The sequence below is a fragment of the Deinococcus grandis genome (assembly GCF_001485435.1).
Lineage (GTDB): Bacteria > Deinococcota > Deinococci > Deinococcales > Deinococcaceae > Deinococcus > Deinococcus grandis.
In genome coordinates this window covers 3,128,299-3,185,969 of the sequence record NZ_BCMS01000001.1, presented here as the reverse complement: position 1 = coordinate 3,185,969, position 57,671 = coordinate 3,128,299, and the positions used below count along the sequence as shown (strand labels likewise).

The window sequence follows — 57,671 nt, the reverse complement described above, 5'->3', positions numbered from 1 at the left end:
TCGACGCCAGCAGCGTCTTCCCGGTCCCGGTCGGCCCGATCAGCAGGATGTTGCTCTTCTGCAGGTTCACGTCCGGATGCGCCAGCCGCTGGTAGTGACTCACGACCGCGACCGCCAGCGCCTTCTTCGCCTCGTCCTGACCGATCACGAACTCGTCGAGGTACGCCTTGATCTCGCGCGGGGTGGGCAGCTCGTCCAGGCTGAACTCCGCGCCGCCCTTCGTGCGGTTCTGCTTGACCAGCTCGTGCGCCCGCTCGGTGCACTCGTTGCAGATGAACGCCGCGCGGCCCGGCGCCTCGATCAGCTGCGCGATCTGCGGATGTTGCCGCCCGCAGAACGAGCAGCGGTCCCCTCCCTTCGTCATACGCTGTCCTCCTGCGCCCGCGTGCGGTCCACCACACTGTCGATCAGGCCGTACCCCATCGCCTCGTCCGGCGACATGAAGTAGTCACGCTCCATGTCCCGCATCAGCTTGTCGTGCGGAATGCTGGTGTGCTCATGGTAGATGCCCACCAGCTTGTCACGCAGGTGCAGCACCTCCTTGGCCTGCACCTCCAGGTCCGGGGTGTTCCCGCGGAAGCCCGCCGACCCCTGGTGGATCATGATGCGGCTGTTCGGCAGCGCCATGCGCTTGCCCTTGTCCCCGGCCATCAGCAGCACGCTGCCCATGCTCATCGCGATCCCCACGCAGATCGTCGACACGGGCGCCTTGATGTACCGCATGGTGTCGTAGATCGCCAGGCCCGCGTACACCTCACCGCCGGGGCAGTTGATGTACATCTGGATCTCCTGCTCCGGGTTTTGAGAATCCAGCAGCAGCAGCTGAGCCACGATGGTGTTCGCCATCTGCGACTCGATCGGCGTGCCCACGAAAATAATCCGGTCCTTGAGCAGACGGGAGTAGATGTCGTACATCCGCTCGCCGCGCCCGGTCTGTTCGATCACGTAGGGAATCACGCTCATGAGCGCGATTATCGCACGGGTCGCCAGATGGAACGTAGGCCAAACCTGACTTCACGCTGAAGACGCCCCTGGCCGGATGGCTGATGAGGCAAGGCGCGATAGGGCGCAGACTGGCAGCATGCCCCGCTCCGTCCCGCCACCGGATGATCTGACGCTCGCGCAACTGCGGGCCGTGTCTGCCGATGCAGTGGTCTGGGACGGCGCGCAGGTGAGTTCCACCGAATCCATCGGATGGACCCGCGTCACCCCATGGGGCCAGCAGCGGCTTGGTCTGCGCGCCTGGTGGCACCGACGAAGTTGGCGGCTGTCCATGGAAGCAGACACGGGATTCGACGTCCAGCTGGACGGGCGACCACTGACGGTGACGTTCCGGACGACCTATGCGCGGCTGACGGGACAGGACACCCCCTGGATCCAGCTGTTGCCAGGATCATCCGAATCCGAGACGCAGCGACAGGTGGAGCGGCTGAGGCTGCACTGGCAAGAGGCCCTGTTCCCCTGGCTCGATCAGGTGCAGACCCCGGCGGGTCTGGTGACGTTCATGTCCGTGCCGCGCAACAGCCGTCGACTGATCTGGGCGCATTCGGTGGGTCCCTTCCGCCCGGCTCGGCTGGTGGCGGCGCTTCTGCCCGCGTCAGAAGCGGCAGACGCGCAGGTCGCCTTGCAGGATGCGGAACGCCTGACCCGGCTTGACCTCGGTGAGCGTGAGCCGCTCAGCGCAAACGACACGGCCCCCGCCGACTGACAGGGGCCGCCGGGAACCGGACGTTCAGTCGACGATCAGGGGGATCAGGACGGGGTTGCGGCCCGTGACCTTGCGCACGAAGCGGCGGACGGCGCCGTACATGTCGTCGCGGACGTCCTCGAGGCGCTTCTTCTCGCGCAGGCCCTGTTCGATGGCGTCCAGGGCGACCTTGCGGATCTGCGCGTCGAGTTCGCGGTTGGCGCGCACGAAGCCGCGCGAGACGATCTCGACGTGGGGGGTGGGGTGCAGCACGGCGGTCATGATCAGGATGCCTTCCTGGCTCATGTTCACGCGGTCGAGCAGCACGTCGTCGCCGATGTCGCCGACGCCCAGGCCGTCCACGTACACGGCCCCGGCGGGGACGGTGCCGGTGACCTTGAAGTCGTCCTGGGACACGCGCACGACGTCGCCGTTGCGGGCGATCAGGGTGCGTTTGGGCGGGCGGGGGAGGGTCTGGGCGAGGCGGGCGTGGTTGATCTGGTGGCGGGGTTCGCCGTGCCAGGGCAGGAAGTACTTGGGCCGGGCGAGGTTCAGGATGGTCGCGAGTTCTTCCTGGCTGCCGTGCCCGGAGGCGTGCACGCGGTAGTTCGGGGGGTAGTAGACGTCCACGCCGATCTCGTACAGGCGGTTGATGACGAGGTTCACGGCTTCCTCGTTGCCGGGGATGGGGTTGCTCGACAGGATGACGCTGTCGCCGCGGCGCAGCGCGATCTTGGCGTGGTTCCCGAACGCCAGGCGCGACAGGACGCTCATGGGCTGGCCCTGGCTGCCGGTGCAGACGTACAGCACCTGCTGGTCCTGCAGGCCGCCGACCTCGTCGCTGGCCAGGAACGGTTCGGGCAGTTCCATGTAGCCCAGGGTCTGGGCGACCTGCGCGTACTTGATCATGCTGCGGCCTTCCATGACGACGCGGCGGCGCTGGCGGTGGGCGATGTTGATGACGTTCTGCACGCGGTGCACGTTCGACGCGAAGGTCGTCAGGAACACCCGGCCCTTGAGGCCCGCGATGAGGGTCTCGAGGTTACGGGCGACCTCGGCCTCGCTGACGGTGCGGCCCTGACGCTCGGCGTTCGTGGAGTCGCTCAGGAGCAGCGTGATGCCGTCCTTCCCGGCCTGCTCGATGCGGGCGAGGTCGCTGGTCTTGCCGTCGCTGGGTTCCTCGTCGAGCTTGAAGTCCCCGGTGTGCATGACGACCCCGGCGGGGGTGGTGAGCAGGTACCCGGCGTTGTCGGGGATGGAGTGGGTCATGCGGAAGAACTCGACCTGGAAGTGCGTGCCGATCTTGACCTTGTCGCTGAGGTCCACCTCGCGCAGGTCCACCTCGCCGTCCTTGATGCCGAACTCGGAAAGTTTCTCGCGCACGAGGCCCAGGGTCAGGCCCGCGCCGTACACCGGCACGCGCGGCAGGCGGGGCAGGATGTACGGCAGCCCGCCGATGTGGTCCTCGTGCCCGTGGGTGAGGATCCAGCCCTTGATCAGTCCGGCGTTCTGCTGCAGGTAGTCGATGCGGGGGATGATCAGGTCGATGCCCATCTGGTGGCTCTCGGGGAACGCCAGGCCCGCGTCGACGACCATGATCTCGTCTTCGAACCGGTACGCGGTGATGTTCTTGCCGATCTCGCCCATGCCGCCGAGCGGGATGACTTCGAGGTGTGGGGCCGCGCCCTCGGGGCGGGGGGCCTTGCTGGGGTTGCTCATGGGGACTCCGGTGACCTGCGCCGGGGCAGGGTGTGAGAGAAGGCGGGGCCAGGGAATGCGGCCTGAGTGAGTGGGTTGTGTCGCCCGTCGTGAACCGCCGCGGGGGCGGGCCGGGGGGGCGAAGTGCGTTCAACGTACCACACTGCATGAGGGCGGCAGGGACGAGCAGGTGACGACCGGGTCATTTGTGGAAGTGCAAGGGGCGTAGATCAAGAAAACATCATGAAGGCCAGTGCGCGCGCGGCGGTATCATGCTGGCGTGACCCCGCAACGCATTCTCATCATCGAGGACGACCTGGATATCGCCAACGTCCTGCGCATGGACCTGACCGACGCCGGCTTCGAGGTCGACCACGCCGACTCCGCCATGAACGGCCTGATCAAGGCCCGCGAGGAGCAGCCCACCCTGATCCTCCTGGACCTGGGCCTGCCGGACTTCGACGGCGGGGACGTCGTGCAGCGCCTGCGCAAGAACAGCGCCGTGCCGATCATCGTGCTGACTGCCCGCGACACCGTCGAGGAAAAGGTGCGCCTGCTGGGCCTGGGCGCCGACGACTACCTGATCAAACCCTTCCACCCGGACGAACTGCTCGCCCGCGTGAAGGTGCAGCTGCGCCAGCGCACCACCGAGAGCCTCACCATGGGCGACCTGACCCTGGACCCGCAAAAGCGCCTCGTGACCTTCAAGGGCGACGAGCTGCGCCTCTCGCCCAAGGAGTTCGACATCCTGGCGCTGCTGATCCGCCAGCCGGGCCGCGTGTACTCCCGCCACGAGATCGGGCAGGACATCTGGCAGGGCCGCCTGCCCGAGGGCAGCAACGTCGTGGACGTCCACATGGCCAACCTGCGCGCCAAGCTGCGTGACCTCGACGGCTACGGCCTGCTCCGCACGGTGCGCGGCGTCGGCTACGCCCTGCGCGGCTGACCGTGACCCTCCCCGACGCGGGCAGCGCCGCGTTCCAGACCCTGGACGCCGCCGCGCTGCTCGCCGCCCTGCCCGACCCGGTCGCCCACCTGGGCGCGGACGGGCAGGTCACGCTGAACCGCGCCGCGCAGGCGCGCGTGGCCCAGTACTCGGCCACCGGCGACTGGATGGCGCTGTTCCAGGCCAGCAGCGTCCCCGCCATCCGGGACGCCGTGCAGGCCGCGCTGGGCGGCGAGACCCGGCAGGTGACCGTGCAGGTCGTGGACACCGCCGCGCCGGGCCTGCTGACCGTCGCGCCCAGCGCAGGCGGCGCGCTGCTGCACCTGCACGTGGCGCGCGACCCGCTGGAGGTCGCGCTGGAACTCATGGACGGCCTGGGCCTGGGCATGACCGTGCAGGCCCCGGACACCCGCATCCTGCTCGCCAACGACGCGGCCGCCCGCATCCTGGGCATGACCCGCGAGCAGCTCCTGGGCCGGGACTCCATGGACCCCGAATGGCGCGCCGTGCACCCCGACGGCACGGATTTCCCCGGCGAGACGCACCCCAGCGTGCAGGCCCTGCGGACCCTGCAGGTGCAGCGCGAGGTCCCCATGGGCGTGTACCACCCGCAGGCGCAGGACTGGCGCTGGCTGCAGGTCACCGCCATTCCCCGCCGCGCGCCCGGCGCCACACAGCCCAAACAGGTCACGACCGTCTTCGCGGACGTCACCGAGAAGCAGGCCATGCAGACCGAGATGCGCCGCCGGGAACGCCGCTACCGCTCACTCGTGCGCGCCACGAGCCAGATCGTCTGGGACGCCTTCCCCGACGGGGACTTCCAGCCGCCACAGGCCGACTGGGAGGCCTTCACCGGGCAGACCCCCGCGCAGTACCGCGGCGTGGGCTGGCTGGACGCCATTCACCCCGACGACCGCGCCCACACCATCGCGGAGTGGCAGCGCGCCGTCCGCGACGGTGACCTGTACAGCGTCGAGCACCGCCTGCGCCGCGCCGACGGGCAGTACGTGCCCATGCAGGTCCGCGCGGTACCCGTCACCGAGGAACGCGGGCAGCTGGTCGAATGGGTCGGCACGCACAGCGACCTGAGCGCCATCCGCGAGGCCGAACAGGCCCTGCGGGCCCTGAACGCCGAACTGGAAGGCCGCGTGCAGCAGCGCACCGAGGACCTCGCGCGCGTCACGCGCTTCAGCACCCTGCTCCTCACCGCCGCCGGGGAGGGCATCTTCGGGCTGGACGGGCGCGGCGTCACCACCTTCGCCAACCCGGCCGCCGCGCGCATGCTGGGCTACAGCATCGAGCGCATGATCGGCCAGCCGCAGCACGACCTGGTCCACCACCACCACGAGGACGGCCGCCCCTACCCCCTCGCCGAGTGCCCCATCCACCAGACCCTGCGCGACGGCCAGACGCGCCGCGTGGAACGCGACGTCATGTGGCACGCTCAGGGCCACGCCGTGCCCGTCGCGTACGTCGTCACGCCCACCCACGACGAGGACGGGCAGCCCAGCGGCGCGGTCGTCATGGTGCAGGACATCACCGAACGCGTCCGCGCGCAGGAGCAGCTGCAGGAGCTCATCGAGGACCTCGAACGCAGCAACCAGGATCTCGAACAGTTCGCGTACGTCGCCAGCCACGACCTGCAAGAACCCCTGCGGACCGTCGGCAGCTACACCGAACTCCTCGCGCGGCGCTACCAGGGGCAGCTCGACCCGCGCGCCGACCAGTACCTGCACTTCATGCAGGACGCCGTGGACCGCATGCGCAGCCTGATCCAGGACCTGCTGGGCTTCGCCCGCCTGAGCCGCGCGGACCTCACCCTGACCCCCGTGGCGCTCGACACGCTGCTGCGCGGCGTGCAGCAGAACGTGCGCGGCACCCTGGACGCCGACGGCAGCTCGCTGGCCTGGGACACCCCGGACCAGGTCATGGGGCAGGCGTCCCTCCTGACGCAACTCCTGACGAACCTCGTCAGCAACGGCCTGAAATTCCACCGGCCCGGCGAGGCGGCGCACGTGCAGGTCACGTCCCGCCGCGAGGGCGACATGATCCACGTGCAGGTGCGCGACAACGGCATCGGCATCGCGCCGGAATACCACGCGCGGATCTTCGAGATCTTCCAGCGCCTGCACCGCCGCGAAACGTACGCCGGCAACGGTATGGGTCTGGCCATCTGCCGTAAGATCACCGAACATCACGGCGGCCGCATCTGGCTCGACTCCACCCCTGATCAGGGCAGCACCTTCCACCTGACCCTCCCGGCGGTACCCTCATGACCCACGACCCCGCCACCGACCCCATCGAGATCCTGCTCGTGGAGGACAACGAACCCGACGTGCTGCTCACCCTCGAGGCCTTCGAGGACGCCCGCGTGCCCAACCGCATGCACGTCGCCCGTGACGGCGTCGAGGCGCTGCGCTTCCTGCGCCGCGAGGGCGAACACGCCGCCGCCCCCCGCCCCGACGTCATCCTGATGGACATCAACATGCCCCGCAAGACCGGCCTGGAAGTCCTGACGGAAGTCAAGGCCGACCCCGCGCTGCGCAGCATCCCGGTCGTGATGCTCACCACCAGCCAGGCCGAGGACGACGTACGCGCCTCCTACGAACGGCACGCCAGCGGCTACGTCGTCAAACCCGTGGGATTCGAGAACTTCCTGGGCGCCATGCGCGCCTTCGAGTCGTTCTGGCTGACCTTCGTGCGCTTCCCCCCCCGCGCCTGACCCGCCCCCCCGCTTCCCCCTGCGGCGCCCCCTCCCGCCCTGCGCGGCGCAGGGGGCGCCGCCCAGTGACGTGGGCTCACGTGCGTGCCGTCTGCGGTCACAGCGGTGTCCGGTCGCACCCTGAGGCCAGCACCACGCCCTTTCAGCCCACTGCCAACCGCTGGTGTGGTCATACGGGATTCAAGTGATTCCACAGCATTCGGAGTCGCCCGGTGGCCCCCTCACCCTTCCGTCGCTTCGCGCCTCCCTCCCTCTCCCACAGGGGGAGAGGGGAAAACGGAACGTGTTCAACTCGGCGGCGAGCCATTTTAATCCCGTATCAGGTGCCCCCACTACTCGTTCAGGGGTCCAGCAGGGCGCGCAGCAGGGCCGGGACGGCGTCGCGCGGCCCCAGCAGGGGCACCCCGCCGCGTGCCAGCACGACCACCACCGCGCCCCGGTCCAGCTGCACGCCCAGGCCCGTGCGGGTGCCGCGCGCCACGCCGTCATGCCAGCGCACCCCGCCCGGCAGCGCGCCCCGCGCGAACCAGCCGGGCGCGACGCCCGCGATGCCCGGCGGGAGGCCCGGCACGCGCCGCGCGTCCCGCCACGCGCCCCCCAGCCGCCCGGTCAGCTGCGCCGCGCCGAAGTTCAGGAGGTCGTCGGCCGCGCCGAACAGCCCCCCGGCGCCCACCAGCGGCCCGAAGCCCGTCACCTGCCCCCCGGTCAGCAGGCCCACGCCGGGCCGGACCACGTCCGCCGGGGCGCGCGCCGTGACGTTCAGTCCCAGCGGGCCGGTCACCTCGCGCCGCAGCGCCCGCGCGTAGCCGTCCGCGCTGAAGGCCTCGCCGGCCGCGCGCGCCGCCGCCAGGCCCAGCAGTCCCACGCCGAGATTCGAGTACTGGAACCGCGCGCCGGGCCGCGCCCAGCGGCGCACGCTGAGCACCACCGCGCCGGGGCTCATGGGGCCGTACGGGTCGTGGAAGTGCGTGAACGTCGTCACGCCCACCCGCGCCGGGTGCAGCGGCACGCCCGCCGTGTGCGTCGCCAGGGTCCACGCGGTCACGTGGCGCGGCACGCCCCGCAGCGGCCCGCCCAGCGCCGCGAGGGGCGCGTGCCAGTCCAGCGCCCCCCGGTCCGCCAGCACCCCGGCCAGCGCCGCCGTGAACGGCTTGCTGACGCTGGCCAGTTCGAACATCCCGCCGGGTGGGGTTCCGCCCACGCCCCGCACCACCCGCGCGTCCCCGCGCGCCGCGCCCACCACGCCGCCCTGCGCGAGCGCGGCGCGCAGCGGCGCCCGGTACGCGGACAGGTCCCGGCCCAGCACGCCGCCCAGGTCGCGCAGCGTCTCCCGCCACGGGTCACGGAACATGGCCCGCAGCGTATCCCGCGCCGTATCCTGCGCGCAGCGGCGCCGCCCTTCATGTTCGCCGCTCGCGCGCCTGTCAGAGTGGCGCCACACCCGGCCCCCTACGCTGCGGGCCGCCGGGGCGCGCGCCCGCCCGGCCGGAGACCGCATGCCGCACCGCACCCACATCCAGGACCCTGCGCCCCTGCACGATCAGGTGGGCCGCCTGTACTTCCGGGTGGTGCTGCCCGCCGCGACGGTCGCCCTGACCCTCAGCAGTGGCGGGCAGGACAACCCGGTGCTGCCCCTGCTGACGGTCCTGGCCGGGCTGGGCGCGGCGCTGCGCCTGCTGCTGCCCGCGCGGCTGCGGGACGCCGTGCGGTACGGCTTCGCGGTCACGGCCATCGCCTTCGTGCTGGGCGTGGCGGCGTTCGGGCACCTGCCGGCCCTGCGGGGCACGCCGGCGCAGCTGTCCGTGGCGCTGCTGTTCACGCCCGCCACCCTGATGGCCTGGACGCTGCTGTTCGCGGACCGGCCCCGCACCGCGCTGGCCCTGAACGTCACCCTGACGCTGAGCATGACGCTGCTCGTGTGGCGCTGGCAAACGCAGGGCCTGCAGCCGGGGCCGCTGCTGAACCTGCCGCTGCTCGTGGCGGTGATCGGCGCGGCGGTCGTGTACTCCGCGCTGACGTTCGCGCACATGAACGCCCGGTACCACGCGGGCGAGCAGGAACGCGTGCGCGACCCGCTGACCGGGCTGCTGAACCGCCGCGCGCTGAACGAACGCCCGGACGGCCCGGAGCCGCTGCACGTGGCGGTGCTGGACATCGACCACTTCAAGCGCGTGAACGACACGCACGGGCACCTCGCGGGGGACCGGGTGCTGCGGGCCGTGGCGGACGTCATTCAGGACGCGCTGGCCGGGCACGGCGAGGCTTACCGCTGGGGGGGCGAGGAATTCGTGCTGCTGCTGCCCGCCGGGAGTGACGCCCCGGCGGTGCTGGAGGGCGTGCGGCGCGAGATCGCCGCGCGGCAGTTCACGGGCGGGCAGCGCGTGACGCTCAGCGCCGGACTGACCCGCCGGGGTGACGGCGAGGACCTCGGGCGGGCCTTTGAGCGGGCCGACGCGGCCCTGCGCGCCGCGAAGGACGCCGGGCGTGACCGGGTGGTGCTCGCCGCGTGGGGGAGCCAGGTGCCGCGCCGCTTGACAAGCGCGCCGCTGGCCGGTAACCTTCTCTCCGCTGGTCCGGTAGTGTAGCGGTTAGCATATCTGCCTGTCACGCAGAAGGTCGCGGGTTCAAATCCCGTCCGGACCGCCAGCAAGGGAAGCGCCTCGGTGAACGCCGCAGGCGCTTCCTTCGTTGACCCCGGTCCTTGGCGCTGGTGCCCGGGCGCGGTGCTCAGCGCGGGCCGCCGGAACATGAAGGCCGCAATGAGGGCGGGGGATACACGCGGGCGCGCCGGTTTGCCGTATCATGCGCCCGGTTTCGCACGGCGTCCGCGAGCTGCGCTCTGCTCCGAACCCCGCGCACGGCGAGCCTATCCCCACCGGAGGAGGACGCCCCTCAATGACGACCCCAGCAAGTTTTTCCACCACCGACGCCGCCGAACTGTACCAGGTGCCCAACTGGAGTGGCGGGTGGTTCCGCGTGTCCGACAAGGGCCAGGTGGAGGTCACCCCCACCCCCGGCCTGCACGCGCCCCTGCGCGCCATCGTGGACGAGATCGTCGACCGGGGCGAGAGCCTGCCCGTCATCCTGCGCTTCCCGCAGGTGATCACCGGCCGCGTCAAGCACCTGAACGAGGCGTTCGGGAAGGCCATCGCCGAGTACGGCTACACCAGCCACTACCAGGGCGTGTTCCCGATCAAGGTCAACCAGCGCCGCGTGGTCGTCGAGAGCATCGCCGCCGCCGGGTACGACTACGCGCACGGCCTGGAGGCCGGCAGCAAGGCCGAACTCGCGCTGTGCCTCGCGCAGCGCATGCACCCGGACGCGCTGCTGTGCTGCAACGGCTTCAAGGACGACGGGTTCATCAAGCTGGCCCTGTGGGGCCGCACCCTCGGGAAGAACGTCGTCATCACCATCGAGAAGTACAGCGAACTCGACCGCATCCTCAAGCAGGCCAAGGCGCTCGGCGTGCGCCCCGCGATCGGCGTGCGCTTCAAACTGCACGCGCGCGGCTCGGGGCAGTGGGAGGAATCCGGCGGGGATCAGGCGAAGTTCGGCCTGAACGCCTACGAACTCCTGCGCGTCGTGGAACGCCTGAAAGAAGAGGACATGCTCGACAGTCTGGTCATGCTGCACACCCACATCGGGTCGCAGATCACCGACATCCGCCGCGTGAAGGTCGCCGTGCGTGAAGCCACGCAGACGTACGCGGGCCTGATCGCCGCCGGGGCGCAGCTGAAGTACCTGAACGTCGGCGGCGGCCTCGGCGTGGACTACGACGGGTCCAAGACCACCTTCTACGCCAGCATGAACTACACCGTGCAGGAGTACGCCGCCGACGTCGTGTACACCGTGCAGGAAACCTGCAAGGCCAGAGGCGTCCCCGAACCCGTCATCGTCAGCGAATCCGGCCGGGCGCTCACCGCGCACCACGCCGTGCTGATCCTCCCGGTCGTGGACGTCACCGGCCCCACCCGCGACCTCGAAGACCTCGCCCCCGCCGACGAGAACAGCCACCAGATCATCAAGGACATGGAAGACATCCTGGCGAACATCACCGCCCGGAACTACCGCGAGTCCTACAACGACGCCGTCGGTGACAAGCAGACCCTCCACAACCTCTTCGACCTGGGCTACGTCACCCTTCAGGACCGCGCGCGCGGCGAGGCGCTGTTCAACGCCATCCTGCGCAAGGTCGCCAAACTCATCCAGAACGAAAAATACGTCCCGGACGAACTGGAAGACCTGCAGAAAGTCCTGGCGGACAAGTACATCTGCAACTTCAGCCTGTTCCAGAGCCTCCCGGACAACTGGGCCATCCAGGCACTGTTCCCGATCGTGCCGCTCGACCGCCTGAACGAGAAACCCACCCGGCAGGCCACCCTGGTCGACATCACCTGCGACAGCGACGGCAAGATCGAGAAATTCATCGACCTGCGCGACGTCAAGGCCACCCTCCCGCTGCACGAACCCGGCGACAAACCCTACTACCTGGGCGTGTTCCTGATGGGCGCCTACCAGGACGTGCTCGGCAGCGCCCACAACCTCTTCGGGAAGGTCAGCGAGGCGCACGTCACCCTGCGCCCCGGCGGCCGCTTCCACATCGACCTGTTCGTCCGCGGCCAGAAGGCGCGCCGCATGATCGAATCCATGGGCTACGAGGAACCCATGCTGCGCGACAGCATCGAGGATCAGGCCGACGCCGCCATCAAGAACGGCATCCTGACCAACGAGCAGGAACACGAACTCCTCGAGGACTACGGCGAGGAACTCCTCGGGTACACGTACCTCGAATACGAGAACTGAGCGAAGCAGGACGCGGGAGGCGGGGCGCACTGGGCGTACCCGCCTCCCGCGCGTTGATGGGTCACGGTTGATGGAGGGGGAGAGGGGACGTGGGTTACACGCCCCCTCACCCTTCCGGCACAGCGCGCCTCCGAGCCCCTCCTAACCTTCGGGCAGTTCCTCCAGGTCCGCCAGATCCTTGTGCCGCCCCGACGCGCGCTTGTTCACCCGCAAGTCCGACAGGGAGATCATGGGCACCGTCAAGTCACCCAGCGTCCACGACACGCGGTTCTGCCACGCCTGCTCGAACGGCACGCCGCTGATCTCGCTCATGAACTCCACCATGATCGGCTTCACGCCCATGCGGAACATCACGTTCTCCCGGTCAATCTCCGCAGCCGTCACGGGCAACCCGAACTCCGTCAGCGCGCCCGCCAGCCGCGAGGTGTTCTCCGCGCCCAGTCCGTAGAACAGGTCAAGGTCACCCGTGTACCGGGGAAAGCCGTGCGCGCCGACCGCGTACCCGCCCACCAGCAAATACCTAACGCTGTGGGCGTTCAATAAACTCAAGAGTTCTCTGAAGTCTGGGGGCAGTTCCACCGGGGTACCTCTGCGCGCGCAGGAATTCCACTTCCGCCAGCCGCTCCTGGGGCGTTTTCGCCCAGTTCGCTTCCCGGTCGGCGCGGGCGGCGTCCGCGTGCGTGGTGAGCGTCAGGGTGCGGCGGAGGGTCATGACGCAGTATCCCACAGGGGGCTGACAGGGGAGAGGGGCGGTCCTTGCTTCTTGGCTCAGTCCGCCCCACGACACCACCCCGCGCCCCAGCAGAAGCGTAGGCAAACAGTCAGTGCCTTCATTCTGGTGTGGAGAGTGGTTGTCTTTGCGGTAGGATTTAGAGCGTGCCCTTCCCTCGAATTCAGTCTCTCTTAGATATTTGATGCATTTTACTGAGTAATGTTTAGTCATTTTATTCATCGACAATCGGTAGATTGTATTTTAATTTACCCGGTTGTTCATGCGACCAGTACTCTATTTACCCAAGAGATGAATTTAGAAGCTATCGGTTTTGAAGCATCAAAATATTTGGCTTTCACGGCGGTTCCAAATCTTAATCCTGGATCTTTATTTATTGCCAAGTATGTGTGAATAATGGCTTTGGATTTATGCTTTTCCGAGAATCTTCCTTTTGCCTCCGGCAGCGTCTCGACAAATTGAGCTGCTAAAGGAAGCAGTTCGTCTTCGTCGGGAATAATGAGTTTTAAAAAATCTTCTAACATCCCGGGAATGCTATTATCAGGCATAATCCAAATTCCCAAGACGTCCCCATCGGCGTTCTCAATCCTTAAGCCGTCTGAATCGGGCGTTTCTGGGAGATCAAATCCTTTGTCTTTTACCTGATGCCTTAGACTTTCCCATCTAGATTGTATATCGAGATCTGCATCTATGACAATACCAAGTCTGGATGTGGCTTTGATAAGTGTGGGTAAAGAAGAAACGATGGTTTCAATTCCTTCTAGCTCCCTAACCTCAAAAACTTGCGGTACAGTGTATGATTCGAATAAGCTATACATAACGTGTTTATCATCTGGGCCTTCTACAATTAGTAGCGAATCGGACATCATCTTACCTCAATATCGTTTTTCGAAATAAATCTGAGTTCATCTTCTGAAAATACCGTCGCTACTTTCCTATTCTTCTTATCTTTCAAGCTTATCAGTACGCCTGAAGAGTCGAATTGCTGCGATACTTGTTGAAATGCTTCAATGCAGTCCCACGAGTGTGAGGTCACGAACACTTGAATATTTCTTAGTTCGGCAATTTTAAATATGAATTCCCATACTCCCTTGAGTGCGGCAAAGTGTATTCCGTTTTCAAGTTCATCAATAAAAAGGTAGTTTTGAGTATCTCCATGGCTTTGGAAAATCGATGTCATTCCCATCTGATTATCTTTGTCGAAATTTGATTCGAGTGTCAGGGCTATTTGAATGACACGAGATATGCCCTCTCCCATACTTTTCAACGGAATGGGCTGATCGTGATTTTCGAGCTTGAGTAATATAATCCGATCTGATCTGCGAGATGTCCTTTGGATAGAAGTAATTCTCTCCACTGGTGCTATCTCTCTCACTAGTTCAAGAACACGCTTCTCGGAATCTCTCAGTGTAATTGTATCCCAATATCTTGCAATTTCGCTTTGCGAAATAGTTCCACTTTGAATATTCATGATGTTGGCATCATTATCCGACAATGCTTTTCTTGGAGCGGCTCTGCGATATCTTTCCTGTCTATCTATTGTATCGCTGAAGGCTATATAGTCGGATTTCGCGCCCTTATCTACGAAAAGCGCGACTTCATTGGTTGAGTCAATGCGCTTATTGAGCTCTTCCAGTGCGGATCTTTGGTACGACGAAAGGCCTTCGTCGTCTATAACAGTAGTTCTTCTTTGGACTGGTACGTTCTCGGTATAAACTCTTAAAGAGTCTTGTGGCCTATAATTATCTGTTATTTCGACTAGATAACTCCCAAAAAAGTTTCGTTTGTAATTGTGGAATAGGGCGGCAAAATTGGCTCCATATGTATCGAATTCTCCATTTGGAGAATTTAGGATGATAATCTCATCTTTCTCAAATAGGTATTGTGATAGTGCCGAGGCATCAGCCCCTCGCACATAAAACTGAATTGCCTCCATAAGTGCCGTTTTGCCAACGTTGTTTTTCCCGACTATTAAATTAACTCTACCCAACTGGCTTACGCTCAAATCATCGAATGCTCTAAAGTTACTTATTGAAAGCTGGCGTATCATTTTTCCTCGAATGGTGTAAGTTGAGTCTGGTGAGTTTTTGGCGGGCGTCGACCTATCTTAACCTACCCATTCCTGGAGGCTCTTCACGCCCAGTGCGTCATCCTTCGCGGCGGCAATCGCCTTGGCGGTCCACTCGGCGGCTTCGCGGGTGCTGACGATGGGCACGCCGCGTTCCAGCGCGGTGCGCAGGTACTCGCTGCCGGTCACGTCGATCAGCAGGGCGGGCAGCTCGTCGGTCTGCTGGCGGGTGACGGTCAGGCCCGCGTCCTGAAGTTGCGTGGCGATGTCGTCCAGTCCGTCGCCGAGGAGCAGGGCGGTGCCGGTGGTGGGGAGGTTGTTTTTCGCGCCGATCTGCGCGCGGTAGAACGCGCGGTAGGGGTCGGTGTCGATGCCCATGCTTTCGCCGGTGCTTTTCATTTCGGGGCCGAGGGTGGGGATGACGCCCTTGAATTTCAGGAACGGCAGGTGCACTTCCTTCACGGAGTACATGGGGGGGGTGGGGGTGTCGGTGAGGCCGATCTGCGCGAGGGTGTGGCCGACGGCGATGCGGGCGGCGCTCTTGGCGAGGGGGTGGTTCACGGCCTTGCTGACGAACGGGACGGTGCGGCTGGCGCGGGGATTCGCTTCGAGGATGTACGCGGTGCCGTCCTTGATGGCCCACTGGACGTTCATGAGGCCCCGGACGCCCAGTTCCAGGGCGAGGCGTTCCGTGTCGGCCTTGACGCGAGCCAGGATGGCGGGGTCGAGGGTGACGGGGGGGAGGATGCACGCGCTGTCCCCGCTGTGGACCCCGGCGGCTTCGACGTGTTCCATGATGCCCGCGACGACGGCGGTCTGTCCGTCGCAGAGGGTGTCCACGTCGAGTTCCAGCGCACCTTCGAGGAACTGGTCGAGGAGGATGCTGGGTTGCCCTTCGACGGCGGCGTACACCTCGTTCAGGTACGTGGTGAGTTCGTCCATGCTGCGGACGGTGCGCATGGCGCGCCCGCCGAGGACGTAGGAGGGGCGGGCCATGAGCGGGAAGCCGAGTTCGGTGGCCAGGGCGGCGGCCTGATCCGGGGTTTCCGCGACCTTGCCTTTGGGTTGGGGCAGGCCGAGGCGTTCGCACAGGGCGTTGAAGCTGGCGCGGTCTTCGGCTTCGTGGATGGTTTCGGGGCTGGTGCCGATGATGGGGGCTCCGGCGTCCGCGAGTCGCCTGGCGAGTTTCAGGGGGGTCTGCCCGCCGAGTTGCACGATCACGCCGACGGGTTTCTCGTGTTCGACGATGTTCATGACGTCCTCGAACGTCAGGGGTTCGAAGTACAGGCGGTCGGCGGTGTCGTAGTCGGTGCTGACCGTTTCCGGGTTGCTGTTGACCATGATGGTCTCGTACCCGGCTTCCTGGAGGGCCCAGACGGCGTGAACCGTGGCGTAGTCGAATTCCACGCCCTGCCCGATGCGGTTGGGGCCCGATCCCAGGATGACGACCTTGGGTTTGTCGGTGCTCGTGACCTCGTCCTCCCACTCGTAGGTGCTGTAGTGGTAGGGCGTGAAGGCTTCGAATTCGGCGGCGCAGGTGTCCACGGTCTTGTAGACGGGCGTGGCCTTGGCTTCCTTGCGCAGGGCGCGGACGTCCAGTTCGCTCAGGCCGACGATCTCGCCGATGCGGGCGTCGCTGAAGCCCAGGCGTTTGACCTCGCGCCAGATCTCGTACTTCCACTCGCCGATCGGGCCCAGTTGCGTGATCTCGGTCTCGGCGTCGATGATCTCCTTCAGCTGGCTGAGGAACCACGGGTCGATCTTCGTCGCGTCGAACAGCGCCGCCGTGGTCTCGCCGCGGCGCAGGAGTTCCAGCACGGCTTCCAGGCGGCGGGGGTTGCCGTACAGCAGCCCGCGCAGGTCCTCGTCGCTCATGGCGGCGAACGCGCCGCGCACGTCCGACTCGATGCTCCGCATGGCCTTCTGGAGGCTCTCCTTGAAGGTGCGGCCGATCGCCATGACCTCGCCCACGCTGCGCATCTGGGTGCCCAGCGCGTCACTGCTGCCGGGGAACTTCTCGAACGCGAAGCGGGGGATCTTCGTGACGACGTAGTCGATGCTCGGCTCGAAGCTGGCGGGGGTGCTCAGGGTGATGTCGTTCTTCAGCTCGTCGAGGTGATACCCGACGGCGAGCAGCGCGGCGATCTTCGCGATGGGGAAGCCGGTCGCCTTGCTCGCCAGCGCGCTGCTGCGGCTGACGCGGGGGTTCATCTCGATGACGATCACGCGGCCGTCCTTGGGGTTCACCGCAAACTGGATGTTGCTGCCGCCGGTGTCCACGCCGATCTCGCGGATGATCGCCAGGGACTGGTCACGCAGCCGCTGGTACTCCACGTCACTCAGGGTCTGCGCCGGGGCCACCGTGATGGAGTCGCCGGTGTGCACGCCCATCGGGTCGAAGTTCTCGATGGAGGTGATGATCACGACCGTGTCGGCGTGGTCGCGCATGACCTCCAGCTCGTACTCCTTCCAGCCCAGGATCGATTCCTCCAGCAGGACGCTGGTGACGGGGCTGTCGCGCAGGCCGCCCTCGGTGATCGCCAGGAACTCCTCGTAGGTGTGCGCGATGCCGCCGCCCGTGCCGCCCAGCGTGAAGGAGGGCCGGATCACGATGGGGAGCCCGATAACTTTTTGGTATTCGACAGCTTCCTCCATCGAGTGCACCATCTGCCCGCGCGCGGTTTCCACGCCGATCTTCTTCATGGCCGCCTGGAACTCCTCGCGGTCCTCGCCCTTGCGGATCGCGGCGGCGTTCGCGCCGATCAGTTCCACGCCGAACTCCGCCAGGGTCCCGTCGGCGTTCAGGTCCATGGCGAGGTTCAGGGCCGTCTGGCCGCCCAGGGTGGGCAGCAGCGCGTCCGGGCGTTCCTTCTCGATCACGCGGCGCACGAACTCGGGCGTCAGGGGTTCCAGGTACGTGGCGTCCGCCAGGTCCGGGTCGGTCATGATCGTCGCGGGGTTGCTGTTCACCAGCACCACCCGGTAGCCTTCCTTCTTCAGGGCCTTGAGGGCCTGCGTGCCGGAATAGTCGAACTCGGCTGCCTGCCCGATCTGGATGGGGCCGCTGCCGAGAATCAGGATGGTCTGGAGGTCAGTACGCTTAGGCATTCCAGAGAGCCAGCCTAACACGCCCCGCCCCCCGAAAGGTAAGGCGCATGCAAACTTATGCAGTCATCCGGGACAGCCCAGGCCCGCAGCGCCCCTCATGGCAGGCGCAGGCCCAGCAGCAGCCCCACCGCCGTGCCGAGCAGCGTCAAGCCGATCAGGGCGTCCAGCACCCGCCACGCGCCGGGCCGCGCCATCACCGGCGCCAGCGCCCGGCCCGCCAGCGCCAGCGTGAAGAACCACGCCCAGGACGCCAGGACCGTGCCCAGCAGGAACGCCGTGCGCCCGCTGCCGCTCAGGCCCGCGCTGGCCCCGCCGATCAGCACGACCGTGTCCAGCAGCGCGTGCGGGTTCAGCAGACTGAACCCCAGCGCCGTGCCCACCACCGCGCCGGGCGTGCCCGCGCCCGCCCCGCCGACGTGCAGGGCCGCGCCGCCCACCCACGCGCCGCGCAGCGCCCGCAGGCCGTACCACGTCAGGAACGCCGCGCCCACCACCGTCCCGGCCAGCACCAGCGCCGCGTGACCCGCCAGCAGCCCGCCCACGCCCAGCACGCCCAGCGTGATGAGCAGCGTGTCGCACAGCGCGCAGGCCAGCGCCGCCAGCAGCGCGAACCGGCGCGTCAGGCCGTGGCGCAGCACGAACGCGTTCTGCGGGCCGATGGCGACGATCAGCGACAGGCCCAGGCCCAGCCCACGCAGGAAAGGAGGCATCCCGCCCACTGTAGCCCCCTGCCCGGCCAGCTTCGTCCCGCTGTTCTGTTCAGGCAGATCAGACGACTCCCGGCGGCCCGGCCCGCGCCCATGCAGACTGCGCTCATGCCACACCTGCACCCGCGCGCCGCCGCCCAGGAGAGCGTCTTCGCGCGCATGAGTCGCCTCGCGGCGCAGCGGGGCGCGGTGAACCTGGGTCAGGGCTTCCCGGGCGCGTCCCCACCGGACTTCCTGCTGGACGCCGCGCGCGGTGCACTCGGCCGCTTCGACCAGTACGCACCCCCGGCAGGCCTGCCCGCCCTGCGGGACGCGCTGGGCGCCGACCTGGGCGTGGACGGCGCGGACGTGACCGTCACCTGCGGCGCGACCGAGGCCCTGCACCTGCTGGCGCTGGCCCTGCTGGGTCCCGGCGACGAGGCCCTGATGCTCGAACCCGTGTTTGACGTGTACCTGCCGCAGGTGGCGCTGGCGGGCGCGACCGGCGTGACGGTCCCCATGACGCTGGACGCGGCGCGCGGCTGGCAGTTCAGTCTGGACGCACTGGCGGCGGCCGTCACGCCCCGCACGCGGGCGCTGCTGCTGAACAGCCCCTTCAACCCCACCGGCACGGTCTTCACGGACGCGGAACTGGCCGGAATCGTGGCGCTGGCCCGGCAGCACGACCTGTGGATCGTCAGTGACGAGGTCTACGACGAACTGTACTTCGGCGAGCGCCTCACCCCGCTGCGTACCCTGGCCCCCGAGCGGACGTTCACGGTCGGCAGCGCCGGGAAGCGGCTGGAGGCGACCGGCTGGCGCGTCGGCTGGATCGCCGCGCCGCCTGGGGTCACGCCGGGCGTGCTGGGCCTGCGGCAGATCACGAGTTTCAGCGCGCCCGCGCCCCTCCAGGCCGCAGTGGCCGCCGCGCTGCCGGTTGCGCGCGAGTCTGGGTTCTACGCAGGGTTGCGCGCGGGGTACGCGGCGCGCATGACCCGACTGGCCTCGGGCCTGCGGGACCTGGGCGCCACCGTGTTCGAGCCGCGCGGCACGTACTTCCTGACGGCGCTGCACCCCGACTGGACCGCCGATTCGCTGCTGGACGCCGGCGTGGCGGTCATTCCCGGTGAGGCGTTCTACGCGCGCTGCGCCGCTCCGGCCGGTCTGACCCGCTGGGCCTTCTGCAAATCCGACGCCGAGATCGAACTGGCCCTGACCCGGCTGGCCGCCCACGCCCGCAGCTGACTGACGTATGAGATTGTAATAAACCTGACATCAGCGTTCTGTAAGGGATTTTCCCTTATGCAAACCGCGGGCGCGCGTCTATGCTCCGGGTCATGAAGACCACGTTGCTCGGCCTGATGACCCTCACCGCCCTCTCCGGCGCCTCCGCCGCCACCTACATCGGCGGTTCGGTCGGCTCCGGTGCGACCATCCACTACCAGACCGACCTGACCGGCGCCAGCGCCATGCGCTACGGCCTGAACCTGGACGCCACGAACTTCGACTTCAGCCGCGACAACGTCTCCGTCGGCGGTAGCATCGATTACCTGGGTGACTTCGTCGGCACCGGCTCTGCCCTGGGCGGCCTGACCCCCTACTACGGCCTGGGTCTCGGCGCGGGCGTCGTGCTCGGCCAGGGCGGCGGCGTGAGCGTCTACCCGCACGGCACGCTGGGCCTGCGCTACAACGTCACGGACCCCCTGAGCTTCTTCGTGGAAGGTAACATCGGCCCCCGCATCACGGTGGGCGGTACGAACGCCAGCAACACCCGCCTGGGCTCCGGCGCCCGCATCGGTCTGAACTACCGCCTGCCCTGACCCGCACCAGTTCATTGACTGACCACCGTCACAGGTGGTCAGTTTCGTTTGCCTTCATGAAGGCGTTTGATTATGCTCATGCGCGTGAAAAAGATCCTGATCACCACCGCCCTGCTGGGCACCGTGTCCTTCGCCGCTGCCGACAGCCTCGGGCTGAGCGGCACCTACAACAAGGGCTTCTACAGGGCCGACGGCGAGTCCGTTGACGTGGATGGCTCCTTCGGGGTGAGCCTGAGCTACACCTACGACCTGGACGCCATGTCCGCCATCCGCGCCGATCTGGAACTGCTGCCCAACCTGTACGGCAGCGAGAAGCTGGGCTTCGGCGGCGAGTTCACGTACCTGCGCTCGGTGATGACCAGCGGCGAAGCCGACGTGTACTTCGGGGGCGGCGTGGGCTTCAACACCGTGTCCGACAGCGCCACCAGCAACGGCGTGACGACCACCGCCCGCGTGACGGCCATCAACCCCACCCTGCTGGCTGGCGCGCGTTTTGCCGTGGCGCCCGGCTTCAGCGCCTTCGCTGAACTGGCCGGTGGACCCTCCTTCCTGCGTCTGAGTGCCAGCAGCGGCGGGCAGAGCGTGTCGAACAGCATCAACGGTGCGTTCCTGAAGCCCCGCATCGGCTTCACGTACACCATCCGCTGATCCACGTTCGGGTTCAGACCTGAATCTTTGTTCTGACGGGAGTCGCCTGCGGGTGGCTCCTGTTTTTCGTGGTGGGGGCGGCTGGGCTGGACACCTCGCTTGACCCTCTGCGCGCCCCCTGCTAGCCTTCCGTGCATAGCTATACGCAATCTGCGTATAACCATACACGCATATGCAGACCCTGACCTCCCGACGTTGAAGCCGACCGCCTGACCCCACCCCGGGGTTCACAGGCGGCGCCTTCACGCCGGGCGGCCTTGTGCTGCGCCTTGCACCCCCTTCACGCAGACAGGAGACAATCAGTCATGACGAAAGAAAAGATCGTGCTCGCGTACAGCGGTGGCCTGGACACCAGCATCATCCTCAAGTGGCTCCAGACGGAGAAGAACTACGACGTGGTCTGCTTCACCGCCGACCTCGGCCAGGGTGACGAGGTCGAGGAAGCCCGCGTCAAGGCCCTGAACACCGGCGCCGTCGCCGCCTACGCGCTGGATCTGCGCGAGGAATTCGTGCGGGACTACGTGTTCCCCATGTTCCGCACCAGCGCCCTGTACGAGGGCTACTACCTGCTCGGCACCAGCATCGCCCGCCCCCTGATCGCCAAGAAGATGGTCGAGATCGCCGAGAAGGAAGGCGCTGTCGCCGTGTCGCACGGCGCGACCGGCAAGGGCAACGACCAGGTGCGCTTCGAGATGACCGCCTACGCCCTGAAGCCCGACATCGTCACCGTCGCCCCCTGGCGCGACTGGACCTTCCAGGGCCGCGCCGACCTCGAAGCCTTCGCCCACGAGCACGGCATCCCGGTCCCCACCACCAAGAAGGACCCCTGGAGCACCGACGCCAACCTCCTGCACATCAGCTACGAGGGCGGCATCCTGGAAGACCCCTGGGCCGAACCGCCCGCCCACATGTTCAAACTGACCGTTGACCCCGCCGACGCACCCGATGAAGCCGAGTACGTGGAAATCGAGTTCGTCAACGGCGATCCCGTCGCCATCAACGGCGAGAAACTGTCGCCCGCCGCCCTGCTGGCCAAGGCCAACGAACTGGGTGGGAAGCACGGTGTGGGCCGCCTCGACCTCGTCGAGAACCGCTTCGTCGGCATGAAATCACGCGGCGTGTACGAGACGCCCGGCGGCACTGTCCTGTACCACGCCCGCCGCGCCGTCGAGAGCCTCACCCTCGACCGCGAGGTCCTGCACCAGCGCGACGCGCTGAGCCCCAAGTACGCCGAACTCGTGTACAACGGCTTCTGGTTCGCCCCCGAACGCGAGGCGCTGCAGGTGTACTTCGACCACGTCGCGCAATCCGTGACCGGCACCGCCCGCCTGAAGCTGTACCGCGGGAACGTCATCGTCGCCGGACGCAAGGCCCCCCAGAGCCTGTACGACAAGGACCTCGTGAGCTTCGAGGCGGGCGGCGACTACAACCAGCACGACGCCGGCGCGTTCATCAAACTCAACGCCCTGCGCATGCGCGTCCAGGCCCGCGTGAAAGCCAAAGCCGACGCCAAGGAACCCGCCCAGGTCTGACCCTGAGGGGCGCACGACCATCTCTGCACCGCGAGGGAGGAACGCCGTGAAACCACAAGCACCATTCAAACGTCGGATCCTCCTGAGCACGAAAGGGCGCACCAGTCACTACGTGTGCTTCGACTGCCGGAAACAATTCGCCAAGCCGACCAGTTCAGTTGTGGTTCGTGACGCGCTGGGTAAACCGATGCGTTCTGGGGTCGGCTTCGACTCCGGAGCCGCGGAATTCAAGTGTCCGCAGTGTGGTCAGCCCATGACCCACCTGGGCAAGAACTTCAGAGCGCCCGTTCAGAACGATGCAGAGGGATGGGAAGTCGCACGCCGTCTGGTGAACGCTGGATTCAGGTACGCCCACACCTGGAGGCCATACCCGACGCGTCTCCGGGACGTTACGGCATTCATTGAGCAGAACAGCTGCAAATCCCCAGGTGAACGTCTCCTCGACCAGTGGAAGGGTCAATCGTGACCCTGCCTGCCGGGTTCACCCTTCGTCTCGCCACGCCCGCGGATGCGGCGCTCATTCAGGCGCAGCGGGACGCGATGTTTGTGGACATGGGCAGCGACCCCGCGCGGCTGGCCGCCGTGCACGACGCCGGGGTGGCGTGGCACGCCCGGACCCTCGCGGCGGGTATCTATACGGGCCTGCTGATCGAGGGTGGTGGAGAGGTGATCGCCGGGGCAGGCATCCTCTGGACCGACCTGCCCCCGAACGCCGACACGACCGCCACGACCCGCGCGTACGTGCTGAACGTGTACGTGCAGCCCGCGCACCGGGGGCAGCGGCTCGCCCGCGTCCTCATGCAGGCTGCGCTCGCGGAGTGCCGCGCGCGGGGCGTGGACATCGTCACCCTGACCGCGTCGGACGCCGGGCGACCCACGTACGAGGCGCTGGGGTTCACGCCGCAGGCCGAACTGAAACTCCTGCTGACCGGAGGTACGCCGTGACGCTGCGCCCCGTGAACCCGGACGACATCCCCACCTTCCACGCCGTCATGATGGCCGCCGGAATGGACCCCCGCAGCAGCTGGACACGCACCACGCCCGCCGACCTCGAACGGTCTCTGCTCGCTCCCGGCTCCGGCGGATTCCTCGCCGTGGGCGCGGGCGAGGTCCTGGGCTGCGTCGGCTACCGCCCGGACGGCGACCGGACCCTGACCCTGAACAAGCTCGCGACCGTCCCGCAGGCCCGCCGCCTCGGCGTGGGCCGCGCCCTGGTGCGCGAGGTCGAACACGTCGCCCGCATGGGCGGCTACGGGCGCGTGCTGCTGGCCGTCAGCCAGTTCAACCTGGACGTCCTGCCCTTCTACGACCGGCTCGGGTACACCGTCACCGACGAACCCTACGCGCACGCCCACCCCGACAGCCCCGCCCCGGTGGTGCTGGTGAAGGAAGTGACACATGTCTAATTTAAGAGCGACAGAGAGTCAGGCAATTTTAGATCGTGTCAAAAGCGATTTGATCAAACTGCGCTACTCTCGCTCGCTTCCTGAACGAAAAGAGTTGGCTGCAAAGGTTTTTGCTGCTCGCCAGATGTACGTGGAGTCAGGCGGTAAAAATTGGATTGACTGGCTCAAATCGGCCGGATTCTCGCATGGGTCTGCTGTTAATTATTTTTATGCCGGACTTGCTATCCATGAGGGGTTTGATAGCGAGAGTTTTACGACTTTGACTCTTGTGGGTAGAGATTTGACTTCCGGATTGGCAAAAGAGGAAATCAAAATCGAGACTTACCAGCCCGGCTCAGCTGGTGAGGAGCAAATCGCAGATGACGGCGAAATAAACACCGTGGAGAAAAAGATGACGCAGGATAAGAAACTCTGGGGTGGGCGCTTCGCGGAGGCGACGGACGGGCTGGTCGAGCTGTTCAACGCGTCGGTGGGCTTCGATCAGCGGCTCGCGGAGCAGGATATTCGCGGTTCGCTGGCGCACGTGGCGATGCTGGGGCAGGTCGGGATTCTGACCGCCGACGAGGTCGCGCAGATCACGGACGGGTTGAACGCCGTGCTGGCGGACATCCGCGCGGGGAATTTCGAGTGGCGTCTTGACCGCGAGGACGTTCACATGAACGTGGAGGCGGCCCTGCGTGACCGGATCGGGCCGGTGGCGGGGAAGTTGCACACGGCCCGCAGCCGCAACGATCAGGTGGCGGTGGATTTCCGGCTGTTCACGAAGGAAGCCGCGCTGGACCTGGCCGAGAAGACCCGCGCCCTGCGCGCGGTGATGCTGGCGGAGGCCGGGAAGTACCTGGAATCCGAGGTGATCCTGCCGGGCTACACGCACCTTCAGGTGGCGCAGCCGATCCTGCTGAGTCACTGGTTCATGGCGTACGTGGCGATGCTGGAGCGTGACGAGGGCCGTTTCCGGGACGCCGCCGAGCGGATGGACGAGTCGCCACTGGGCAGCTCGGCGCTGGCGGGGACGCCCTGGCCGGTGGACCGGCACGCGACGGCTTCGGCCCTGGGCTTCGCGCGGCCCACCGCGAACAGCCTGGACGGGGTGGGCAGCCGGGACTTCGCGCTGGAGTTCCTGTCGGCCTGCGCGATCCTGTCGGCGCACCTGTCGCGCCTGTCGGAGGAATTGATCCTGTACTCCACGTTCGAGTTCGGCTTCATCACCCTGCCGGATTCCCACACGACGGGATCGTCGATCATGCCGCAGAAGAAGAACCCGGACGTGTCCGAACTCGCGCGCGGCAAGGCGGGCCGCGTGTTCGGGAACCTGATGGGCCTGCTGACGGTCGTGAAGGGCACGCCCCTGGCGTACAACAAGGACCTCCAGGAGGACAAGGAGGGCGTGTTCGACTCCTACGACACCCTGAGCATCGTGCTGCGCCTGTACGCCGAGATGATGCCGAAGACCGTCTGGCACGCCGACGTGACCCGCGCCGCCGCCGCGCGCGGCTACAGCACGGCCACCGACGTCGCGGACTTCCTGGCCCGCCAGGGCGTCCCGTTCCGCGAGGCGCACGAGGTCGTCGGCGGACTGGTCGGCGTCGCCAGCCGCAGCGGGCGGCAGCTGTGGGACCTCACGGATGCGGAACTGCGCGCCGCGCACCCCCTCCTGAACGCGGAGGTCGCGCAGTCCCTGACCGTCGAGGAGAGCGTCCGTGGGCGCGCCAGCTTCGGCGGGACCGCCCCGCACCGCGTCCGTGAGGCCATCGAGCAGGCCAGGACGCGCCTGAACTCCTGACTCCCGATTCCGTTCCGTCCCCCCACCCTCTGTCCCGGTCCCCCTGGAGGAACCCATGACCCTGACTGACATGCACGTGAAACTTCGTCAGGCCGCCCCGGCGGACCTGCCCATCGTCCTGGACCTCCTGACCCGCTGCGGGCTGCACACCAGCAGCGTGGACCTGGGGGCCGGTACGTACTGGATCGCGGATCTGGACGGCGTGCCCGGCGGCTGCATCGGCCTGGAGCACGGCCAGGGCGTGAGCCTGATCCGTTCGACGGCGGTGGTGCCCGAGGCGCGCGGTCAGGGCCTGGGCCGCGCGCTGGTCCGCTCGGCGCTGACGCACGCGAGCCTGCGCGGGGACCGCACGGTGTTCCTGTTCAGCTCGGAAGCCGGGGATTACTGGGCGCGTTTCGGCTTTCAGCCGTCCAGCGCGGCGGACGTGGCGGGCGCGCTGCCGGACGTGCCGCAGGTCAGGAGCGGCCTGAGCAAGGGCTGGATCGACGAGGAACTCGTGTGGCGGCTGGACCTGCCGCAGCCCGAGGTGACGCAGGGGTGAAGACTTTCAGCCTGCCCTCTGCGCGCCTGCTCCTGTGGCAGTGCTTCCACGCGGCCTTGCGCTATGCTGTCGCCACGCAACACCCGTGTCGACCTGCGGTCACCGTGACCGCCGAGCTTTCTTTCATTGAAGGAGCAGCGCATGACCGATTCCGTGCACGTTCGAATGGCGACCCCCGAAGACAAGGACACCGTGACCCGCGTGTTTCACGACGCGGGCCTGGACACCGAGGCGGCCCTCGCGGGCGGCACCACGTACTGGGTGCTGGAGCGGGGCGGGCAGCCGATCGGCGCGATCGGCCTGGAGCACGGCGATGGGGCCTCGCTGCTGCGCGGCGCGGCCGTGCTGCCCGAGGCGCGCGGTGGTGGGCTGGGGCGGCGGCTGGTCATGAGCGCCGTGGAGTACGCGCAGGGCCGCGGGGACCGCGCGATCTACATGTTCAGCCGGGGCGGCGACTGGAGCACGTTCGGCTTCACGCAGGTGCCGCTGGCGGTCGTGATGGGCGAACTGCCCGACGCGCCGCAGGTGCAGGCCTACCGGTCGCGCGGCGAGCGGCCCGGCGGCACCACCTGGATGCGCACCCTGGGCTAAGGGGTGTGGGCAGTGGGCAGTGGGGTGTGGGAAAAGGCCGACAACCCACATCCCACACCCCACAACCGCCCCGTCAGGGGCAGAAATGACGCTCTCCCTGGATTCCATCGCGGTGCCGGACATCCACCCGGAAGCGCCGCTGTCGTTCCGTAAGGCGCGGCTGTCGGATATCGACGCGATTCATGAGCTGATCGGGTACTGGGCGGCGCGCGGGCTGATGCTCGTGCGGTCCAAGGCGCTGCTCGCCGAGACGATCCGTGACTTCCATCTGGTGCTGGCCGAGCCGCACGAGGGGCGGCCCGGCGGGCTGGGCGGCGTGTGCGGCCTGCACATGCTCGCGCCGGATCTGGCCGAGGTGCGCGGGCTGGCGATCCACCCGAACATGCAGGGGCGCGGCCTGGGGAAACAACTGGTGGCGGCGTGCGAGGCGGAGGCCCGCGCGATCGACCTGCCCGCGCTGTTCGCGTGGACGTACCAGCAGGGCTTCTTCGAGAAGTGCGGCTTCACCCGCATCGAGAAGACGAACCTGCACCCGAAGGTCTGGAGTGAATGCCAGCGCTGCGCGTTCTTCGAGAACTGCAACGAGATCGCCATGTACCGGGAGCTGCGGTGACCGGACGGGCAGCCGGGACACCACCGCAGGTGAGGCACCACCCATCCGGGGGGGGAGGTAGGCTCGGGGGCGTGACTCGCTTCCTGCCCGCCCTGACCGTCTCCGCCCTCCTGACCGCCGGTGCCGCCCAGGCGCAGACCGTCCGGCCCCTGGCCGAGGGCCTGCCCGCCGGGGCGCTGCTGACCCTGGAAACGCATGGCGCCGCGCCTGCGTTCAAACGGTTCTTCGGCGCGGCGGACCGCCTGCTGAGCAGCACCGACCTGGGTGAGGACAGCGGCAGCATGCTGGGGGTGGCGCAGGCGGTGCTGGGCGACTCGCTGGGCCGCGAGGGGATCGCCGGGGTGTTCAGCGTGCAGGGGAAGAAGGGGGCCTTCGAGCCCGCGCTGCTGGCCGTGACCCGCTCGGGCGCCCTGACGGACGAGATGCTCGGCGAGCTGCTGCCCGAGAAACCCGGCGCGCGGGTGGGCCGCTACACCTTCTCCCGCGTGGACGGCGCGTTCGTGGGCACCTCGAACGGCCTGACGTACGTCTCCAGCGACAAGGCCCTCCTGATGGCGTACCTGGGCCGCCTGAGCGGCAAGGCCGCCCCGACCCTGGCGGCGTCCGCGCCGTATGCGGCGGCGCAGCGCGCGGCGGGCACGCAGGAACTCGGCGTGTACGCGAACTTCAGCGCCGCCGCGAAGGTCATCCGCTCGCAGCTGGCGCAGGTCATGCTGCCCCGCCTGCTCTCCCCGGTCGTGGACGCCCTGGACACCCTGGGCCAGTTCGCGGGTGGCCTGACCACCACGGCGGGTGGCTGGACGACCGCCAGCGCGCAGGTGGTGAATCAGGCGGGCAAGGACAGGCCGCTGGCGCGCATCCTGCTGGACACCACCGACTTCGGCGTGCAGAGGGTGATTCCCGCCAGTGCCGAGGCCGTGCAGGCGACCGCCTGCCACCCGGACACCGGCGCCTACCTGGGCCGCTGGCTGACCCGCGTGGACCTGCTCGAACCGTTCGGGTTCCTGACCGACAGCCAGCTGGCCAGTCACCTGGAGCAGGCCGGGCGCTACCTGGGGCACGAGTGCGCGCAGGTGACGCTGGCGGGCGGATTGAAGGCGGGCCTGAATCAGGAGGATCCGCTGGCCGGGCTGGCAACCATGGTGTCGTACCAGCGGGTCACGGACCGCGCGGCGGCCGACGCGCACCTGCCCGGGTACGCCCGAAGCGTGAACGACGCGCTGGACGGCCTGCGCGGCACCGTGACGTCCCTGACGAAGACCGGCATGGACACCCTGATGGACGACGCCATGGCCGACGTGGACACCCGCGCCCTGATGCTCGGCGCGGGCATGGCCGGGGCCAGCGAGGGCCTGGACGAGGTGCTGGCCGGACTGAAGATGGTGTACGCCTTCCGGGGCGACTACCTGATCACCGCCTTCAGCCAGGAGGCGCTGGACGCTGCGCTGGCCGAGGGGCCGGTGCTGGCGGACGACGCGGCGTTCCGCGCGGCAGGTCTGAGCATGCAGGGCTCGGGCGGCTGGTCGTACCAGCCCAACCCGGCGGACCTGAAGGCGCAGGACCTCGCCGGGATGCTGCCCAGGGAACTGAGCGGCGACAGGGCCCTGAGCGGCCTGTTCGCCGGGGCCATGACGGGCGCGGCGGACCTCATCAACCGATTTGACGGAACGACCTCACAGCGCTCCGTTTCGGGGAATGTCATTATCGGCAAGGCGAGCGTGCGCTACCGCTGGTGACCCCCCGGGGGACCACGGTGCCGCGTAGAGCTGAGCCATGAAACGCGTCCAGCGAGGCGCGAATGGAGGACAGCATGATCAGGAAAGAACGGGCCATCCTGGCTCTGGAAGACGGCACCGTGTACCGCGGGTACGCGTTCGGGCACCGCGGCGAGACCGTGGGCGAGGTGGTGTTCAACACCTCCATGACCGGGTACCAGGAGATCATGACCGATCCCTCGTACAACGGGCAGATCGTGACCATCACGTACACGCACGTCGGGAACTACGGCGTGGCGATCTACGACATGGAGAGCAACAAACCCTACGTGCGCGGCTTCATCAGCCGTGAGTTCAGCGGCGAGTACTCCAACCACCGCGCGCAGCAGTCCCTGGAAGCCTTCATGCAGCAGTACGGCGTGGTGAGCATCCAGGGCATCGACACGCGCGCGCTGGTGCGGCGCCTGCGCACGGGCGGCGTGGTCAAGGGCGTCATCGCGCACCGCAGCTTCACGCACCCGGAGGATCCGTACGGCGAGTTCACGCCCGCCGAGGAAGCCGTGTACGTGGGGCGCGCCCGTGACCATCAGGACATTGACGGCCACGACATGACGCGCGAGGTCACGACCGCGCTGCCCTACGCGTTCCCCACCCTGCGGCACGGCAAGCGCGTGGTCCTGATGGACTTCGGGATCAAGCACACCATCATCGAGCGGCTGGCCGAGGTCGGCATCGAGCCGATCGTGGTGCCCGCCCACACCACCCCCGCGCAGATCATGGCGCTGCAACCGCACGGCCTGTTCCTGAGCAACGGCCCCGGCGACCCGGCCCCGCTGGAGTACGCGCACAAGACCGCCTGGGAACTCATGGGACTGCTGCCCACCTTCGGCATCTGCCTCGGGCACCAGATCCTGGGCCTCGCGGCAGGTGGGAAGACCTTCAAGATGAAGTTCGGCCACCGCGGCGGCAACCAGCCCGTGAAGAACCTGCTGACCGGCAACGTGGAGATCACCAGCCAGAACCACGGGTACGCGGTGGACATCGACTCGATCCCCAACGGGGCGTTCGTGCCCACCCACATCAACCTGAACGACGGCACCCTGGAGGGCATGGCGCACAGCCGCTACCCGGTGTTTTCCGTGCAGTACCACCCGGAAGCCAGCCCCGGCCCGCACGACAGCCGCTACCTGTTCGACCGCTTCATTGAGGAGATCGACGCCTTCGATGGGGGCAACGGTACCCCCATTGTGAAAGCCAGCGCCGGACGTCTGGGGGTTTGACAATCCCCCGCTGGGACAACATGATGGACGGGATGCGCAGGTGAGAAATTTCATATTGTTCGCGCGGTCAGTGACAAGCGTGTGAACACGGTGAAGTGAGACCAGCATCCTCGGGGACGGTCCCCGGGCCAGCAGCTGTTCCGGAGCAATGAATCATCTGGCGCATACGGGCGCCTCAGCCAGATGAGGAGCGAGTGGCGCGACCGACAGAACGGTGGGAGTGATCCCCCCAGCTGTCGGTCACTTTTTTTGCCCCCGGAGGTCCCCCGGAGTGAAGCGTCTGATTCCGCCCCTGTTCCTCGCCCTCACGCTGGCCCAGGCCCAGCAGGCCACGCCCCCGGCCGCGCCGACCGCGCCGCAGAACGTCACCTTCACCCTCACGCAGGATCTCGTCAAACGCAGCGCGGACAGCAGCGGCAAGGTCACCGAGACCATCATCGCCGCGCCCAGGACCGTCCTGCCCGGCGACATCCTGCGCGAGGAAGTCACGCTGCGCAACGTCTCCGGCCGCCGCCTGGGCCAGCTGAACGTCACCGTTCCCGTCCCGCGCGGCACCGAGTTCAGCGTGCTCACCACCCCCGCCGGGGAACGCTGGACGGTCACGTACTCCACCGACAGCGGCAAGACCTTCAGCGCCCAGCCCAGACGGACCGTCACCACCACCGAGAACGGCCGGCAGGTCACGCGTCAGGTCCCCATCCCGACCAGCAGCTACACCACCGTCCGCTGGACCGTCACCAGCCTCACCCCGGACGAGACGCTGAAGTTCAGCTTCCGCGTGAAAGTCAAGTAACACCCCTGCCCCCCACCCGGAGGATGCCCATGAAGAAACACTGGACCCTGACCGCCCTGATCGCCCTCACCGCCGGAGCCGCGCACGCCGCGACGGAGGCGGGAACGGTCATCACCAACACCGCCGAGATCGTCTTCACCCCCGAAGGCAGCACGACCCCCACCCCCGTCGAGTCAAACAAGGTCACGACCACCGTGCTGCCGGTGCCCAGCTTCACGATCGTGAAGAACGACGGCAGCGCCGACGTCACTACCCCCGACTACAGCAAGCCCGGCCAGACCGCCACCGCCCGCCCCGGTGACACCGTGGTCTTCCCCTACACCCTGACGAACACCGGGAACGTCCCCAACGAGTCCTACGTCCTGACCAACACCCCCGACCCGACCGCCGCTGTGAAGACCCCCGGCAGCGTGACGTACTACCCCGCCAGTGCCGACACCAACAATGACGGCACCCTGAGCCCGGCCGAGATCGCCGCCGCCACGCCCATCACCACCATCACCGGCGTGAAACCGGACCAGTCCGTCAAGTTCTTCCAGGTGTACACGGTGCCCACCACCGCCACCAACGCCGACAAGTACGGCGCCGACCCCAGCGGCACCCGCCAGGACAACCCGGCCTTCAACAACGACCCCAGCGTCCCGCGCGACGCCAACAACTCCAACGTCACGACCGTGGACCGCAAGGACGCCACCCTCATCGGGCCGAAGGCCGACCCGGACGGCAACGGCAATCCCGTCACCGCCCCCTACGCCAGCCCCGAGGGCGTGCTGATCACCCCCAGCGCCAGCGACACGCAGACCGCGCATGCCACCACCAGCACCACCACGATCACCTTCACGAACACCGTCCAGAACACCGGCAACCGCGCCGACGTGTTCGACATCACCACCGCGCCGGCGGGCTTCCCCACCGGGACGATCGTGACGCTGCTCAAGCCTGACGGGACCCCCCTGACCGACACCGACGGGGACGGCGTGCCCGACGTGGGCAGCCTGGCCCCCGGCGCGACCGCCGACATTCTGGTCAAGGTGACCTTCCCCGCGGGCAGTGCCCCCACGGCGCCCGGCACGCTGCCCACCGTGACGGTCACGAGCACCAGCAGCAACGACCCCAGCAAGAAGGACGACACGAAGGACATCGTGAACCTGCCCGGCCTGTCCTTCGGGAACCCCACCCCCACCCCCGGCGGCGACCCCACCATCCCCGGCACGCCCGAGGCGGGCCAGCCCGGCAGCCCCACCAGCCCGATCCTGCCGCCCAGCACCTGCACGGCGGGCAGCCCGGCCATCCGCTCCACGGTCGCCCTGGAGATCGCCAACCTGGGCAGCGCACCCGACACCTTCGACGTGAGCGGCGTTGCGGCCATCAAACTGACCGACGGCACCACCCAGAACGTCGCCGTGCAGTACTTCAGGGACACCAACGGCAACAGGGCCCTGGACACGGGTGAGCTCGCCCTGACCGACACCAACGGCAACGGCATTCCCGACACCGGCGCGCTGGCCCCCGGCGCAGAGCTGAAACTGATCGCCGCCGTGGACGTGCCCTGCGCCGCCGCCGCGCAGACCATCACCCTGAACCAGACCGCCAAGTCCCCCACGACCGGCGTGACTGTGCCCGACACGAACGACACCATCCTGGTCGGCAAGACCCCGGTCGCCGCGCCCAGCAAGACCGTCGACAAGGCTGAAGCCAAGCCCGGCGAGCAGCTGACGTACACCATCATCGGGAAGAACACCAGCAACGCCAACGTCACGAAGGCGTTCATCAAGGACACCCTGCCCGCCAACACCAGCTTCAGCACCACGCGTCCTGCCCCTGCACTCCAGGACAGCGTCGAGGCCTTCAGCACCGCAGCGGGCACCATCCTGTACTCCACCAACGGCACCACCTGGAGTGCAGCCAAGATCACGACCCTGGCCACCGGCGGCACCGTGTATGCCGGGGTGGACACCAACGGCAACGGCACCATCGATACCGGCGACATTCTGGCCCCTGGGGAGAGCATCACGCTCATCTTCAAGGTCACGGTTAACTGACCGTCCCCGGCGCGCCCGCCCCGATTGCGCGGGCGCGCCCCACCGGGCAGGGGAGACCCCCGGCCACACCTTTTTTCCTCCCCTGTCCCGCCCACAACAGCAGAAACCACCTTCACCGATCCCCCTCATTCCGGGAGGCCCCGTGCGAACCCCCTCACTTCCCTCCGCAGCACTGAAGCTGCTGGCCCGCCTGACCCTGGCGCTGCCTCCGGCGCTGCTCGGCGCGGCCCACGCCGCCGGTACCCCCGCCGGTACCGTCATCCAGAACACGGCGACCCTGGAATTCACGCCGCCCGGCGAGCCGCCCGTGCGCGTGCCCACCCCGCCGGTCACGACGACCGTGCAGGCGGTGTGCTCGGTCAGCGCCCTGCCGAACGGCACGGTCGCGCAGCCCGGGCAGAGCGCGGCGCTGCTGCCCGGCGAGCGCACCACCTTCCGGTACGTGGTCACGAACACCGGCAACGCCGCGAACACCCTGAACCTCGGCGTGCGGCCCGACGTGGCGTCGCAGTTCACGCCCGGCGACCTGAGCGTGCACCGCGACGCGAACGGCAACGGCCAGATCGACCCGGACGAGGCGGCCCTGACCAGCCTGAACCTGGCCGCCGACGCGGGCGCCACGCTGCTCGTGCGCGCGACCACGCAGGCCAGCGACCGCGGCGCGGCCTACCCCAACCTGCTCGTCCGCTGCGGCAGCAACGTGCGCGGCCTGGACGGCGAGACCGACGAGGACAACGTCGCGCGCCTGACCGTGGGCGACCCGCCCGCCCTGACGCTGGAGAAGACCTTCACGCCCGCCACGCTGCGCCCCGGCGACGAGACGACCGTCACCCTGACCGCCCGCAACGCGGGCAACGGCCCGTCGCGCGCCGTGACCGTCACGGACATCCTGAACACCCCAGAACTGCAGGACTTCGTGTTCGTGAGCGGCAGCGTCCGCCTGAGCGGCAGCGCCGCCCCGGCCGCCACGGCCGAGTACAGCGCCGACGGGCAGGCGTGGCAGGCCACCGAGACCAGCCCCGTCGCGGGCATCCGTGCCCGCGTGGACAGCCTCGCGCCCGGCGCGACCCTCACCCTGACCTTCCGCCTGCGCAGCCCCGAGGCCACCGGCACGCGCCGCAACGTCGCGCAGCTGCGCAGCGGGGACATCAGCGTGGACGCCCCCGCCGACGTCACCCTGCGCTACCAGCCGCTGATCGCGCTGGGCCCCCTCGGCAACCCCCAGGCGCTGCCCGGCGGCGAACTCAGCAGCGACGACCTGCAGCGCAAGGCCAACGCGCTGCTGAACACCGAGGTCTGCTTCCCGCACACCGCGCAGAACCTCGGGGACCGCACCGACACCCTCACGGTCAGCGGCCGCGTCGAGACCGGCGAGGGCACCCTCCGCTTCACGGAACGCGACGGGACGCCCATCACCGAACCTTTCCGCACGGACCTCGCGCCGCAGGGCACGAAGGACTTCAATGCCTGCTACGTGCCCACCCGGGCGAACGTCAGCTCCGCCGCCGAGGCCTTCCGAGCCGTCCTGACCGCCACGAGCAGCCGCGGCGCCGCCGACAACCTGACCGTGGACGTCCTGACCACCGTCGCGCCCCTGACCCTGAACCCCGTCAAGAGCGGCGACGTCAGCGGACTGGTGGAACCGGGGCAGCTGCTCACGTACCACCTGCGACTCACGAACACCCAGAGCTTCCCCCTGACCGACGTCGTCGTGCGCGACTCGCTGCGCAACCTGCTGGTGTTCGACGCCAGCGGCACCCTGATCCGCACCGACCTGCTGGACTTCGTCAGCGCCGACCAGGGCGGCACCCTGGAGGGCGAGACGGTCGTGTGGCGCCTGACCCGCCTGGACCCCGGGCAGAGCTTCGACCTGACCCTGCAGGTCCGCGTGCCGCAGGGCACCCCGGACGGCGCGCGCGCCGTGAACGTCTTCACGGTGAGCAGCGGCGAACTGCCCGACCCCGTCCCCAGCAACCCGGTCGTGAACGGCGTGTTCCGCAGCGGCAACCTGACCCTGGTCAAGACCAGCAGCCCCGCCGTGGTCGCCTACGGGCAGACCATCACGTACACCTTCACCGTCACGAACCGCAGCGCGACCGGCGTCCTGGACGCCATCAAGGTGCAGGACACCCTGCCCACCGGCCTGACCTACGTGGAGGGCAGCAGCCTCCTGAACGGCACCGAGATCACCCCGGTCGTCACGGGCCGCACGTACGTCTGGGAGATCCCCGGCCTGGCGCCCGGCGCGAGCGCCGTGATCACCTTCGACGCGGTCGTCACGCCCGACGCCGGCACGCAGATCCGCAACAGCGCCATCGCCACCGCCGTCAGCAACAACGGCGAGACCCAGACGCCGCCCAGCAGCGCCGTGAACACCATTGACCCGCTGATCTTCGGGCGCAACACCGCCGATCTGGTCGGGTACGTGTTCCAGGACGTGAACCGCAACGGCATCTACGACCGCGCCGTGGACCGCCCGGTCCTGAACGCCCGCGTGATCCTTGCCGGTGGCCGCGCCGCGCTGACCGACGCGCAGGGCCGCTACCACTTCCGGAACCTCATGGAGGGCGAGGCGGCGCTGCGACTCGATCCGAACAGCGTCGCGCACGCGCCCCTGAGCGTCCCGCAGGACGCCGGACGGCCCGGCAGCCGCCTGATCTACGTGCGGAACCTGACCAGCGCCGACTTCCCGCTGGCGCCCGACGCCGGGGACATCGCGGTCGTGCGCGACACCACCTTGCGCGTGACGAGCACCCTGCCGCTGCAGACGCCGCAGACCCTGACTGTCCGCAAGCAGGTGTTCGAGCAGGAGCCCGGCGTGTACCTCGTGCAGCTGACCCTGGGCGCCAGCACCGACCTGAGCGGCGTGGAACTGAACGACCCCCTGCCCCAGGGCGCCGAACTGCTCGACGGACAGCACGCCCTGACCTTCACCACCCTCCCCGGCGGCGAGCGCGTCCTGACCTACCGCTTCCGCTGGGCTGGGGATCTCAAGGGCGCCGTGACCGACCCGGCCGCCCGCTGGAGGTACTGAGTGAAACGCGCCATCACCACCCTGACCGCGGCCCTGCTGGGAACGGCCGCCGCGCAGGACATCGCCACCTCGCTTCCCCTGACCTCGGTCGGCGACCGGCTCATGTGGACGGTCGGCGATCAGGACCTGCGACTGGTCGTGGGCCTCAGTTCGCGTGTGCAGCTGGACGTGTACGGCGCGCAGTTCGACCCGGCCGACTACCGCACGCCCGACCAGTACGGCGACGAGAACTACGACCCCGCCCCCAAACTCCCGGTCGGCAGCACCTTCACGCTGCTCGGCGCGGACGGGCAGGTCATCCGGCAGCAGGAATTCGGGCAGGGCGCGCAGGACTGGCAGACCTTCCTGAACAGCGACCTGAAAGCCGGGACGTACACCCTGCGCGTGCGCACCCAGGGCAACGGCAAGAACACCTTCGCGCTGCGCCTGACGTCCGTCAGCGCCGCCGTCGAGGCCGATCACCTGAACGTCACGGTGCGCAGCAACGACTGGGTGCCCGCCCTGAACGTGTACAACCCCGGCGGGCCCATGAGCATCCGCATGTACGACGGGGACGGCCCGGGCGAACTGCAGGGCGAAGTCCGCGACGCGCAGGGCAACGCCTACCCCGTCAAGGTCAGCGGACAGCTGCAGTGGGACGAGATCAAGGTCCCCGAGGACCAGGGCAACTACACCCTGTACCTGCGCCAGCCGCCCAAGACCTTCCAGTGGTCGAACTCGGTGGGGTTCGAACTCAGCACCGGCCCGATCCAGATCGTCACGGCCGACACCACCGGCAAGCTGGACATCCGGGCCGAACTGGTCCTCCCGGACGAGACGCTGCCTACCCAGGCGACCGTCACGGTGGGTGAACAGACCTACGCGGTCAATGGGCAGGCCGGGCCCTTCACGCTGCCCGCCCGCGAGTACCCCGTACAGGCCGAGCCGGTCAAGGGAGCCGAGGTCAGCGTCAACGCGCCCGCCGCGACCGTCACGAAGGGCCAGACCGCGCGCGTGGCCGTGCAGGTCAAACCCAGTCTGAACCTGAGCTTCACCGCCGACAAAGCCGAGGTCTGCGTGGGCGACGTGGTGACCTTCACCGCGCGCGCCACCACCGACTTCGAGCGGCAGACCCTGCCCGCCAGCCTGCGCGTGGCGCTCCCCGCCGGATTCGAGGCGCAGGGCGACACCAGCGTCACCGCCCGCGTGGACGCCGCCAACCCCGGCGTGCTGACCTTCGAGGCCCGCGCGGTTGCCGCCACGCAGGGCGAGGCCCGCGCCACCCTGGCCCCCTGGAACCAGAGCCAGTCGCTGGGCGTGCAGGTGCTGCCCAGCGCCACCCAGATCGAACTGCGCCGCGCGCCCCTGGCCGCCACCCTCCCCGGCGAGACCGTCACCGTGACCCTCACGCTGCGCAACACCAGCGCCGCCCCCGCCCCCTTCGAACTGACCGACCAGCCCGGCGAGACCCTGGAAGCCCTGGACCCCACCAGCTTCAGCGGCGAACTCCAGCCCGGCGAGGAGCGGACCCTCAGCTACCGCGCCCGCGTGAAGGGCGCGGGCGGCGAGCAGGGCCAGCTGAGCGCCACCCTGACGAGCAACTGCGCCACGCAGCAGGTCGTGGGCGGCACCCTGGGCGTCACCACGCCCCCGCCCCCCGCGCCCACCCCGGTCGTCACGCAGACCCGCGAGAGCACCGTCCGCATCCCCTACGACGTGCCCACCACCCGGAACGCCACGCAGGTCGTCGTGGCGCACCAGCCGCCCGCCGGGGCCAGCTACGTGCCCGGCAGCAGCCAGTTGAGCGGCCGCCCCCTGGCCGACCCGCAGGTGGGCGCCAGCGGCACACTGTACTGGACGACGCCCGGCGCGCCCCGGGGCGTCCTGACCTACCGCGTCACGCACGAGGGCAGCCTCCCGGCCCTGCAGAGCCCCACCCTGGTCGGCCGGTACGCCGGGGGACAGGTCAGCGTCCTCGTCGGCGAGGGCACCCTGGACGACCTGAGCGCCCTGCAACCCGTGACCGCCACCCAGGCGCGCGAGAACAGCGGCGCGCTGAAACTCCCGCTGGACGGCGCGGTGTACCGCGACCGCGACCGCGTGACCGTCGTCGTGGAGAGCCCCGCAGACAGCGCCGAACTGCCCCTGATCAACGGCGCGCCGGTCGACCCGGCCAGCCTGGGCCGCAGGGCGGTGGACGCCGAACGCGGCACGCAGCGCCAGGAGTTCTACGGCGTCGCGCTGCGCAGCGGCGAGAACACCCTGACCTTCGCCGGGCAGACCGTCCGCGTGAACTTGGCGGGCACGCCCGTCAGTGCCGAATTCAGCGGCCAGCAGCTCATCGCCGACGGCGTCACGCCCATCCGCGTCGGCATCCGCCTGACCGACGCCGCCGGGATCGGCACCGCCAGCGGCAACGTCACCGTGCAGGCCACCCTGGAACCCACCCAGCCCGACGCGCAGCCCCGCGTGGTCAGCTACCAGGTGAAACTGACCGACGGCGAGGGCGTCCTGGAACTCGAACCGCTCGCCGCGCCCGCCCACTTCGACGTCCGCGTGCGCCTGGGCGACCGCGTGATCAGCAAGGGCTTCGAGGCGCTGCCCAGCCGCACCCGCGTCGGCATCGGCATGCTCAGCGTCGGCGGCATCCTGAGCGGCAGCGGCGTCGCCGCCGGGGAAGCCCGCGCGCAGGGCTACCTGGAAACGCCCATCGGGGACGGCAAACTGTACGTCGCGGCCAGCGGCGCCCTCACCGCCGACCGCACCGCCAGCGGCGCCACCACCGTCCGGCAGGACCGCGACCAGGGCCTGCCCACCACCGCCAACCCCCTCCAGCGCTACCCCACGCACGGCGACAGCAGCACCGAGACCGTGCCCCTGCAGGGCATCGACCCGGTCGCGGCGCGCTACGAGCACCCGGCCTTCTCGGTCAGCTACCGGCAGGCGCCGCTGCCCATCGACGTGTTCACCGTCGGCGTCACGCCCACCGCCCTGAGCGGCTTCACGCGCGGCGCCCCCGCCCAGCTGTCCGGCTTCGTGGCCGCGCTGCCCGGCGACCTGAAACGCGTCACGCTGGACGCCAACGGCCTGCGCGCCCTGCCGCTGCCCGACCAGGACCTCGCGGCGGACAGCGAGACCGTCACGCTGCTCCTCACCGACCCCGTGACCGGCGCGCAGGAGCGCCGCCCGCTGGCCCGCCTGAGCGACTACACCCTGGACCCCGCCGCCGGCGTCCTGTACCTCCAGCGGCCCCTGAACCTGCTGGACGACCAGGGCCGCACCGTGCGCGTCGAGCTCAGCTACCGCCTGAACGACCCGCTCGGCGCACGCACCCTCGCCTGGGGCGTGCAGGGCAAGTACCGCGTGACCGACACCCTGAGTGTCGCGGCGGCGGCCGTCAGCCTGGACGGCGTGACCAGCGTCGGCGCGCGCGCCCGCTACGACGACGGGACGCGCCGCGCCGACCTGCTCGCCGCGTACGCCGCGCAGGGGACCCTGGTGGACGGCAGCGCCAGCGTGCAGGGCGACCGCTTCGCCCTGAGCGGCAGCCTGCACTACCAGACTCCCGGCTACGCGGGCCTGAACGCCGCCGCCCCCGGCCTGGGTGCCGCCGCGGACGCCACCTACCGCCTGACCGACCGGTTCGCGCTGAACGCCCGCGCCACCTACGCCGCCACGCCCGCCGCCGGGACCACCCCCGCCACCAGTGGCGGCACGGCCGACCTGCGCGGCCTGTACACCTTCTCGCCGTTCACGCTGGGCGCCGGGATCCGCGCGGGCTTCGGGGACCGGCAGGGCGTGGCCGCCATCGTCAGCGCCGCCTACGCCCGCAGCGGGCTGGGCGTGCAGGTCGACCACGTGCAGGCCCTCAGCGGCACGCTGGACACCACCACCACCGTCAAGGCCAGCGTCCCCGTCGCCGAGAACGTCACCCTGACCGCCCGTGACGACATCACCTGGGGTGAGGGGCAACGCGCCAGCCTGGGCCTGCAGACCAAACTGGGCGGCACCAACCTGGCCGTCAACTACGACCTGCCCGGCGCGGACGGCTGGGGCAACCGCGCCCGCATCGGCGTGGACACCACCCTGCCCGTCAGTGACCGCGCCGCCGTGGACCTGCGCGGCAGCCTGATCCTCGACACCGACGGCGACACCCGGGACGAGAGCAGCTGGAACGCCGGGGTGGGCGTGCGCTACAAGACCGACACGCTGGCTGCCACCCTGGCCGCCGACGCCTCCCGCACCGACGCGGGCTTCAGCGTGGCCCTCAAGGGCGGCGCCACCTACAGCGTCAACGATCAGCTCACCCTGAGTGCCGAAGGGCACCAGATCCTCGGCGCCGGGGCCGGCGCGAACTACGCCGTCTCGGGCGCGCTGCGCGCCGGGCCCTGGCAGGGCCTGAGCTACCTGCGCTACAAGGACGGCGCGCTCGCGGGCGGCACCCCGGAACTGATCGGCGAGGCGAACGTCGAGTACCACGTGCCCCGCTACGCCCTGCGCGCCGGACTGGCAGGCCGCGCCCTGCTGGCCCAGCCGGGCAGCGCCACCTACCAGGGCAGCCTGAGCGGCACGTACTACGTCACCGACCGGCTGGGCCTGGGCCTCGCCGCGCGCGGCCTGGTGCAGCCCGCCACCGGCAGCACCCTGCTGAGCGCCGGACTGGAAGCCAGCTACCGCGCGCTGCCCGGCACCTGGCTGACCCTGGGGTACAACCCGGTGGGGTTCCAGGGGATCGGCACGAACGTGTACACCCGCCAGGGCGCGTACCTGCGCCTGGACCTGATGCTCGACGACGGACAGAGTCCCGCCCCCGCGCCCGACACCACCGGGGGGCGCTGACGTGAGGCCCCGCATGCACATCCTGACCACCCTGCGGCGCCTGCTGCCGCTGGCCGCCCTGTCCAGCCTGAGCCTCGCCGCCGCGACCACCTGCACGCCCAGCAGTCCCTGGACCGAGAGCTTCAACACCAACGCGGCCCAGGGCAGCGTCCTGAGCCACGCGTACGTCACGGACGTGAACACCGTGACGAACACCGCCGGGAAGTACACCCTCTGGAACCAGATCGACCGCACCGGCAACGGCGGCTACGCCCTGTACCTGAACGTCGCGAACTTCGAGGGCAAGAGCGGCGCGCTGCTCACCACGCCCCGCGTGCTGTTCCAGCAGGTCGTGACCGTCCCGGCCGGATCGAAGGTCACCTACCAGAACTACGCCCGCACGCACGCCACCACGCCCAGCCAGCTGCGCTACGAGTTCGTGGACACCGCCACCGGCGCCCTGCTGGCCAGCATGAACGGCAGCGTCCTGACCACCGGGTACACCCTCCAGACCGTTCCGGCCTTCACCGCGCCGGGCAGTCAGGTCACCGTGAAGGTCCTGACCCTGAAAGACGGCGTCAGCGGCGACGCGAACGTCCTGAAACTCGACGACCTGAAACTCAGCTGCGCGCCGCAGCCCCAGCTGACCATCACCAAGGGCAGCAACGGCCCCTGGACCGTGAACCAGAGCGGCGCCGCGTACACCCTGACCGTCACGAACAGCGGCAGCGCGGCCACCTCGGGCAGCGTGACCGTGACCGACCGGCTGCCCACCGGGATCGGCGCGCCCGCCTCCTTCACGCCCGCGACCGGCTGGACCTGCACCACCAGCGCCGGACTCGTGACCTGCACCGGCACCCCGAACCTGACGGTCGGCGCTACCGCCACCCTGAGCGTGCCCGTCACCGTCGCCGCCGAGGCCGCCGGGACCGTCACCAACCGCGCCAGTGTCGGCGGGGGCGGCGACCCCGACCCCACCCCCGACCCCGGCACCTGCACGGGCACCGGCGGGCAGTGCGCGGTGAACACCACCACCGTCACGACCACCGCGCCCGTCTGCTCGAAGGTGTACGCCCTGGCCGTCGCGCCCGGCGGCACGAACCTGAGCGGCGTGACCATCAACGAACTGGACGTCACCACGAACGCGGTCGGCACGCAGATCGCCGCGCTGAGCGGCACCGGATCCGCGATCACCTCGGCCACGCTGGGCGTGTCGCCCGACTCGAAACGCTTCTTCGTCGCCGCGGACGGCAGCAACCGCCTGTGGGTGTACGACACTGCCCTGCGCGGCTGGTACGCGGGCGGCACCTTCACCGGCGTGAGCGGCCGACTGGTCCGCATGGCCGTCACCGGCGGCGGCACCGGCTACGCCATGGACTCCGGCGGGAACATCTGGTCGTTCACGACCGGCAGCGGCAGCGGGTACGCCGTGACGTCCCTGGGCGCCCTGACGAGCACCTCCAGCGGCGCGCCCAGCTTCAAGGACAACGGGGACTTCTTCGCCGACAGCAGCGGCAAACTGTACATGATCAGCGCCGTGACCGGCTCGAACGCCATCGACCTGTGGCTGGTCACGCCGTCCGGCAGCAGCGCCAGCGCCGAGTACCTGGGGAACTTCAGCAGCCCCGCGCAGGACTCGCAGTTCAACGGGATCGCCGCCGCGCCGGGCGGCATCTACGCCCGTGACAACCTGGGCCGACTGGTGAAACTGGACCTCGCCAACGTCACGTACACCCCGGTCGGTACGGCCACGCTGGGATCCACCGACCTGGCCAGCTGCACGTACCCGGTCCTGGCCCCCAGCCTGAACGCCGTCAAGAGCGTCACCAAGGTCGCGGGCACGGGCGGGGACAAGGTGCAGCCCGGCGACACCCTGGAGTACCGCGTCGTGATCCGCAACGGCGGCACCCTGCCCGCCGGGGGCGTGACCTTCAGCGACGCCCTGCCCGCCGGAACGACCTACGTGCCCGGCAGCGCCCGCGTGAACGGCGCGACGAGCACCGTCACGAACGGCGCGGGCACCAGCCTGGGCGGCGCGGCGTACCCCTTCGCGCAGCCGGTCGGTATCTGCTCCGGGCCGACCACGCCCTGCACCACGCAGGTACTGAAGATCGACAGCACCCCCGCCACGCTGGACAATGAGGCGGTCGTCACTTTCCGCGTGACCGTGAACGCACCCGCCAGCTACCCGGCCAGCGTGCGCAACACCGCCCTGGTGCGCTACGCGGGCGGCCCCAACGGTGGCGTGCCCAGCAACGAGGTCGTGACGCCCGTCTTCGAACCGGCGCGCCTGACCGTCACGAAGACCGTGCAGAACCTCACGCGGGGCGGCCCGGTCGGCACGAGCAGCAGCGGCAACCCCGGCGACGTCCTGGAGTACTGCATCGCCACGACGAACGTGGGCGGCCTGAACGCCACGAACATCAGCTTCAGCGACATGGTGCCCGCCAACACGGCCTTCCGGGTGGGCGGCTTCGCGGCCGGGCAGGACATCCGCGTGGCCACGCCGACCGGCACGGCGTACTACACCGCCGCCGCCGACGGGGACGCCGGACTGCTCAGCGGCGGGAAGGTCACGGTGCAGGGCGGCAGCTTCGTGCTGGCCCCCGCCCAGACCGTCACGATCTGCTTCCGCGCCAGCATCCAGTAGAGGCCAGCCGAGCTGCGGGCCGCTTCCCGGACGGGGGGGCGGCCCGCGTTCACGTGTCCTTGAGGCGCGCTGAAGACGGGGCGCGGGCGTACCGTCCCGCCCGGCCGGGTGGTGGAGAGTGACCCCTATGCTCGGCGGCACCCAACTCGTGTGGTTCAAGAAGGATCTGCGCGTGCACGACCACGTGCCCCTCGCGCGGGCCGCGGAGCGTGGGCCGGTCCTGCCGGTGTTCATCTACGAGCCCGAACAGCTGACCCACGAGGAGTTCGCCGGGCACCACCTGACGTACCTGAACGACTCCCTGCGTGAACTGGACGCCGCCCTGCGCGCGCTGGGCACCCCGCTGGTCGTGCGGGTGGGCGAGGCGGTGGCGGTGCTCGACGAGTTGCGCGAGGCGCACGGCGTGACCGGCGTGTGGGCGCACGAGGAGACCGGCAACGGCGTGAGCTTCCAGCGGGACCGCCGGGTGCGGGCCTGGGCGCGGGCGCGCGGGCTGCCCATGACGGAACTGCCGCAGAACGGCGTGATCCGCCGCATGAGGAACCGCGACGGCTGGGCCGCCACCTGGGAGGAGCGGCTGGGCGCCCCGCAGGTGGCGGCCCCCGCGCAGCTGAGCGGCGTGGACGCCGACCCCGGCGGCCTGCGCACCCACGCCGAACTGGGCGTGCCCGCCAGCGGGAAGACCATTCCGCCGGGGGGCCGCGCCGCCGCGCTGGACACCCTCGACTCGTTCCTGACCGTGCGCGGCGTGAACTACATGCGCGAGATGAGCAGCCCCCTGAGCGCCGAGAGCAGCTGCTCGCGCCTGAGTGCGCCACTGGCGTTCGGGACGATCTCGCTGCGGGAGGTACTTCAGGCGACCCGGCAGCGCCTCGCGACCGTCAAGGGCGACCCCGACGCCGACCCGCGCTGGGTGCGCTCCCTGCGCTCGTACGAGTCACGGCTGCACTGGCACTGCCATTTTCTGCAGCGCCTGGAAAGCCAGCCGGACATGGAGTTCCGCACCCTGAACCGCGCCCTGGACGGCCTGCGCGAACACGAATGGACCCCGGACTTCTTCGACCGCTGGCAGCACGGGCAGACCGGCTACCCCCTGATCGACGCCTGCATGCGGATGCTGCGGGAAACCGGCTGGCTGAACTTCCGCATGCGCGCTCTGCTCGTCAGTTTCGCCACGCAGCACCTGTGGCTGCACTGGCGCCAGCCCGGGCTGTTCCTGGCGCGCGAGTGGCTGGACAATGAACCCGGCATCCACTGGTCGCAGATGCAGATGCAGAGCAGCACGGTCGGCATCAACCGCGTCCGCATCTACTCCCCGACCCGGCAGGCGCGCGAACAGGACCCGGACGGGATCTTCATCCGCCGCTGGCTGCCGGAACTCGCGGACGTGCCGACCGACTTCATCCACGCGCCCTGGGAGTGGAGCGGTGCCGGACGCCTGAGCTACCCGCCGCCCATCGTGAATGAGCAGGAGGCCGGACGCCGCGCCCGCGCCCGCATCAGTTCCGCCCGCGCCAGCCCCGCGTTCGAGGCCGAGGCCCGCCGCATCTACGTGAAGCACGGCAGCCGCAAGAAGGCGGACCTGCGTGCCGAAAGGAAAGCTCAGGGTCTGCCCGACAACCCCCCACCCTCCCGGCGGCCCGCTGCCGTAAAAAGGACCATCATGAGCGACCAACCCGATCTGTTCGGCCTCGCCCCAGCGGCCCCGAAGGCCATCGTGCCCGCCGGGCTGCCCGACGACTGGCAGCAGGCCCTGCACGGCGAGTTCAGCGCCCCGTACTTCCACGAGCTGAAGGACTTCCTGATTCAGGAACGCCGCGCCGGGAACGTGTTCCCCCCCACGCCGGACGTGTTCAACGCGCTGCGCTTCACGCCGCTGGACGACGTGAAGGTCCTGATCCTGGGCCAGGACCCGTACCACCGCCCCGGTCAGGCGCACGGCCTGAGCTTCAGCGTCCGCCCCGGCGTGCCCATCCCCCCCAGCCTGCGCAACATCTACAAGGAACTGACCGCCGACCTGCCCGGCTTCACCGCCCCCCGCCACGGGTACCTGCGGAGCTGGGCCGAGCAGGGCATCCTGCTGCTGAACGCCGTCCTGACCGTCCGCGAGGGGCAGGCGAACAGCCACGCGAACAGGGGCTGGGAGCACTTCACGGACGCCGTCATCCGCGCCGTGAACGACAAACCCGGGCGGGTCGTGTTCGTCCTGTGGGGCGCGTACGCCCGCAAGAAGAAGAAACTCATCACCGCGCCCCAGCACGTCATCATCGAATCCGCGCACCCCAGCCCCCTGAGCGAGGCGAAATTCTTCGGCAGTCGCCCCTTCAGCCAGGTGAACGCCGCGCTGGAAGAGGCGGGCCTCACGCCCATCGACTGGCAACTCCCCATGCAGGCCCAGGAATGAAGCGGATTCCGTCTGTTTCGCGATCCACCCGGAACAGCACCGGGTGGCCCACTCCACGCCCGGAACCCGCTCTGCTCCCGCTCTGCTGGGCAGCTCTACGAGTCGCATCCGCTCGGGTTGCACGGTTCTGGCAAACCATGCAACCGGAGGCGATATGACCTCCCGCACCCAGATCCTCGCCGGGGAGTACCTGCGCCGCGAAGGCAGCGACCCCAAGAAGTTCAAATACTTCTGGCCCGACGGCACCCCGTACAGAGACAAGACCGGCATCGAACGCATCGCGAAACTCGCCGTGCCGCCCGCCTACGTGGACGTGTACGTCAGTCCCGACGCGGACGCCGAACTTCAGGCCTTCGGCCGCGACGCCGCCGGACGCCTCCAGTACCGCTACCACCCGGACTTCGTGCAGGCGGGCGCGCTGAAGAAATGGCAGCGTCTCACCCGCTTCGCCGGAGCCCTCGGGCAGCTCAAGGCCATCACCGGGGCCGACCTGCGCGCCCAGGGCCTCCCCCCCCGCAAGGTCGCCGCCCTCATGACCCGCCTGCTGCACGTCGCCCGTTTCCGCGTCGGCAGTGACATCTATGCCCACCAGCACAAGACCTACGGCCTCAGCACCCTGCGCCAGCGGCACGTGAACGTCGAGGGGAACACCGTCACCTTCCACTTCAAGGGCAAGCACGGCATCACCCAGCACAAGGCCACCACCGACCGCACCCTCGCCACGAACATCGGCCGCCTGCTCGACCTCCCCGGCCCCTGGCTGTTCCAGACCGTGGACGAAGGAGGCAACCGTAGGCGCGTCCGCAGCGGCGAACTCAACGCGTACCTGAAGGAAGTCATCGGCCCGTTCACCGCCAAGGACTTCCGCACCTGGGGCGGCACCCTCCTCGCCGCCGAATACCTCGCCGAAGCGGGCGTCGCCGACACCGAGAAACAGGCCCGGCAGACCCTCGTCGACTGCGTCAAATACGTCGCCGCCGACCTCGGGAACACCCCCGCCGTCACCCGCAGCTCCTACATCTGCCCCGTCATCTTCGACCGCTACCTCGAAGGCAAGATCCTCGACGACTACGAACCCCGCGCCACAAAGGGCGAGAGCGACCTCGACGGCCTGACCCGCAGCGAAGCCGCCCTGAAACGCCTGCTGGAAAGCGAGAAGACACTCAGGCCCCGGCGGAAAAAAGCGGCGCAGGGGACTCTCAGCTGAGCTCCTTGCGCATGTTGATGTTGGTGGCGTGGTATCCGAGTTTCTCGTACAGGGCGCGCGCGGCGGTGTTGTGCCCGAAGACGTGCAGGCCGATGCGGGTGGCGCCGCGCGCGGCGGCGTCGGCTTCGAGGAGGGTGAAGGCCTGCGTGGCGTACCCGCGCCGCCGGTAGGCTTCGAAGACCTCGACCTCGTAAATGAAGGCGGTGGTGGCGTGGGCGGTGCGCTGGAGGGCGTACCAGAGCACGCCGACGTCCGCGTCCTCGTGCGGGTCGTGCAGGGTGTACAGGACGTTGTCCGGCGTGTCCGGCCCCTGGGGGAGGAGGGCCCCGAATTCGCGTTCGCTGCGCGCCTGGGCTTCCTCGGGGCTCCACTGGCCGCTCCTGACCTTCTCGGCGGCGTACTCGGGAACGGCGCGGGCCAGGAAGCGGGTGAAGGCGCCGGCGTCCATCGGTCTGATACGGACTCCGGTTGGTAACTGCTCAGCAGGGTGATTTTCCGGAGTCGATTGGGTAAGGTGGACCATCAGCGAGGTCCCCTGCCCAAACTGCAAACGACTCGAGGCACGCGTCCGTGAACTCGAAGCCCAGCTCGCTGAGGTGCTGGCTGAACTTCGCACCATCAAAGCTCAACTGGCCCGAAACAGCACCACATCCAGTCAGCCTCCCAGTCAGGACAAGCCCTGGCAGCCCAAGAGTGAGCGCCAGAAGACCGGCCGGTCTTCTGGCGCTCAACCCGATCACCCCGGCAAGACCCTCAAGATGTCCGCGCATCCCGACGTCATCGTCGATCTCCCGTTGACGGGACACTGCACCTGCGGGCAGGACTGGGATGACGTTCCAGTCGACACCCAGGTCGCTCGACAGGTTCATGACCTCCCCGACCTCCACCTTCAGGTCACCGAATACCGCGCCGACGTCAAGATCTGCCCTGGATGTCGTTCCCGGCAGCGAGCACCCTTCCCCACGCACGTCACGGCTCAGGTGCAATACGGTCCACGGGTCCACGCCTTGACGGTGTATCTGAACGTGGCGCACTTCGTGCCCCTCGAACGCACCAGTGAAATCCTGCACGCAATCTGCGGAGCACGCCCGAGTGATGGCACCATCGCGCTGAACCTGAATCTGGCAGCGGAGCGACTGCAGGACTTTGAAGGGCGACTCAGGACAGCCCTGACACATCAACCGGTGCTGCATGCAGATGAGACCGGCAGCCCGGTGAACGGGAAGCTGCACTGGATGCATGTCGTGAGCTGCGCGCAGCTCACGTTCTACGGCCAGCATGCCCGGCGCGGCCTCGCGGCACTGGAGCACATGAAGGTCCTGCCGAAGTACACCGGCATCCTGGTCCACGACGCCTGGAGCTCGTACTTCAAACTTCCGGCACAGCATGCCCTGTGCGGAGCTCATCTGTTGCGGGAGCTGCGGGGATTGGCCGAACACCATGGGCAGGTGTGGGCTGGCGCACTTCGGGAATCGCTGAGGACGGTGTATCACGACCTGAACGCCGGGACGCTGAGCCCAGAGGCCCGCACGGCGTTTGAACGGCGATTTGATGAACTGCTTGAGGAGGGCTTGCTGGCCAACCCAGCCGCGCCGCCCGTTCCAGGGCGACGCGGTCCGACGAAGCAGTCACATGGGCGGAATCTGGCGTTGCGGTGCCAGCAGCACCGCGCAGCGGTGCTGCTGTTCCTACATGACTGCCGAGTGCCGTTTGATAACAATCAGGCGGAGCGGGACGTGCGGGCATGGTGCGTGAAACGCAAGGTATCTGGAGGATTCCGGTCCGAGGAGGGTGGGTGCAATTTCGCTCGGATCAGGAGTTACATGTCCACGTTGCAGAAGCAAGGTCTCAGCGTCTGGGAGGGCTTGGTCAGCGTGTTCACGGGTGACGTGCTCATGCCTAACTTCAACCCCTGAGCTTGCCCTGCTGAGCAGTTACTCCGGTTGAAAGGTTTGCAGAAACTTTCAACCCGAGCGGATGCGAGAAGGAGCAAAGCGGGTTCCGGACGTGGAGCTGGCAATCCGGTGAAGTCCCGGATTGTCAGCGAAACAAACGGAATCCGTATGAGGTGCAGCATGAGGGCAGTGTAGGTGGGCGCGGCGGGGCGGGCGATACGCGTTTCAGCGCATGCGGGGCCGGGCCCGGGCGGGTACGGTGGCGGGGATGACGGACGCGCCCCCACCTATGCATGATTCGGAGGTGCGGGTTGACGCCGCGCTCGTGACGCGCCTGCTGGCCGGGCAGTGCCCGCAGTGGGCAGGGCTGCCCGCGACCCTGCTGCGGCACTCCGGGACGGACAACGCGATGGTGCGGCTGGGGGACGGGCTGGTGGCCCGCCTGCCCTGGATCGGCTGGGCGGCGACAGACGTGGCGAAGGAGGCCCGCTGGTTGCCGCTGCTCGCGCCGGGCCTGCCCCTGCGCGTGCCGGAGGTGCTGTTCACGGGCGTTCCGGGCGCCGGGTACCCGTTCGGGTGGGGCGTGTACGGCTGGCTGCCGGGCGTGGACGCGGCGGTGGGTACCGTGCGGGACGAGGCGGAACTGGCGCGGGATCTGGCGGCCTTCGTCCGGGCGCTACAGACGACGCCGCTCCCGCCCGGGCAGGGGCCGGTGGGGTCGCGTGGCGTGCCGCTGGCGGAGCGGGACGCGGCGACCCGGGCCGCCATTCGCGTGTGCGCGGAGCTAGGGTTCCTGAACGAGGGGGCGGCGCTGGCGGTGTGGGAGGACGCCCTGAACGCCGCGCCGCACGCGGGGCCGCCCGCATGGCTGCACGCGGACCTGAAGCCCGGCAACCTCCTGTCCGGCGGCGGGCGGCTGAGTGCCGTGATCGACTGGGGCGGCCTGACCCTGGGCGACCCGGCGGTGGACCTCCAGCCCGCCTGGAACCTGCTCGGTCCGGTGGGCCGCGCGGCCTTCCGGGAGGCGCTGGGCGTGGAGGACGCCGCCTGGGCGCGCGGGCGGGGCTGGGCGCTGAGCGTGTCCGTGATCGCGCTGCCGTACTACCGGGACAGCAACCCGGGGCTGGCCGGGGTGTGCCGGGACACCCTGCGCGCCCTGCTGCCGGGCTGAGGCGCGGGACTGCGCGCCTGCTTCCGGTGCGTCCCGGGCCGCGCGCCCTATGATGCGGCTCATGACGAAGCGGCCCGCCGTGGGGGACAAGCAGGACAAGGGCAGTGACGTGCAGGCGATGTTCGCCAGCATCGCGCCCCGTTACGACCTTCTCAACCGCGTGCTGAGCCTCGGGGTGGACCGGGGCTGGCGCCGGGCGGCGGCGCACGAGGCGCTGGCGCTCAAGCCCGCGCGGGTGCTGGACGTGGCGACGGGCACGGCGGATTTCGCGCTGGAACTCAAGACCCGCGCCCCGGAGGCCCAGGTGATCGGCAGTGACTTCGTGCCGCAGATGCTCGCCATCGGCCGCGAGAAGGCCGCCGCGCGGCACATCGACATCCGCCTGGAGGAAGGGGACGCGCTGAACCTGCCGTACCCGGACGGGAGTTTCGATTCGATCACGTGTGCGTTCGGGTTCCGGAACTTCGCGGATTACGCGCGGGGCCTCGCGGAATTCTGGCGGGTGCTCGCGCCGGGCGGGCGGGCCGTGATCCTGGAGTTCCCCCCGCCACGCCCGGGCCTGCTGGGGAGCCTGTTCCGCGTGTACTTCCAGCATGTGCTGCCGCGCATCGGCGGGCTGATCAGCGGGAACGCTTCGGCGTACACGTACCTGCCCGAGAGCGTGCTGGCCTTTCCCGAGCCGGAGCGGCTGGCGCAGCTCATGCGCGCCACGGGCTTCCGCACCCGCTACCGCCTGCTGACCTTCGGCATCGCCGCCATTCACGTCGGGGACAAGCTGCCGTAAGCCGGATACATCTGCTCGACTCGCGCATGTGCGGCGGGCAGCATGGACCTATGCGAGGACGGATGCGGGTGGCGGCCCTGTTGGTGGGCCTGTTGGTGGGCCTGTGGGGTGGCGGGGCGCAGGCTCAGGCCACCCCGTTCGTGGTGGGCGTGGAGCGCGTCCCGGAGGGCCTGCGGGTTTACTGGCCCTCCGGGGGTGAGGTCGGGGTGCTGTCCTGCCGGGGCGCGACCCTGACCCTGCGCCGGGCAGGGGCCAGCACGACCAGTCCAGGCCCACTTCGGGTGCTGATGTCGGGTTCGCGGCTGATGTTCGGGAAGGTCACGACGACCCTCACACCGGACGAGGTGCGGTTCACCTGCAGGCCCGCCTCCCCACTGCCGGACGTGCAGGTGGGCGCGGACGTGAGCCTGCGCTGGCGCTGACCTCCACTGACCGTCAGGCCAGGACAGGCTCGCCGGGCTGGTCCTCGTACTGGCGGGCCTGGAGGGCCCACAGGTCGGTGTACTCGCCGCCGCGCGCGAGGAGGGCGGCGTGGGTGCCGTCCTCTATGATCTGCCCGGCTTTCATGACGAGGACCCGGTCGGCCATCAGGACGCTGCCGAGGCGGTGCGTGACGAGCAGCGTGGTGCGGCCGCGCGCCAGGCCAGCGAAGGTGCCGAACACTTCGGCCTCGCTGCGGGGGTCGAGGGCGGCGGTGGGTTCGTCGAGGATCAGCACGCGGGCATCCCGGTACAGGGCGCGGGCGGTGGCGAGTTTCTGCCACTGGCCGCCGGAGAGGTCCGCGCCGCCGAACGCCTGCCCCAGGCGGGTGTCGAGCGTGCGGGTGTCCGTCAGGACGGTGTTCAGGCCGCTGCCCTGCACGGCGGCGTTCAGGCGCGCGTCGTCCTGCGGCTGCCCCAGGAGGATGTTCTCGCGCAGCGTCCATTCGAAGCGGGCGAAGTCCTGAAAGACGGCGGCGACGCCCGCCCGCCAGTCGTTCAGGTCGAGGTCGCGCAGGTCGGTCTGCGCGGCGCCCGTGCCGATCAGGATGCGCCCGGCGGTGGGGTCGTAGTAGCGCAGGAGCAGCTTGATCAGGGTGCTCTTGCCCGCGCCGTTCTCACCGACGATGGCGACGGTCTGCCCGGCGGGGATGGTCAGGGTCACGTCCCGCAGCGCGGGCGGCTGGTCGCGGTACGCGAAGCTCACGTGCTCCAGGGTGATCGTGCCGCCGGCGGGCATGGGCTGGGGCCGGGCGGGGCTCTGCACGCCGCCGGGGGCGTTCAGGAACGCGTCCAGCTTGGCGAACCAGCTCAGGTGCTGCGTGCCGATGCTGCCCATCTCGGCCAGGCCGCTCAGTTCCTGCCGCAGGGCGGCCAGGGCCGTGACGACCAGCGCCACGCTGCCCGCCCCGACCCGCCCGGCCTGCGCCTGCGCGACCACGAACGCGAACAGACCCCCGGTCACCAGCAGGGACAGCGCCTCGAAGGGCAGTAGCGCCAGCAGGCCGCGCGTGCGCTGGGCGCGCAGGGTGTTCTGGTACGCGCGGGTGCGGGTCAGCGCCTCGCGTTGCAGGTGCGGGGCGAGGCCGTACAGGCGGACCTCCTTGGCGTACTCGTGCCGCAGCGCCACGCGGGACAGGTAGTTCACCTCGCGCGCCTCGGGGGTGTTCTGGATGAACAGGCTCCAGCCCAGTCGGTAGAACTGCATCTGCCGGGACAGCAGCGGCAGCAGGCCCGCCACGACCACCAGCGGCACCCACCACCCGACCAGCAGCAGCGTGGCCGCCACGCTGATCGCCGCCACGACGTTCCGCAGGGCGTACACCAGCGTGGACAGCAGGTTCAGCGGCCGGTGACTGGCACCGCCTTGCAGCACCTCGATGTCGTCGTGGAACTGTGGGTCTTCCAGCACGTCCAGGCCCTGCAATTCGGTCATGCGGCGTATCAGGCGCTGGTTCACGTGCAGGGTGTAGTGATCGGCGGCGACGCCCTGCATGACCTGCGTGACGGTCGCCGTGACCTGCGACAGCAGCGCTGCGCCCGCCCACGCGCCCGCCAGCGCCGGGAGGTTCACGCTCTGCCCGGCCAGCAGCCCGCTCACGCCGTCCACCGTCCACTTCCCGATCAGGATGGTCACGGCGGGCAGCGCGCCCTGCGCCGCACCACTCAGGAACAGGCCCGCCGTGACGAGCGGCTGGGCGCGCCACAGGTCCGGCAGGGTCAGGCGCAGGGTGCGCCACAGGTCACGGGCAGGCAGCGAGGGCTGGGTCATGGGAGGCCCGCAGCCTACGGGAACGCACCCGGGGCGTGGGCCGCAGGTGCGCTTGACGGGCCCGGGCTCAGCGCCCAGGTTTCTCCAGGCGGACGACCAGCATGGGTTCACGGTGCGCATTCAGCTTGCCGTGTTCGTCCAGGATCAACCCCGCGGCCTCCTGCTGCGCGGCATCCAGGGTGGCGGCGTGGGCGCGCAGCGCCGCGACCGTGTCGGGCGTGCAGCCGCTCTGCGCGGTCCACCAGTCGAACGGCAGTTCATACGGCACGATTTTGTGCGCGGCCCAGGTGAAGCCCGCCTGGGCACTCAGGGCCTGCCACGCCTGCACGGGGCGCTGCGCGTGGTGACTGGGATCCCGCAGGCGCTGATAGGTGTCGGTCCAGGCCTGCACCTCTGGGCTGGGGCTGACCTGATCGGCGATCACCAGCCGCCCGCCGGGCCGCAGTACCCGCCACGCTTCGGCCAGGAAGTGATCCAGGTGCACGAAGTGGTGGGGGGCGTGCCGGGATGTGACGAGCGTGAAGGTGCCGTCGGGGAAGGGCAGGGCCTCGGCGTCCCCGGAGCGGAAGGTGGCGTTGTTCAGCCGTTCGCGCGTGGCCCGCTCGCGGGCGTGGGCCAGCATGGCGTCCGCCACGTCCACGCCGGTCACGTCCTGCACGAACGGCGCCAGAGCCAGCGCGGTGTTCCCGGTGCCGGTCGCCACGTCCAGCGCGTGGTCACCGGGGGTGGGGGCGGCCAGGCGCAGCAGAACCGGCAGGCTGGGCCCGGCGCGGTGGAACTCGCTGGTGGCGTAGCGGTCGGCGTGAGCGTTGAACTGCGCGGCGCTGCGGTCGGTCATGCCCGCATGGTGCGCCCCTTGCCCCCCGGCGCGCCAATCACGGGCACAGGGGAGGGGTATAACGGTTCGTGATGGCCTCGCTGGAGCTGTTCCGGTTGTTCGTCGCGGTGTACCGCGCGGGCAGCGTCAGTGGCGCCGCCCGCGACCGGCACCTGACGCAGCCCGCCGTGAGCGCGCAGATCGCGGCGCTGGAAGCGCGCGTGGGCGAACCGCTGTTCCGGCGCACGCCGCGCGGCATGCAGCCCACCGAGCGCGGTCAGCTGCTGTACGCGCAGGTGGAAGCCGGGGTGGATCAGCTGCACGCCGCTGACCGCACCCTGCGCGGGTACGTGCCGGGCGCGCTGCCCCTGCGGGTGGGCGGCCCGGTGGATGCGCTGCGCGCGCTGCTCCCGGCCCTGTGCGGCGGGGCCGGGGCGGCTGCGGGATTGCATCTGAGCGTCGCGCCGGACGCGGCGCTGCTGACCGGCCTGCGCGAGGGCAGCCTGGACGCCGTTCTCGCGTCCCGCGTGCCGGACGGGCGGGCCCTGAGTGCCGCGCCGGTCGCGGACGTGCCGTTCACGTTGATCGTCCCGGTCGGCTGGGAGGCCGCGCCGCTGGAACCCGCGGCGCTGGGCGCTTGGCTGAACGCCCGGCCGTGGGTGAGTTACAGCGTCGAGCGGCCCACCACCCGCCGCTGGTTCGCCGGGACGCTCGGCGTGCGCTTCGCGGCGCGGGCGGCGCTGACCGTGCCGGATCTGGCGGCGGTGGTGCAGGCGGTGGGTCTGGGGGCGGGTGCCAGTCTGGTGCCCCGCTGGGCGGCGCTGGACGCCCAGCGCAGCGGTCAGGTGACCGAACTCGAACTGCCCGGCGCGGGTGGTGCGGGGGGCACCCGCTGGGCCCTGCTGAGCCGCGCGGCAGATGAGCGCCGCCCGGAACTGCTGGCCCTGGTGGGGGCGCTGCGGCACCGGGCGGCATGCCTGGGGGTCAGTTCAGGGTCTTGATGTACGCTTGCAGGTCCGCGACCTGCGCGTCGCTGATCTGCGCCTCGCCGAAGCGGGGCATGGTCGCGGACAGTTCGCGGTCGGGGGTCTTGCCTTCCCGCAGGGTGGTGGTGAACTGCGCCAGCGTCCAGCTCTTGGGACCGTCGGCGGTCACGAGGCTGGGCCCGATCTGACCCTGGCCGTTCGCACCGTGGCAGCCCGCGCAGTTGCCCACGTACACGGTCTGTCCGGCCTGGGCGTCCCCGGCGGCCCCGGTGTCGCCCGCCGTGTCCGCGGCGCCGCCAGTGGCCGCCTCACCCGCGGCGCTGCTGGCGCCCTCACCGGCCGCCATGTCTCCAGAGGCCGCGTCCCCCGAGGCCGCCTCGCCCGCTGCGCTCTCGCTGGCGCCCGCTTCGCTCTTGCCCGCGTCGGCGGGGCCGTTCTCGTTGGCGTTGGCGGGCGCGGTGCTCGCGGGGGTGGCCTCGGCCGGTTTGCCCATCAGCTGCGGCGTGGCGATCAGCAGGCCCACGCCCAGGATCAGGCCCAGCGTCACGCCCAGCCCCCAGGAGGCTGCGCTGCCCCGCACCCACTGGTCCCGCCGGGCGGCGGGAGTCTGGCCCTGCTGCGGGGTGGGACGCTGCTCGTCACGGCGGGCCGGGGTGGAGTGTGGTGCGTTCATGCGCGGAGCATACCGCCCGGTCAGGCGGACAGCTGCCCCCCGTCTCATGAGCGATCCTTCATGCAGTGCTGAGTGTCACAGCAGCGGTGCCGGCGGTGCGGCGCGGTCCTCGTCCGGCCACCACTGCCGCGTGGCGAGGTCGCAGCGGCCGTCCCTGAATTCCACGCCCTCGGCCATCAGCAGGCGTTCCTGCATGTCCCCGAAGCCGACCTTGTGGGTGCTGACGCGGCCCTGCGCGTTGATGACCCGCTGCCACGGCAGATCTGATCCGCCGACCAGCGAGTTCAGCACGAAGCCCGCCTGCCGCGCCGCGCCGGGATTCCCGGCGAGTAAGGCCAGCTGCCCGTAGGTCATGACGCGGCCCTCGGGAATGCGGGCCACCAGGGCCAGGACGCGCTCGCGGAAGCCGGGGGTCGGGTCGGTGGTGCCGGGACTGGTCATGCGCGCATTCTGGCAGGCAGGCGAGGGCTGCGGTCAGGTCGGCGCTTCACGGTAGAGAGGCGGCGGGTCAGCGTTTCGCGGCGGTGTGACGGCGGGTCAGCGTTTCGCGGCGGTGGGCGTGGCCTCGGCCGACGCGCCGTCGGCGGTCACGCCACTGACGAGCGCCTCGCGGATGCCCTGCGCGATGCCCAGCGCCACGCGGTCCAGGTAGTTGCTGTCCTGCAGGTTCTGCCCGTCCACGGGGTGACTGGCGAAGCCGATCTCGACCAGGGCGGCGGGGACGCGGCTGTTGCGCAGCACGCTCAGGGACTGGGTGTTCTTCAGGCCCTTGTCGAACGCACCGGTCTGCTGCACCATCTGCGTCTGGAGCAGTGCGGCCAGGGCGCTGCTGCGCGCGTGGTTGGGGTTCCACCACGTCTCGATGCCGTAGCCGCGCAGGGCGGCGGAGGCGTCCAGGGCGTTCACGTGGATGCTGACGAACAGTGCGGTGCCGGGGGTGCCCATCGCGGCGCGCATCTGCAGGTCCGTGTTCTTCACGGGGTGCAGTTCACGGTCGCTGTCGCGGGTCAGGACGACGTCCACGCCCGCGGCGCTCAGCAGGTCGCGGACGCGCAGCGCGACGTCCAGCGTGACCTGTTTTTCCACGACCGTGCCGACCGCGCCGGGGTCCTTGCCGCCGTGACCGGGGTCGATCACCACGCGGGGTTTCACGAGGCTGGTGCTCAGGGCAAGCAGCGCGGTGGGGCGCGCGGCGAACTGCGGGGCGACGGCCTGCACGGCGCGCTGGCTGGCGGTCAGGGGGGTGCGGTCGGCCAGGGCGGGCGACAGGTCCAGGACCAGCCGGGACAGGTCGCCGCTGGCGGGCGGCAGGAGCTGTGCGCGCCAGCCGCTGCGGTCGGTGGTGCGCCCGGCGGTGCTCAGGGTGATGGCGGCGCCCTGAGCGGTGGGTGCATAGGTCCAGCCGCGCAGTTCGGGGCTGACCCCTGTGGCCTGCTGGGGGGCGGCGCTCACGCCGGTCAGGGTGATGGTCAGGCCGACCGCGCCGGTCGCGATGCGGTAGGCGCTGCCCGGGGGCAGGTCGAGCACCACGCGGGTCTGCCCCGGGCTCTTGCCGATGCGTGGCGCGCCCAGGGCGGCGGGGCGGGCGGGGCCGGGCACGCTGCCCTGCAGGGCGCTGGGCTGCGCGGGATTGCTGCCGTCCAGGGTGGGGGCGGGCAGGGGCACGTTCACGCTGCCGCTGACCTGATCGCCGGGCGGGAGACTGCCGGGCAGCGGGCCGTTCAGGACGGTCTGCGCGGCGGCGCTGGTGGGCGCGGTGGTGAGAACCTGGCCGCGCACGCTGGTGCCGGC

General features: G+C 69.2%; 45 protein-coding genes, 1 tRNA gene and 1 riboswitch (2 of these 47 only partly in view). Of the genes, 31 read left to right on the top strand and 15 right to left on the bottom strand.

Translation table 11 applies throughout. From position 1 onward, the window contains the following. On the bottom strand, nucleotides 1-364 hold the beginning of the coding sequence (gene clpX, locus DEIGR_RS15220; RefSeq protein WP_058978399.1) for an ATP-dependent Clp protease ATP-binding subunit ClpX. Its footprint begins 845 nt before the window's first position; only the first 364 of its 1,209 coding nucleotides appear in the window; its start codon is at nucleotides 362-364; the stop codon falls past the left edge of the window. Then, nucleotides 361-972, bottom strand: coding sequence for an ATP-dependent Clp protease proteolytic subunit (gene clpP, locus DEIGR_RS15215; RefSeq protein ID WP_153013779.1), 612 nt, complete (start codon nucleotides 970-972; stop codon nucleotides 361-363). Before clpP ends, clpX begins: the two co-directional genes overlap by 4 nt. A gap of 109 nt (nucleotides 973-1,081) precedes the next feature. On the opposite strand from clpP, the gene DEIGR_RS15210 reads away from it, so the two are divergent. Continuing rightward, nucleotides 1,082-1,708, top strand: coding sequence for a hypothetical protein (locus tag DEIGR_RS15210; protein ID WP_058978397.1), 627 nt, complete (start codon nucleotides 1,082-1,084; stop codon nucleotides 1,706-1,708). Nucleotides 1,709-1,732: 24 nt separating this feature from the next. On the opposite strand, the gene DEIGR_RS15205 is transcribed toward DEIGR_RS15210, so the two are convergent. Then, nucleotides 1,733-3,406, bottom strand: coding sequence for a ribonuclease J (locus DEIGR_RS15205; protein ID WP_058978396.1), 1,674 nt, complete (start codon nucleotides 3,404-3,406; stop codon nucleotides 1,733-1,735). Between the two features lie 259 nt (nucleotides 3,407-3,665). Here DEIGR_RS15205 and DEIGR_RS15200 point away from each other — a divergent pair, with 259 nt between their 5' ends. From DEIGR_RS15200 to DEIGR_RS15190, 3 genes are read left to right on the top strand one after another with little or no spacing between them, the layout of a single operon-like run. Next, nucleotides 3,666-4,331: a response regulator transcription factor gene (locus tag DEIGR_RS15200; protein WP_083524086.1), complete on the top strand. Its 666-nt coding sequence runs from the start codon at nucleotides 3,666-3,668 to the stop codon at nucleotides 4,329-4,331. Between the two features lie 2 nt (nucleotides 4,332-4,333). Next, complete coding sequence (locus DEIGR_RS15195; protein ID WP_058978395.1) at nucleotides 4,334-6,607, top strand: PAS domain-containing sensor histidine kinase; 2,274 nt, start codon at nucleotides 4,334-4,336, stop codon at nucleotides 6,605-6,607. Further along, the gene (locus DEIGR_RS15190; RefSeq protein ID WP_058978394.1) at nucleotides 6,604-7,053 is read left to right on the top strand and encodes a response regulator; all 450 of its coding nucleotides are present in this window, start codon (nucleotides 6,604-6,606) and stop codon (nucleotides 7,051-7,053) included. Before DEIGR_RS15195 ends, DEIGR_RS15190 begins: the two co-directional genes overlap by 4 nt. A 340-nt stretch (nucleotides 7,054-7,393) precedes the next feature. On the opposite strand, the gene DEIGR_RS15185 is transcribed toward DEIGR_RS15190, so the two are convergent. Continuing rightward, nucleotides 7,394-8,404: a serine hydrolase domain-containing protein gene (locus DEIGR_RS15185; RefSeq protein ID WP_058978393.1), complete on the bottom strand. Its 1,011-nt coding sequence runs from the start codon at nucleotides 8,402-8,404 to the stop codon at nucleotides 7,394-7,396. Nucleotides 8,405-8,549: 145 nt separating this feature from the next. On the opposite strand from DEIGR_RS15185, the gene DEIGR_RS19815 reads away from it, so the two are divergent. The 3 genes from DEIGR_RS19815 (at nucleotide 8,550) to speA (ending at nucleotide 11,856) form a co-directional block, all read left to right on the top strand. Further along, nucleotides 8,550-9,638 (top strand): GGDEF domain-containing protein, encoded by a 1,089-nt coding sequence (locus DEIGR_RS19815; RefSeq protein ID WP_153013778.1) that lies wholly within the window; start codon nucleotides 8,550-8,552, stop codon nucleotides 9,636-9,638. Then, nucleotides 9,624-9,699 (top strand) — tRNA-Asp (locus DEIGR_RS15175). Before DEIGR_RS19815 ends, DEIGR_RS15175 begins: the two co-directional genes overlap by 15 nt. Before the next feature lie 249 nt (nucleotides 9,700-9,948). Beyond that, nucleotides 9,949-11,856 carry a biosynthetic arginine decarboxylase gene (speA, locus tag DEIGR_RS15170; RefSeq protein ID WP_058978391.1) on the top strand — a complete coding sequence of 636 codons (1,908 nt, stop codon included), beginning with the start codon at nucleotides 9,949-9,951 and terminating at the stop codon, nucleotides 11,854-11,856. 141 nt (nucleotides 11,857-11,997) lie between these two features. Here speA and DEIGR_RS15165 read toward each other — a convergent pair whose 3' ends face one another. The 5 genes from DEIGR_RS15165 to DEIGR_RS15155 all read right to left on the bottom strand — a co-directional run bounded on the left by DEIGR_RS15165 (nucleotide 11,998) and on the right by DEIGR_RS15155 (nucleotide 18,472). Beyond that, complete coding sequence (locus tag DEIGR_RS15165) at nucleotides 11,998-12,396, bottom strand: nucleotidyl transferase AbiEii/AbiGii toxin family protein (RefSeq protein WP_160329947.1); 399 nt, start codon at nucleotides 12,394-12,396, stop codon at nucleotides 11,998-12,000. A gap of 450 nt (nucleotides 12,397-12,846) precedes the next feature. Beyond that, nucleotides 12,847-13,455: a DUF3226 domain-containing protein gene (locus DEIGR_RS20485; protein WP_153013776.1), complete on the bottom strand. Its 609-nt coding sequence runs from the start codon at nucleotides 13,453-13,455 to the stop codon at nucleotides 12,847-12,849. Next, the gene (locus DEIGR_RS19810) at nucleotides 13,452-14,636 is read right to left on the bottom strand and encodes an AAA family ATPase (protein ID WP_083524203.1); all 1,185 of its coding nucleotides are present in this window, start codon (nucleotides 14,634-14,636) and stop codon (nucleotides 13,452-13,454) included. Before DEIGR_RS19810 ends, DEIGR_RS20485 begins: the two co-directional genes overlap by 4 nt. 57 nt (nucleotides 14,637-14,693) lie before the next feature. Beyond that, complete coding sequence (carB, locus tag DEIGR_RS15160) at nucleotides 14,694-17,762, bottom strand: carbamoyl-phosphate synthase large subunit (protein WP_058978389.1); 3,069 nt, start codon at nucleotides 17,760-17,762, stop codon at nucleotides 14,694-14,696. A gap of 95 nt (nucleotides 17,763-17,857) precedes the next feature. Next, a complete protein-coding gene (locus DEIGR_RS15155; protein WP_058978388.1) occupies nucleotides 17,858-18,472 on the bottom strand; it encodes a LysE/ArgO family amino acid transporter in 615 nt (204 codons plus the stop codon). A 105-nt stretch (nucleotides 18,473-18,577) separates the two neighbouring features. Between DEIGR_RS15155 and DEIGR_RS15150 the strand changes: the two genes are divergently transcribed. From DEIGR_RS15150 to DEIGR_RS15060, 19 genes are all read left to right on the top strand, one after another. Next, complete coding sequence (locus tag DEIGR_RS15150) at nucleotides 18,578-19,693, top strand: pyridoxal phosphate-dependent aminotransferase (protein WP_058978387.1); 1,116 nt, start codon at nucleotides 18,578-18,580, stop codon at nucleotides 19,691-19,693. Between the two features lie 92 nt (nucleotides 19,694-19,785). Then, complete coding sequence (locus DEIGR_RS15145; RefSeq protein ID WP_058978386.1) at nucleotides 19,786-20,268, top strand: hypothetical protein; 483 nt, start codon at nucleotides 19,786-19,788, stop codon at nucleotides 20,266-20,268. Between the two features lie 84 nt (nucleotides 20,269-20,352). Further along, complete coding sequence (locus tag DEIGR_RS15140; RefSeq protein ID WP_153013775.1) at nucleotides 20,353-20,916, top strand: hypothetical protein; 564 nt, start codon at nucleotides 20,353-20,355, stop codon at nucleotides 20,914-20,916. Nucleotides 20,917-21,221: 305 nt separating this feature from the next. Next, nucleotides 21,222-22,448 (top strand): argininosuccinate synthase, encoded by a 1,227-nt coding sequence (locus DEIGR_RS15135; protein ID WP_058978384.1) that lies wholly within the window; start codon nucleotides 21,222-21,224, stop codon nucleotides 22,446-22,448. Between the two features lie 462 nt (nucleotides 22,449-22,910). Further along, a complete protein-coding gene (locus tag DEIGR_RS15130) occupies nucleotides 22,911-23,393 on the top strand; it encodes a GNAT family N-acetyltransferase (protein ID WP_236704767.1) in 483 nt (160 codons plus the stop codon). Next, nucleotides 23,390-23,854 carry a GNAT family N-acetyltransferase gene (locus tag DEIGR_RS15125; protein WP_058978383.1) on the top strand — a complete coding sequence of 155 codons (465 nt, stop codon included), beginning with the start codon at nucleotides 23,390-23,392 and terminating at the stop codon, nucleotides 23,852-23,854. Before DEIGR_RS15130 ends, DEIGR_RS15125 begins: the two co-directional genes overlap by 4 nt. Before the next feature lie 391 nt (nucleotides 23,855-24,245). Beyond that, on the top strand, nucleotides 24,246-25,637 hold the full coding sequence (gene argH / locus DEIGR_RS15120; protein ID WP_058978382.1) for an argininosuccinate lyase: 1,392 nt from the start codon (nucleotides 24,246-24,248) through the stop codon (nucleotides 25,635-25,637). A 55-nt stretch (nucleotides 25,638-25,692) separates the two neighbouring features. Continuing rightward, complete coding sequence (locus DEIGR_RS15115) at nucleotides 25,693-26,178, top strand: GNAT family N-acetyltransferase (RefSeq protein ID WP_058978381.1); 486 nt, start codon at nucleotides 25,693-25,695, stop codon at nucleotides 26,176-26,178. A gap of 141 nt (nucleotides 26,179-26,319) precedes the next feature. Then, a complete protein-coding gene (locus tag DEIGR_RS15110) occupies nucleotides 26,320-26,769 on the top strand; it encodes a GNAT family N-acetyltransferase (protein ID WP_058978380.1) in 450 nt (149 codons plus the stop codon). Between the two features lie 85 nt (nucleotides 26,770-26,854). Continuing rightward, nucleotides 26,855-27,382 carry an N-acetyltransferase gene (locus DEIGR_RS15105; protein ID WP_058978379.1) on the top strand — a complete coding sequence of 176 codons (528 nt, stop codon included), beginning with the start codon at nucleotides 26,855-26,857 and terminating at the stop codon, nucleotides 27,380-27,382. Nucleotides 27,383-27,453: 71 nt separating this feature from the next. Next, nucleotides 27,454-29,118: a hypothetical protein gene (locus DEIGR_RS15100; RefSeq protein WP_153013774.1), complete on the top strand. Its 1,665-nt coding sequence runs from the start codon at nucleotides 27,454-27,456 to the stop codon at nucleotides 29,116-29,118. 74 nt (nucleotides 29,119-29,192) lie between these two features. Further along, complete coding sequence (gene carA / locus DEIGR_RS15095) at nucleotides 29,193-30,377, top strand: glutamine-hydrolyzing carbamoyl-phosphate synthase small subunit (RefSeq protein WP_058978814.1); 1,185 nt, start codon at nucleotides 29,193-29,195, stop codon at nucleotides 30,375-30,377. A gap of 132 nt (nucleotides 30,378-30,509) precedes the next feature. Continuing rightward, nucleotides 30,510-30,595: riboswitch (cyclic di-GMP riboswitch) on the top strand. 53 nt (nucleotides 30,596-30,648) lie between these two features. Continuing rightward, nucleotides 30,649-31,170, top strand: coding sequence for a hypothetical protein (locus tag DEIGR_RS15090; RefSeq protein ID WP_058978378.1), 522 nt, complete (start codon nucleotides 30,649-30,651; stop codon nucleotides 31,168-31,170). Between the two features lie 29 nt (nucleotides 31,171-31,199). Continuing rightward, entirely contained in the window at nucleotides 31,200-33,212 is a 2,013-nt protein-coding gene (locus DEIGR_RS15085; protein WP_153013773.1) for a DUF11 domain-containing protein, read from the top strand. A gap of 142 nt (nucleotides 33,213-33,354) precedes the next feature. Beyond that, nucleotides 33,355-36,246, top strand: coding sequence for a DUF11 domain-containing protein (locus DEIGR_RS15080; protein ID WP_236704766.1), 2,892 nt, complete (start codon nucleotides 33,355-33,357; stop codon nucleotides 36,244-36,246). Further along, entirely contained in the window at nucleotides 36,247-41,064 is a 4,818-nt protein-coding gene (locus tag DEIGR_RS15075) for a COG1361 family protein (RefSeq protein WP_058978376.1), read from the top strand. Between the two features lie 13 nt (nucleotides 41,065-41,077). Further along, the gene (locus DEIGR_RS15070) at nucleotides 41,078-43,693 is read left to right on the top strand and encodes a DUF11 domain-containing protein (protein ID WP_058978375.1); all 2,616 of its coding nucleotides are present in this window, start codon (nucleotides 41,078-41,080) and stop codon (nucleotides 43,691-43,693) included. Between the two features lie 127 nt (nucleotides 43,694-43,820). Beyond that, nucleotides 43,821-46,097, top strand: a complete 2,277-nt coding sequence (ung, locus tag DEIGR_RS15065) for a uracil-DNA glycosylase (RefSeq protein ID WP_058978374.1) — start codon at nucleotides 43,821-43,823, stop codon at nucleotides 46,095-46,097. 154 nt (nucleotides 46,098-46,251) lie between these two features. Further along, the gene (locus tag DEIGR_RS15060; RefSeq protein ID WP_058978373.1) at nucleotides 46,252-47,304 is read left to right on the top strand and encodes a DNA topoisomerase IB; all 1,053 of its coding nucleotides are present in this window, start codon (nucleotides 46,252-46,254) and stop codon (nucleotides 47,302-47,304) included. On the opposite strand, the gene DEIGR_RS15055 is transcribed toward DEIGR_RS15060, so the two are convergent. Continuing rightward, complete coding sequence (locus DEIGR_RS15055) at nucleotides 47,297-47,752, bottom strand: GNAT family N-acetyltransferase (protein WP_153013772.1); 456 nt, start codon at nucleotides 47,750-47,752, stop codon at nucleotides 47,297-47,299. The genes DEIGR_RS15060 and DEIGR_RS15055 overlap by 8 nt on opposite strands. 73 nt (nucleotides 47,753-47,825) lie before the next feature. Between DEIGR_RS15055 and tnpC the strand changes: the two genes are divergently transcribed. From tnpC to DEIGR_RS15035, 4 genes are all read left to right on the top strand, one after another. Next, complete coding sequence (gene tnpC / locus DEIGR_RS19805) at nucleotides 47,826-49,220, top strand: IS66 family transposase (RefSeq protein WP_083524083.1); 1,395 nt, start codon at nucleotides 47,826-47,828, stop codon at nucleotides 49,218-49,220. Nucleotides 49,221-49,503: 283 nt separating this feature from the next. Next, nucleotides 49,504-50,370, top strand: coding sequence for an aminoglycoside phosphotransferase family protein (locus tag DEIGR_RS15045; protein WP_236704765.1), 867 nt, complete (start codon nucleotides 49,504-49,506; stop codon nucleotides 50,368-50,370). Between the two features lie 61 nt (nucleotides 50,371-50,431). Beyond that, nucleotides 50,432-51,154 carry a bifunctional demethylmenaquinone methyltransferase/2-methoxy-6-polyprenyl-1,4-benzoquinol methylase UbiE gene (gene ubiE, locus DEIGR_RS15040; protein WP_058978370.1) on the top strand — a complete coding sequence of 241 codons (723 nt, stop codon included), beginning with the start codon at nucleotides 50,432-50,434 and terminating at the stop codon, nucleotides 51,152-51,154. A gap of 50 nt (nucleotides 51,155-51,204) precedes the next feature. Beyond that, complete coding sequence (locus tag DEIGR_RS15035; RefSeq protein WP_153013771.1) at nucleotides 51,205-51,576, top strand: hypothetical protein; 372 nt, start codon at nucleotides 51,205-51,207, stop codon at nucleotides 51,574-51,576. A 13-nt stretch (nucleotides 51,577-51,589) separates the two neighbouring features. Here DEIGR_RS15035 and DEIGR_RS15030 read toward each other — a convergent pair whose 3' ends face one another. Continuing rightward, entirely contained in the window at nucleotides 51,590-53,404 is a 1,815-nt protein-coding gene (locus DEIGR_RS15030; RefSeq protein ID WP_058978368.1) for an ABC transporter ATP-binding protein, read from the bottom strand. 67 nt (nucleotides 53,405-53,471) lie between these two features. After that, on the bottom strand, nucleotides 53,472-54,242 hold the full coding sequence (locus DEIGR_RS15025) for a class I SAM-dependent methyltransferase (protein ID WP_058978367.1): 771 nt from the start codon (nucleotides 54,240-54,242) through the stop codon (nucleotides 53,472-53,474). 71 nt (nucleotides 54,243-54,313) lie between these two features. On the opposite strand from DEIGR_RS15025, the gene DEIGR_RS15020 reads away from it, so the two are divergent. Beyond that, nucleotides 54,314-55,222 carry a LysR family transcriptional regulator gene (locus DEIGR_RS15020; protein WP_058978366.1) on the top strand — a complete coding sequence of 303 codons (909 nt, stop codon included), beginning with the start codon at nucleotides 54,314-54,316 and terminating at the stop codon, nucleotides 55,220-55,222. Here DEIGR_RS15020 and DEIGR_RS15015 read toward each other — a convergent pair. The 3 genes from DEIGR_RS15015 to DEIGR_RS15005 form a co-directional block, all read right to left on the bottom strand. Next, nucleotides 55,206-55,880 carry a c-type cytochrome gene (locus tag DEIGR_RS15015; RefSeq protein WP_058978365.1) on the bottom strand — a complete coding sequence of 225 codons (675 nt, stop codon included), beginning with the start codon at nucleotides 55,878-55,880 and terminating at the stop codon, nucleotides 55,206-55,208. The genes DEIGR_RS15020 and DEIGR_RS15015 overlap by 17 nt on opposite strands. A gap of 75 nt (nucleotides 55,881-55,955) precedes the next feature. Continuing rightward, on the bottom strand, nucleotides 55,956-56,321 hold the full coding sequence (locus tag DEIGR_RS15010; protein WP_058978364.1) for an MGMT family protein: 366 nt from the start codon (nucleotides 56,319-56,321) through the stop codon (nucleotides 55,956-55,958). A gap of 96 nt (nucleotides 56,322-56,417) precedes the next feature. Continuing rightward, nucleotides 56,418-57,671 carry the 3' portion of an N-acetylmuramoyl-L-alanine amidase family protein gene (locus tag DEIGR_RS15005; protein ID WP_058978363.1) on the bottom strand. 480 nt of this gene lie beyond the right edge of the window, so the window shows 1,254 of its 1,734 coding nt (coding positions 481-1,734); the start codon falls outside the window, past its right edge — the gene reads right to left on this strand; its stop codon occupies nucleotides 56,418-56,420.

Excerpts from the sequence above, each read along its gene's own strand:
- DEIGR_RS15210 (WP_058978397.1), top strand. The coding sequence starts at position 1,082 with ATGCCCCGCTCCGTCCCGCCACCGGATGATCTGACGCTCGCGCAACTG.
- DEIGR_RS15205 (WP_058978396.1), bottom strand. The coding sequence starts at position 3,406 with ATGAGCAACCCCAGCAAGGCCCCCCGCCCCGAGGGCGCGGCCCCACAC.
- DEIGR_RS15190 (WP_058978394.1), top strand. The coding sequence starts at position 6,604 with ATGACCCACGACCCCGCCACCGACCCCATCGAGATCCTGCTCGTGGAG.
- DEIGR_RS15185 (WP_058978393.1), bottom strand. The coding sequence starts at position 8,404 with ATGTTCCGTGACCCGTGGCGGGAGACGCTGCGCGACCTGGGCGGCGTG.
- DEIGR_RS19815 (WP_153013778.1), top strand. The coding sequence starts at position 8,550 with ATGCCGCACCGCACCCACATCCAGGACCCTGCGCCCCTGCACGATCAG.
- speA (WP_058978391.1), top strand. The coding sequence starts at position 9,949 with ATGACGACCCCAGCAAGTTTTTCCACCACCGACGCCGCCGAACTGTAC.
- DEIGR_RS20485 (WP_153013776.1), bottom strand. The coding sequence starts at position 13,455 with ATGATGTCCGATTCGCTACTAATTGTAGAAGGCCCAGATGATAAACAC.
- DEIGR_RS19810 (WP_083524203.1), bottom strand. The coding sequence starts at position 14,636 with ATGATACGCCAGCTTTCAATAAGTAACTTTAGAGCATTCGATGATTTG.
- carB (WP_058978389.1), bottom strand. The coding sequence starts at position 17,762 with ATGCCTAAGCGTACTGACCTCCAGACCATCCTGATTCTCGGCAGCGGC.
- DEIGR_RS15155 (WP_058978388.1), bottom strand. The coding sequence starts at position 18,472 with ATGCCTCCTTTCCTGCGTGGGCTGGGCCTGGGCCTGTCGCTGATCGTC.
- DEIGR_RS15150 (WP_058978387.1), top strand. The coding sequence starts at position 18,578 with ATGCCACACCTGCACCCGCGCGCCGCCGCCCAGGAGAGCGTCTTCGCG.
- DEIGR_RS15145 (WP_058978386.1), top strand. The coding sequence starts at position 19,786 with ATGAAGACCACGTTGCTCGGCCTGATGACCCTCACCGCCCTCTCCGGC.
- DEIGR_RS15135 (WP_058978384.1), top strand. The coding sequence starts at position 21,222 with ATGACGAAAGAAAAGATCGTGCTCGCGTACAGCGGTGGCCTGGACACC.
- argH (WP_058978382.1), top strand. The coding sequence starts at position 24,246 with ATGACGCAGGATAAGAAACTCTGGGGTGGGCGCTTCGCGGAGGCGACG.
- DEIGR_RS15115 (WP_058978381.1), top strand. The coding sequence starts at position 25,693 with ATGACCCTGACTGACATGCACGTGAAACTTCGTCAGGCCGCCCCGGCG.
- DEIGR_RS15110 (WP_058978380.1), top strand. The coding sequence starts at position 26,320 with ATGACCGATTCCGTGCACGTTCGAATGGCGACCCCCGAAGACAAGGAC.
- DEIGR_RS15105 (WP_058978379.1), top strand. The coding sequence starts at position 26,855 with ATGACGCTCTCCCTGGATTCCATCGCGGTGCCGGACATCCACCCGGAA.
- carA (WP_058978814.1), top strand. The coding sequence starts at position 29,193 with ATGATCAGGAAAGAACGGGCCATCCTGGCTCTGGAAGACGGCACCGTG.
- DEIGR_RS15085 (WP_153013773.1), top strand. The coding sequence starts at position 31,200 with ATGAAGAAACACTGGACCCTGACCGCCCTGATCGCCCTCACCGCCGGA.
- DEIGR_RS15070 (WP_058978375.1), top strand. The coding sequence starts at position 41,078 with ATGCACATCCTGACCACCCTGCGGCGCCTGCTGCCGCTGGCCGCCCTG.
- ung (WP_058978374.1), top strand. The coding sequence starts at position 43,821 with ATGCTCGGCGGCACCCAACTCGTGTGGTTCAAGAAGGATCTGCGCGTG.
- DEIGR_RS15060 (WP_058978373.1), top strand. The coding sequence starts at position 46,252 with ATGACCTCCCGCACCCAGATCCTCGCCGGGGAGTACCTGCGCCGCGAA.
- DEIGR_RS15055 (WP_153013772.1), bottom strand. The coding sequence starts at position 47,752 with ATGGACGCCGGCGCCTTCACCCGCTTCCTGGCCCGCGCCGTTCCCGAG.
- ubiE (WP_058978370.1), top strand. The coding sequence starts at position 50,432 with ATGACGAAGCGGCCCGCCGTGGGGGACAAGCAGGACAAGGGCAGTGAC.
- DEIGR_RS15035 (WP_153013771.1), top strand. The coding sequence starts at position 51,205 with ATGCGAGGACGGATGCGGGTGGCGGCCCTGTTGGTGGGCCTGTTGGTG.
- DEIGR_RS15030 (WP_058978368.1), bottom strand. The coding sequence starts at position 53,404 with ATGACCCAGCCCTCGCTGCCTGCCCGTGACCTGTGGCGCACCCTGCGC.
- DEIGR_RS15025 (WP_058978367.1), bottom strand. The coding sequence starts at position 54,242 with ATGACCGACCGCAGCGCCGCGCAGTTCAACGCTCACGCCGACCGCTAC.
- DEIGR_RS15020 (WP_058978366.1), top strand. The coding sequence starts at position 54,314 with ATGGCCTCGCTGGAGCTGTTCCGGTTGTTCGTCGCGGTGTACCGCGCG.
- DEIGR_RS15015 (WP_058978365.1), bottom strand. The coding sequence starts at position 55,880 with ATGAACGCACCACACTCCACCCCGGCCCGCCGTGACGAGCAGCGTCCC.
- DEIGR_RS15010 (WP_058978364.1), bottom strand. The coding sequence starts at position 56,321 with ATGACCAGTCCCGGCACCACCGACCCGACCCCCGGCTTCCGCGAGCGC.